Genomic DNA, 46,225 nt, shown 5'->3' on the forward strand with positions numbered 1-46,225 from the left:
GACGAACAACTGGGCCCAGTGGCTCTTTAGAGATGATTTCAGGCAGTACCACAGCACTGGCTGGATCTGCCAGCTTGATACGTGACGCATACAGGCCAGACTGGTCGGTAGTCAGCGTGTCACAGCGGCCAGATTCGAAGCCTTTAACGGTTGCATCATACGTATCGTAAACCACTGGCTTGAAGGACATGCCGTTAGAGCGGAAGTAGTCAGACAGGTTCAGCTCTGTCGTTGTACCTGATTGAACACATACGGAAGCACCGTCAAGCTCCAGTGCGCTTTTCACGCCCAGATCTTTTTTCACCATGAAGCCTTGGCCGTCATAGTAGTTAACGCCAACAAAGTTCAGGCCCAGAGTGCCGTCACGTTGCAGTGTCCACGTGGTGTTACGGGAAAGCACGTCGATTTCACCAGATTGCAGCGCGGTGAAACGCTCTTTCGCTGTCAGAGGAACGAATTTAACTTTGCTCTTGTCACCAAGTACTGCGGCAGCCATGGCTTGACAGAACTCAACGTCAATACCTTCCCACTCACCGTTAGCGTTAGGGTTAGAGAAACCTGGAAGACCGGTGCTCACACCACAGCTGATAACGCCTGCGTTCTTCACTTTCTCCAGAGTATTTTCACCTTGGGCAGAAGGAGCAGGAGCTTGTGCAGTGCTCGCTTTTGCTTCAGACAGTTGCTTTTCTAAAGAAGCTACCTGCTTTTGAAGGTCGTCGATTTGCTTCTGACTTTCAGCGCTGTTTCCACCGCTGTCACAGCCTGCAAGCAGTAGAGCTGAGAGCACTGCAAGCCCGAGTGTCGACTTTTTATTAACCATACCTATCAATCCTTTATTGGTTATTACTGGTTGTTACTCATGGACAAGGCTCATAAGAGGCAAGCAGCCTAAAAATGATGTGAACCTCGCAAAACCATTCAGAAGTTTATTAACACAAAGTTAACAAAAAATAGTATAGGGGTTGAAAACATGGCTGCAAATTGAACAGTTTGGAGGTGTGATCTAGGCATTGATCTTCGAAGAAATGAGACAAATTTGAGGAGAAAATGTGAAGAAGTCCAGAACCTAAGATGCTGTTTTTATGTAAATGGATGGTAAATAACTTTAACGAATAGTCAACACGTGGCAACAATGGCGTTACCCAAGTATTTTTTGGGGTTTAGTTTTGACTAGAATACTGTCTCAAGAATGATTAGATGTTTATGCACTTCCTTTTTCGAAACATTGCTTATTTAGTGATAACTGATTGAATATGGGTCAGGAAGTGATTGGTGTGTGCGCATAGTGGCATAAATATAGGCATTCGAATCAAAATGCATAAATAATGGGTTTACACCATGCAAACTGCACATTAGTATACGCAGCACCACGGAGAGATGGCTGAGTGGTTGAAAGCACCGGTCTTGAAAACCGGCATACGTTAATAGCGTATCTAGGGTTCAAATCCCTATCTCTCCGCCATATTAGAAAAGGCCGCTGAACTATCAGCGGCCTTTTTGCTTTCTATGCCGGTTGAGTAAACGACCCCCCGAAAATTGATTGAAATTATTCCTCATCCTTGCAATTCATTTCGAGTGATACCTCTTTTGGGAGTGTGCGAAAACCGTTTTTCTGATTTGTTATGGCAATGCTAAGGGTTTGATTCTTAAAATTAAGAAACTCAATCAAGCTTAGGCTTTGCAAAAAGTAGTACGAAGCCCTCGCATTCAGGAAAAGGATGATCTGAATGACTCACTACTCCAGCGTGCTAAAAACACTCTTTGTTTTAATGTGCGCAGCGACCCTTGGCGCGTGCAATAACGATGGAAAAGGAAATCTGGTGATTTCTGACCTTCAGGCTGAAAATCACAAAACGCAATATGGTGAAGAAGTTACCATCACCTATACCTTCCAATCTACCGGTTACTCAAGCGGAGAAACTGACGTTCAATTTGTTCTTGTTCATGGGGATGAAACCGAGACGTTCAGTGAAAATGAAACTGAAATTTCGGAATATCACATTGTGGGGTTACAAACCCTTCAACTGAAGAACGGCATTTCTAGAGAGACGGTAACTTTTAATGTGCCAGAAAGTGTCACCGGTGGTCAGTACGAACTCATTGCACACGTGGATCCTGAAAACCTCATCGATGAGCTCAATGAAAACGACAACGCACCTCATCCTGATGATGAAAAAGATCAATATCATCACGTAGTTTTAGATATTGAAGGCCCACCTGACCATGATCATCACCTACAAAATCTTTCCCTTGGAATTAAGCAGTTAATTCTGGACTCTCCAACATCTTGGCAAGACGGAGATGAACATCGTTCAGACATAGTCGGTCATATTGATGTGAGATATTACGGCGAGCACTCAGACGCTGTTTCGTTGATTGGTGAAGTTGAAATTAACGGAAATTGGGAGCCTTTAAGCTTTTGGGGTGCCACCACTTCGAGCTACCAAAAGAATCTGGTCGTTGATTTATCACTTTCGGACCATGCTAATCATATAGGTTTCGATTTGGTGCTTGATGAAGCACATATCACCGATCTTTGGAGCACTTACAATGTCAGTGCAGAAAATAATGTTAACTTCCGACTCTCGGTTAATGACAGTGGGACAGACCTTGTAGAAGCGGACGAAAGTAATAACCACGTTGACTTCTCACTGCCACTCTATTTCTTCACTGCGACAGACGCTACACCTGCATCTTATGCACCAGAATCAAATTATTTGGATTCCATTGCACCTGCTGCTGGTATTGGTGCGATTAACTATGAAAAGAATTTTGACGCATCCTACGGTGATACCAGTAAGTTCGCCGTGACAGTCGAGCTATATGGCAAACTGGCGTTAGTGCCTTTGGTTGACCCCGGTGCTGTCATATCTGGCACTGGGGATGTGTCTGCTTACTTTTTCAACGCAGAAAATACCCTTTTTGGTGTCAGTTTTGATGGTAGTGCATATGCAAGTGGAACTAACACTGGCTATGCCACAGAAATGGTTATCTTCAACGCTACCATTTTGGAAGACGAGTACTACACCAGTAGTTACAGCAAAACTTGGGAGAAAAGCTGGGAAGAGGAAAAAGTGCTTGCGAGTGCGCGTTTTTCCATAGGACCAGTGCCCATGTCTGTTGAGGCTGGTGTAAGCGGAAGCTTGGGCTTGGAAATGGAAGTGGGTTACAACGCAGAGCTAACGGGTGGTGGAGACCTATTCAGCGTAGACTTTGGTGCGTTTGGCAGGGGAGGGATAGACCTTCTTATCGCCTCTGGTGGCGTGCAGGCAATCTTTAACCTTATCGAAAATACCTTTTCTATGGAGTCTACTGCTGGATTTGACTTGGGCAGCAACCCCAACATTTACTACAGCATAACCCTTCAAGATGCGATCGACGTAATTTCTGGTAAGTTCGGTCTCTATGCAGACTTGCGTGGTATTAAATGGTGTAAAAAGTGGTTTATCCCGTATCCATGCGGCTCTAAAACAACAAGATACAGTCTTTGGTTATACCAAACTCCAAGTGTGTTTGAGAAAACCTGGACCTTGCTATCCAAATCTGGGCAAGTCGATTTATGAGTGTTTTAACTTTCCTCTTTGCCGGGGCTACATTGGCTGGGGACTGTGCTCCCCAGTACCAGTTTGAGATCGAGACGGAATCTACCTTTGCGATGGTATCACCTACCCCAGATAAGCTTCTTATGAAGGGGGTGTTAACGCTAAAGCCTGCTACGTTGCATGGAGATGAGTGGTGGGCGATCAAGGCGGATAATGTGATTCTGCGAAGTCGTGGAATCAGTGCAACAGACCCGCGTTTTGAGAACCCATTTGCGTTTAAACGTGCGAAAGATGGGCAAATCACTGAGTTTTGGTTTCCTCAAAGCGTCAAGCGTGAGGACAAAGATAAACTGAAAGGGTTGGCTTACTACTTCCAGTATGCGCAAAGTGCTGCACCAATGACCCGTGTAGAGAAAGATTCGCTAGGCAAGTACCGAGTGAATTACCAGCAAGCAGATAACTCGCTGGTTTTTCAAAAGAAGGCTTACAGCCTAGGAGGAAAAGCTAAAGGGACTGCTTTTACCAACGCAACAATCACTGCTTCTAATCACAGTGTGATTCCCACAGAGTGTTGGTTTGATAAAAGAGAGGGCAGTGAATCACTGTCTTTTTCTGGAAATGCTGAAGAGTTCAACTTCGATACCCAGCAATCTTACTCGCTGATAAAGCAGAATGCGGCGCATTCCACTGCACTGTTAGGGCTACCTTCTGATTTATCATCGTGGCCTGATGCCAAACAAGAAGTACTGGACAAAAACCAACTCGCCGCACTTCACATAGAAATGCTCAAATATCTTAGCGAAAGTGATATTTTGGCGTTGGATGGCTTTCATTTAGCGGAAAAACTCAGGTATTTCGATGATGTTATCGCAGACTTGCCGGATAGTTTTAACAAGCTTGGTCTTAATGATGATGCTCAGATGAGATTGTTCAATGCATTAGGTCAGCTTGACAGTACAAACAGCCAACTTGCATTAGCCTCGTTTCTTTCGCATTCAGAGAGTGATGAAAACACACAGTTTCGCGCCCTGCGTGCATTAGCAAATGGCAGCAATGAGTTGGGCGACAGCGCATGGCTTTCAATGCAGAAATTGATTGAAGATCCAACGCCTCTGGGTGATCTTGCTGGTAGCTTTATCATGACACTTGGTGTGATGCTTGAAAGCAGAGAGAGGAATGAAAATACAGAAGCATTGGAAGATACTTTGCTAACACTGTTGGGTGGGAGCAGTGAAGAGAATGTGAAGTCCAGTGTATTAACGGCGCTCGGGAACAGTAATAACGATGCATTTGTAGAAGAAGTGGCAAGTTACAGCGTTAGCGATTCCGCCCGTCTTCGTAAGTCGGCAGCGAGAGCATTAGGTCGCTTCGAATCAGACGAGGCATACCAAGCCTTAACATTCATGGTTGAGCGAGAAGGCTCTGCTACTGTTCAAAGCCAAGTGCTGGAATCCTTGGCTGAGTTTGATATAGATGCGGACACGAGAGCGCAGGTTTTCCTCTTCGCTAAGGACTCAGATAATGATGAGGTGCGCTTTTCTGCCATCAAGGCGTTATCAGAACAAACCTATGATGGAAAAGAAACGGAGCTGAGATCGCTATTGGGAAATGAAACTTCACGGCGCAACTTTACCGCTATTGTGAGAGCCCTTCATCCATAATACCAATCGTAGTAAATATCTGCTCATCCTAGCTTGTTAAAATGCTCGATAACTGTGTTGGAAAATTTGACTGTAGAATAACTACTTATCGAAATTTCCCGCCTTGTTCTCGAGCATTTTTCCTGCGCTATTTCTGTTCACCTACTTGCTATGATTGGTATAAAACCATCCCCGCACGAAGCGGGGATTGTGTTAGCCGATGAACGTCAGCGTCGTCTGCAAAATGATGAGGTTGACGATGTCAATGAAGAACGCGCCTACAATGGGTACTACCATAAAAGCTTGTGGAGATGGGCCGAAGCGGTTCACTACCGAACCCATATTCATCACCGCCGTCGGTGTTGCGCCGAGGCCAAACCCACAATGTCCACTGGAGATAACCGCGGCATCATAGTTTCTACCCATCACACGATACGTGACGAAGTAAGAAAACAGCGCCAGCATCAAAGACTGCACCATCAGAATCGCCAGAAATGGCAGCGCTAGGTCGAGAATATTCCAAAGTTTCAGGCTCATTAGCGCCATAGCAAGGAACAGTGCCAGTGAAACCGTACCCAAAATATCAACGGTTTCCACATCCAGCTTTTCTACTTTAGTCACTTCGAGAACGTTGGTAATGACTACGCCGATAAACAGGGCATAAACAAAGTCAGGGATCATTAGCCAGCTGATTTCAAAACTGCTGACCCACTGCTCGAGATACTTTGCGCCTGTCACACAGATCAACAATACAAACAGGGTTTCGATGACTTTTTTTGCAGTGACTTTGTCCTGCTCATTCTCGTTATAAGTGACCAGTTCAGGGAATTGCTCATGAGTATTGTTGGTGTTGCCGTACTGGGATTTGAGTTTGTTCTTTTCAACCAGACGTTGAGCAACCGGACTGCCAATAATGCCGCCCATCACCAAGCCAAAAGTGGCTGATGCCATGGCAATCTCGAGGACATTCTCCAAGCCATAAACATCCTGGAAGGTTTGAGACCATGCTGCACCCGTGCCATGACCACCTGAAAGGGTAATGGAGCCGGCAATCAAGCCCATCAGCGGATCGAGCCCCAGCGCTGTTGCCATCGAAATACCAATGCCGTTCTGCAGCACGATATACAGCGAAGCAACACCGAGGAAAATAAAGACCTTTGCGCCGCCTTTGAGGAGTTGTGTGTAGTTCGCCGCCAGTCCAACGGTCGCAAAGAACATCAGCATAAAGGTGTGCTGAAGCGGAAGATGAAATTCCAGCTCAATACCATTGAAGTGCAGTGCTGTAATTGCACCAGCCACCACTAAGCCTCCGACAATGGGTTCAGGGATATTGAACTTCTTAAATACGGATACGCGGGCGTTAATAAAGTGTCCAAGGAACAGCACGAAAATCGCAATCAGGAAGGATTCGAGTGCGCCAACGGAAATGAGTTGATTCATAAAGCCTCTGTGTTCTCATCATCTTCCATAATGAGTGAGAGTCTTCGTTCTAGCGCGCTTTGGAGAGAGTATTTGACTAAATCTGGTGGCGGTATCCATAACCGCAAGCGCTAGCCAGCTTAAAACAGGGCGACGTTATCTCATATTGTTGAATAGAATGACAAGTCTATCCGAGAAAATATTCACACCCCTCCACAAGTGATGAGAACGTGCCGCTAAGCCATGTTGACGTTGTCAGCAAAAGCCGGGCGATGTTGAAATTTGCGCCCGGCTTAATAAGGTCTTGAGTCAATTAATGTTTATGAGGAATAAGACCAGCAATCATCATGGTATGAGATGCGAGCTTTTGGCATTTGGTTGAACTGGCGCAGCTTTCTAGGGCTGTTTTGTCACTGCCTTTGGTGTAGATAATGTTGCCGTTTTTAATCGTCGTCATCACAGAGATGTTCGCCAGTTTCATCGGGTCGATGGTGAGAGGGTTATCTGAAAGTAAAACCAAATCGGCGACTTTGCCTACTTCAATCGAGCCTTTGGTGTCTTCCTCAAAATGCTGATACGCAGACCAGATGGTTTGTGCTTTGAGCGCTGTCATGGCGGATACGCGCTGATCTTTACCTAAAATACGGCCACTTCGTGTAATGCGGTTAACTGTTGCAGAGTAAACCCGCATCGAGTCTGGGAAAGCGACGGGCGCGTCATGATGTGAGGTGAAAATCATGTCTCTGTCCAGCGCCCAGCCCGTGGGCGATATATTTTCTGCGCGTTCATCACCCAGCACTGATTGTGCATGCCAATCACCCCAATAGAAGGTGTGCATGGGGAAAAAAGAAGGGATCACATTGAGGTCTTTGAAGGCTTGAACCTGATCTTCACGGGCAGTTTGCGCGTGAATCGCCACGAATCGGCGTTCTTTTGCGCCGTATTTGGCCGTTGCATTTTTCACAGCGCGGATGTATTGGTCAATCGATGCATCACCATTCGCGTGGGTTAGCAGTTGCCAGCCATTTTCCATCGCCATGCCGACATATTTCTCAGCTTCTTCATCAGACATGATGGGATAACCGCGATAATCTGCATTTTGCCCTTCTGGCGGGATCAGGTACGGCTTGGTCAGCCATGCGGTTTTCCCTTGTGGTGAGCCATCCAGTGTCAGTTTCACGCCACCGAGGCGAAAACCGTTGGTGTAGCTATTGCTGAGGTAAGGTGCTGTGAGGGTGTCAGTGCCGAGTTGAATGTCGGTGTAGGCCACTACATCAATAGGAAGCGGCTCTTGCTGGGCAATCTCGTACATGGTTTTGACACTGTCAGACATAGAGCGGCCTTCCTGCGCCGTGGTGTACCCATACTTGGCGTACAAATCCATCCCTGCGCGGAATAGCATTTCATTTTCGTCTGGGCTGATTTGCGTGAACAGTGGGATCAGAGCGCCAAAGAAAGCGGACTCTTCCAGCACGCCATTGGGTTCATCACTGTCTTTCACACGTCGAATCACGCCACCTGGTGGGTTCTTGCTGGTCGCCGTCAGTTTCATCATCTCCAGCGCTTTGCTGTTCATGACACCGATATGACCGGATTGGTGAATGATCAAGATGGGAACGTCTGTTGAGACTTTATCCAGGTCAAAGCGGGTTGGGTGAATTTGCTCTTTGAGCTGGGAATCGTCGTAGCCAAAGCCGATGATAAAGTCCTGCGCTTTGTTGACGGGGACTTCAGCCCATTTTCTCAGGGCTTGTTGAAGGCTTGCGATATCAGTCACAGGGCCATCAGGTGGTGACAACAAATTGGCTGATACAGCCTGTAAGCCTGTGTTCATTACGTGGCCGTGAGCATCAATAAAGCCGGGGATCATGGTCAAACCTTTTAAATCCACCACTTTGGTTTTGTCACCCTTTAGCCTGAGAATTTCTTCTGCTTCCCCTACGGCGAGTATTTTTCCTTTGAGGATGGCAACAGCCTCCGCCTCGGGTTGTTTATCATTGACCGTAATGACCTGAGCGTTGTGGTAAATGGTGTCGGCAAACGGTTTTGGTGGGCTGGTGGCTAAGACTGGAGCGGAAACAAACAGCGCTGAAAGGGCAGCGATTGAAGCTTTCATAGAGACTCCTCAGGAAAGACAAGACGGGCATAGCCCGTCTGTCATTCAGTGCGTTTGGGTATATAACCTGATTGAAATCAGTGTATGCCGTGTTTATCCCAAAAGTCGTCCAGATTTTGCATCATTTCCCTCTTGCGCTCTTCGGAGACGAAAGAAGCTTCAATGGCATTTCGGGTAAATTGTGCCAGCTGCTGAGGGCTGGGAGACAAAGCATTATTAAGGGCAATAAAATTGTCCGTCATATACCCACCGAAAAAGGCGGGATCATCGGAATTAACGGTCACGCAGAGCCCCTGATTCAGCAGGTTAAGGATGTTGTGGTCTGCCATCTTGTCAAACACGCGAAGCTTAATGTTCGAGAGTGGGCAAACGGTGAGGGGCATTCTAGATATCGCCAACTCTTTTACCAGTTCGGGATCGTCGCTGCTTTTCACACCATGATCAACGCGGCTGACATGCAAAAGATTAATCGCATCTCTGATGTTACTCGGAGGGCCTTCTTCCCCTGCATGCGCGACAGTTTTCAACCCCAGTGCTCGCGCTTCAGCAAATACACGTTGGAACTTCTCTGGTGGATGACCTACTTCGGAAGAGTCCAGTCCAACACCGACCAACCGATTTAAGTGAGGCTTCGCCATTTCCAATGTTTCAAAGGCTGCTTCTTCGGAAAGGTGGCGAAGAAAACACATGATCAGCTGGCTTGTAATGCCAAGTTCTTTCTCTCCTTGGCGAAGAGCGTGGTAGATGCCATTGATAGCCGTATCGAATGCAACCCCCCGGTCAGTGTGGGTTTGAGGATCAAAGAAGATTTCTGTGTGCATGACATTGTCGGCTTTACAACGCAGCAGATATGCCCAGGTCAGATCGAAGAAGTCGCGCTCGGTAATAAGTACATTGGCACCTTGATAATAAATATCGAGAAATGATTGCAAGTTTTGGAATTGATAGGCGCTTCTTGCTTCCTCAACGCTTGAATAGGGCGTGGAAATGCCATTTCTTTCGGCGAGTTCAAACATCAACTCGGGTTCAAGTGAACCTTCAATATGCAGATGCAACTCCACCTTAGGCAAGCATCGGATAAACTTTTCCATCGTCTTCTCCCTGTTCGTAACTTATTGAAAGGTATATATCTGTAGGGCTAATTTTTGAGAATGGAATGCTGTATGGATCTAAACTAGTTGGTGTTGACTCATCGGTCAAATTTTGGAATTCGCAATACGGTAGCTTGTCATAAGTTCACAAAAATGCCGCCACTGTCGGGCGGCATTTTTGCAAGGAAAGGAAGCTTAACCGATGAACTTAGTCATAAAATTCTGCACGTTGCTCAGGCTCGAAATTGCCATGATGACAACAATCGCCGCACCTGTCAGGGTCAGGTAAATAGGGTGTTTGTAATCCCCTACGATGTCTTTACGCCGTGTCGCTGTCAGCACAAACCCCAGTACCACAGGCAGGATGATGCTGTTTACCAAGCCAGCAAGCATCAGTAGCAGGATTGGCATGTTCATCAGCACAGTACCAACGCTGGTAATGATGATGAAGCCACAGCACCAGGCTTTTTCGTTACGGGCAACCACAGGGAACAGTGTTTTGATCAGTGAGATAGCCATGTAGGAGTTACCCACCACCGAGGTGATAGACGCGACGAACAGCACCAGACCAAAGATAAAGTAACCGACTTCGCCCGCGCCTTGGCGAAATGCGTCCGCGGCTGGGTTTGCAGTGTCCAGCACTGCACCAGCAGCAATCACACCAAACACAGCCATGAAAAGCAGAATGCGGATAACGACAGCGATGGAGATACCTGCCCAGGCAGCTTTGTTGATGTGCTCAACGTTCTCTTTTCCTTGCAGGCCGATATCAACCAAACGTTGTGCGCCGGTGTAATAACCTCCCACAGCGCCACCAACAATCGTCAGTGTCGGAAGCAAAAGGCTGCCCATATCTGTTGGCATCACCGCAGCGGATAAGGTTTCCCCCATAGGAGGAAGGCTGGTCATCGCCACGTAGGCGATCAACACAATCATGAAGAGGCCAAGGTAGCGCGCCATCTGATCCATACGTTTTGATGCGTTATGAACGACAAACAACAGACAGCCGACAACACCGGTAAACAATGCACCCCAAGTGGTATCCACACCAGTCAGCACGTTGATGCCAAGCGCAGCACCACTGACGTTACCGAAGTTGAATGCCACGGCACCTAACGCCAGCAGAATACCGATGAAGTAGCCTGCACCCGGCGCGATTTTGTTCGCGATATCTTGGATACGAAGGCCTGAAACACCCACGATTCGCCACAGGTTCATCACGATACCGAAGGTGATAAACATGGAAGCAAATACAGGGAAAGCCATGTCGATTTTATAGATGTTGGTGAAAACAGCGGTTTGCGTCAGAAAGCCGGGGCCAACTGAAGTGGTAGCCATTAAGAATGCGACGCTGAAAATGGCTTTGGATTGTCAGTTGGCGTTGAGTTGGGTGTGTGCTTTTGCGGTCATGCCGGGTTCCGATTTTGTTGTCTTCCTATTTATTAAAAAAAGAAAAACAACTGACCGGGATCAGCTGATAGAGAGCCGTTAAGCTCTTGAAAAGACGAGCCTTGGTAAGCTCTCTTTTTGCTGGGCGCGGATGCTAATGGCAACCTACTTTCAAGTCAATCATTAAACCGCAAATAGTTTGCGGTTTTTTCATCTTGGTTTTCGATGGTGACTTTTGTGACCAGAAATGTATTCCGGCATACCTAATTCTTTATGCATATGGTACCTTGATAAAAAGTGACGAATCGTCAAAAATTATGAAAGAGGATAAATCATGGATGGAATACCCAGTTTCACTGAGCTTTATCGTTATTCGGATAATGCCTACTTTGCAGATAACTACACCAAAGAAATAGATTATCAGGGCGAATCTGCCATGGAGATTTATCTCCGGGTGATGAACAGCACACCGGATTGGGTGAACAAGCTGATGAAAATCCGCAACGAAGTGGTTTCGAGAATGGGCTTAAAACACCTTGGTAATCTCGATGACTTTTACCCAAAGAAAACGGCGGATGACTATCAGGTGGGCGATAAAGTCGGCATTTTCGAAATGATCTACAAATCTCACTCAGAAGTGATCATGGAAGACAGAGATAAACATCTGGATGTGAAGCTGTCATTCTTTGTTGAACCTCACGGTGACAAAGCGTTGGTGACGGCGAGCTCTGTTGTTCACGTTAAAAATACCCTCGGAAAGGTATATATGTTCTTTGTTGGGCCAGTACATAAAATCATCGTGCCAGCGACACTCAAGAAGCTCTGATGTGACAATTGATACGAAGCATAATATCTTTCAAGCCATCTATTGGTTATCAGGATATGCATTGTGCTTCGATTCCTTCCTTCACTAAAACACTTTTCGCTCGTTGCTGCTTTAGCGCTTTTCTTCGGCTCAGTAACAAGCTCTCACGCTTTAACTCCTGAAAGCTGTGATATTGATGTCTCTGACCTCAACCTGCGCTATGACAACCGTCTCGACTACCAAAACAAAAACATTCCTACCGATTTCTTCCTGTTGGTTTACTCCAATTCGCCGGGCTTTTGTAAAGCGATGAAGCGAAAAGGTCGTGAAAATTCCGTCCGCTTTCAATGTGACTCTGGGAATGACTTTGGCTGGGTTGTCCATGGCCTTTGGGGAGAGTCAGAAAAGGCTTATCAATCAGGCAACAATAAAGGACATCCGAGATTCTGCAAGGGCGACTTAGCGCCATTGCCACTGGAAACCATCAAGCCATATCTTTGTATGAGCCCAGGCACACGTCTGTTGCAAGGCCAGTGGGAAAAGCATGGAGCTTGCGACTTTGATACGGCAGAAGAATACTTCGATAAAACGCTAGAGCTTGCGAAGCAATTTGAGTTGCCGCCGGCCAATCTCAATGCCAAAAAAGCGATCCGCTGGATGCGTGATAACAATCCTGAGCTTAAAGACACTTGGCTGCATCAAAGCCGACATGAATTTGGGATCTGCTTTGATAAGGCATTCAACTTAATGTCTTGTCCGAGAAAACGCTAAACGGGCTTTTCGGCGGCATCGCTATCGTCGGCTTTGTTGTTGGCTTTAGCGATGTCGTCGAGCAACTCATTAATCTTCTCTGCTTCTTCAACCGAGGCTCCATCTAACAACGCTTCCTGCAATAGGCTGTTAATCCGCTCTTTCCTCAAAATAAACAAGTCATGCAGTGAATAAGCGACTTCCAAGCGCCGTTTAGGGAACTGCTCAATCAAGTGGCGTAGCATGTCACCACCTTTTTTCGGATAGGCGAGCACGATGTTCTTCGCCACGTCATGTGCGTTCAACGAAGAACCTTGTAGAGCGAGTCGGATCAAAATCCCCGGATCGGATGGATTCTGGCCCAACGCAGCGATGAGAAGTTTTAGCTCTGGGTTGGCTTTGTCGATGTCCTTGAAATCCATCATTGGGTCATAATCACTCGAACTCCCCATAGGTTGCACGTTGACCTTGAAGGAAGAGGCCGCTGGCAATGTTTCTGTGCGAACAAACAGCTTACGTGCCATCAGGAAAACAAAGACGAAAATATGAACCGAAATGATGTAGTAGTAGAGCCAGACGACGTCGAACTCATTCATCAGGAAACTCGCCACAATCGGGCCAATGACACCACCGACGCCCAGTAAAATTTGCATCGTACTGGTGGCGGGCATCGCTTCTTTTTGTTCAATGTGGTCAAACACTTGAGTAACAGCAAGTGGGAAAAGTGCCACGCCTGAACCACCTGATACCCAAAACAGCACGGCCAACAATTCGATCGGATAAGGGTAAAAGTTATCAAGCACTATCAAGCTGTTGCTGATGATCCCCATCAACATCAAACCTGATGCTACGACACGTTTATCGTAGCGATCGGCCAGCCACCCGGTTGGAAACTGAGTGAGCAAACCGCCCATTTGGTAAGAACCCAGGATCAGTGATAGCCAGATACCAGAGATCCCTTTGCTGTAAGCGTAAAGAGAGATAAGTGAAACGCTGGCTGCATTAATCAACCCGGCACAGAAACAAGCCAGTGTGCCTGAAGGGGAGTATTGCCAGAGCTTTTTAAGAGAAATCGGTGTCGCGCGTTTGGGTAATTCCGGTGCCGGTAAACGGCTCATTGACATGATGATGAGGGAAACACAAAGGAATACCGAAATCACCCCAAACAGCCGCGGGTCGTTTTCGTTAAATGCGCTGAAAAGAAAGGGAGCGGTGCCGAATCCAATCGCAAAACAGATCTGGTAGGTGCCGTAAACTCGGCCTCGGTTACTTCGATCACTCAGTACATTGAGCCAACTTTCGAGCGTGATAAATGACGTGACATAGCAGAAGCCTGCAATCGCGCGCAGGGCGGCGGTAACAACAATATCGGTCGTGTAGCTATGAACAACAGACACAATCGACAGGGTTGCCGCCATGGAGGCAAACGCGCGAATGTGTCCGGCACGGAGCACTGCTCGGGAACCAAACAACCCGGCACAAATTGCGCCTACAGCAAACATACTCATTGCCAGACCAATATCGGCAGTCGGGTAGCCGTTTTCCTTCATGCGGATAGGTAGCATGACGAAAAAGAGGTTGTGGCTGATAGCAAACCCAAATATCGTGAAGAGGATGGGTCGTATCCGTATGAATATATTTGCTTTCATGTCCGTATATGCCCAGTAGTGTCAGCTCCAAAAAAAAATGAATTGGAGCTTTGTTATGCGTGGTTTAAAGAGCAAAAAAATGAAGTTTTTATGAGGGTTTTCTATCAAACCGGCCCTGAGCTTCAAAAATGCGTGTTAGCCTAAAAATGTTACCACTGAGAGAACGTGGAAATGAGAGAACTCAAAGGCTTTCACTGCTGGCTCTCGTAAATCCGACATGTTTCTTATTCATGAATGAGTATGGTCTAGTTTTGCTAAATCTGAGGGAATGAATCATGGAAAGATTTCGCGTATCCAACCAATTAGAGCACATGAATATCGACCTCATTCATCAGGTGATATCAGAGTCCTACTGGGCGAAAGACATTCCAAAAGCGACGTTAGAAAAGGCGCTGGCACATTCTCTCTGTTTTGGTGTGTTTGATGAAAACGACACGCAGGTAGCGTTTGCCAGGATGATCACTGACCGGGCGACATTTGCCTATTTGGGAGATGTTTTTGTGGTGGGAGAGCGTCAAGGTGAGGGGATTGCTAGAGTATTGATGGATAGCATTGTGGCACATCCTGACCTACAAGGTCTTCGTCGGACCATGCTGGCAACCCGTGATGCACATGGGTTATATGAAAAGTATGGTTTTACGCCGATTGCCAATCCTGACTCGTTAATGCAGATATGGCATCCTGACATATATAAATGAAACGCGATCAGTGATTGCTAATATCCTGAAGTGCACGAGTTTAAAGGAATAAGAATGACAGCGATAAGAAAATTCAAACAGGAAGATGAATATGGCGTGCTTAAAATATTCTTAGCAGAAGAACAGGTGAAATTTACGGCTTCACCAGAGAATTTCATCAGTGATATTGATGAAAACATCATTCGCTTTTTGATTATCCAAGACGATCTCATTGTTGGCTACTTCAAGATTGATACTGCTTTTAATTCCGAAATCGTTGGCGAAGGGAATACAGGGGTAGGGCTTCGAAGTTTTGCTATTGATTATCGCTACCAAGGAAAGGGGATCGGTAAAAAGGCGGTCTCATTATTGGCAGATTCCGTTTCCCTCGAGTTTCCTGATGTCTCTTGGCTCTATCTGACGGTGAATTGTAAAAACTCGGTTGCTTATCAGACATACCTTAAAGGAGGCTTTGAAGATACAGGATCGCTTTATCACGGTGGTCCAGTGGGACCTCAACATGTGATGAAGCTAATGTTGCGTAGATAAAGCCGCTTGGACAGACAAGATCTTGGGCTCAGTCCGAAAGGCTGTGCAAGTGTAAAATGCATATATTTATTGCTGGATTGAATTAAAATGTCTTTTTATGTTTATCTTTCCTGTTGAACCAGTCACTTTGGGCTATATTAATTCATGCCGTGTTTAAATAAATAATTAAATTCGGTGTTAATTATGTTTCTTTACAATCATGTCTTATCTTTATAAACCCCGACCTTGAGGCGGGAATTTATTTTAATTGTTGTTCATCTCTCTTTTACTTAATAAATTGTGACACCCCTTCATTTAACAAAAAATTGACCAAATGAGTTTTTTGAAAATTAACACGCTGAGTGTTTGACTGATGACGTCAATTAAAAAGGACGACAAAAATGAAAACATTCAACGTTAGTGGTAAAAAATTTGTAGTGATTGCAATGAGTGCAGCACTACTAACAGGCTTTGCAGGCTGTGAAGATCCAAGATGGGTTGCAAACAAAGTCAGTAAAGCGATGAAAGAGAAAAACCTGTTTGATCATCTGGAAGCGCTCGAAGCAGCTGCCATTCCAACACCAGATGGCAATTCTATTACCCGTGCAGCGGGTACCGATGGTTATGCAAATTCTGCTGACTACATTAAGCAGACGCTAGAAAAACATGGCTATGAGGTAACACTGCAGGAATTTGATTTCCGCAGTTGGGTTGAGCTTGATGGCACCACCCTCAGCGTTAATGGGCAACAACTTGTACATGTCCGTGATGCGACAGATGACATTCCAGCAGATTACGCCGCCATGTCCTACTCTGGCAGTTCAGATGGTGCAATCAGCGCCGATATTGCTTTTGTAACTCCCGATTTTAATTTTGAATCACCAGATTATGACGACACCGATGGCTGTGAGGCATCGGATTTTGACGGCGTCGATGTGACAGGCAAAGTTGCCGTTATTCAACGTGGTGGCTGTACGTTTGATTCAAAAGTGGTCAACGCCGAAAATGCCGGTGCAGTCGGTGTTATCGTATTTAATCAGGGTAACAACGATGGCCGTAAGAGCGTGGTGAACGGTACTTTGGGTAGCGACTCAGAAGCCACCATTCCAGCGTTTGGAGCACGCTATGACCTCGGTAAAGAATGGTATGACGCGTTGGAGTCAGGTGCGATTACCGCAGCACTTTCTGTTCAAACCGAAGACGAAATTGTGGTGACGGAAAACTTATTGGCTGAAACCAAAGCAGGCGACCCAGATCAGATTGTCATGGTTGGTGCGCATTTGGACTCAGTCCAAGAAGGGCCTGGTATTCAAGACAATGGTTCAGGTTCAGCTGGGATTCTTGAATATGCTATCCGCCTTAAGAAGAAAATGAAGCGACTGCCAGTCACCCAGAAAAACAAAGTACGTTTTGCTTGGTGGGCGGCAGAAGAAGCGGGTCTTGTGGGTTCTGAATATTACACCGGAGAAGTATTCGGAGCCTACTACGCGGATGCGCAAGCACAAATCATGGAAGAGTTGGGTATCACGGATCCAAGCGAACTGACGGATGAGCAGTATGAGCTTATCGAAGCACGTTACTTGGAAATCAATCCGATTAAGATGTACCTCAACTTCGATATGATCGCGTCTCCAAACTACATCTACGGTGTGATGGATGGCGACTTGTCAGACACCAAAGACAGCCCTGATAACGCGTACCCAGGTGACTTTGAGCCACCGGAAGGCACAGGCCATATTGAAGGTTTGTTCAACGAGTTCTTTACTGATAAAGGCGAAGTGACGGTTCCTCAGGCGTTGTCAAAACGTTCAGACTATTCAGGCTTTGCAGATTGGGGCATCGCATTTGGTGGCTTGTTTACCGGTGCAGAGAAAACCAAATCAGCCGAAGAAGTTGAGCAGTTTGGCGGTGAAGTGGATGTTGCCTACGACAAGTGTTATCACCAAGCGTGTGATGACATCAACAACGTGAACAATGTTGCAATGGAAATGAACTCCCGTGCACTGGCTTACGTGGCAACCTTCTATGCGATGAGTGAAGATTTGTATGCTGATGACAAGAACCAACAGGATGCAGCACCAGAAACTCGCACACTGAGGACACTGGCAGTTCATGATGACCATGAGCACGAACATCGTATCGGGGAGAAGATCAAGTCAGCCTCACGTGAAGTGGCAGACCACGGACACTTCCACGGTGATTTCGACCAAGATCGTAAGTAACACAATGACTTATACAAAAGGGAGCCGTTTGGCTCCCTTTTTTATTCGTTTTGCTGCCTGATGTCTGCAGGGGTCAGGCCCATTTCTCGCACCAGGGCGCGACTTAGTGTCCGTCCAGAAGTAAAACCGAGAGAGAGCGCGATTTTGTCGATGGGGTCATTGGTGTATTTCAAAGCGTTGTAGGCCTTTAAGCGACGCCAGTGGCTAAGATAGGCGATGGGTGCCATACCCAACGCATCTTGAAAATGGCGAACCAGTGTCGCTTTCGACATACCGACGTGTCTTCCAATCTCTTCTAGTGTCCAGTCTTTACCGGGCTCGCGATGCATCAGCATCAAGGCTTCATGGATGCGTTTATCCTTTACTGCTTTGATGAAACTAAAACTTTCAGTAGTCTCGTTTAAATAGTGAGACAAAAGCTTTAAAAACAATGCTTCTGAAAGTTTGTCGACAATAGGGTTTTCCCTGTATCCATGCTCCGAAATTTCTTTGTCGATGGATATCACGAGTCGCCAAATGGTTGTGTCGTGTCCAATATCCTTGATATGGATAACAGGGGGCAAAGCGTCAACAACCGGATGGCTGAGTCCGGCGTCGAACATGATGAGTCCACACATCAGTTTGTGGGTGGTAGGCCCTTCCTGAAACAGCGGTTTTCCCAGTTCGCAAGCGTCGATGGCGATGTCACTCAGGGTCTTTTTATTGTCAGGAGAGTCCGCTAACCAGTGCGCATCACCTCCCGGTAACAGAAACACATCCATCTCATTTGCGAGAAAAGGCTTATTGCTATCCAACCCTACAAAACAGTTTCCTTTGAGTGCGATATGAAAGCGTGGAAACGCGCGTTTCTCCAGTGCTATGCCCCAAGGTGCACTGAGGTCAGAACTGAAGAAAATGCTGCCTTTAAATCTAAGAGTTTCAAAGACATCGGATAGATAATTAAAGGTTTCTTCGCTTTTGATTCGTTGAGGCACCGTTCTGATTCCCTTAGTAACATCATGGCTATGTAATTTAGCTTAGACTAACGCAAGGTGTGCCAAGATGGTGCACCTCAACTGTACTAGAGGTGAGAAAATGGATGTAAAAAACACCAAGGCAGCACTACTAACTGTGGCTTCAATGATTATAGCTGGCGGTTTCGTTTCTACTTCGGCATTTGCCAAAGAGTATTTCACTGTCAAAGATGGTGAACTTCAGAGACCAACCGGCTACCGCGAGTGGGTGTATGTCGGTACGCCTGTGACACCGAATGATATGAACAACGGCAAAGCGGCTTTCCCAGAGCATCACAACGTTTACATTGATCCAGAAAGTTGGGCGGTGTGGAAAGAGAAGGGTGAGTTCAGAGATGGCACCATCATCATCAAAGAGCTCGTCAGTGTGGGAAGCAAGGCTGCAGTCAGTGGTAATGGTTATTTTCAGGGTGACTACATTGGCTTGGAAGCCACCATTAAAAGCAAAAGCCTGAACCCAGATGAGCCGGGTAACTGGTCTTACTATAGCTTTTCAACGCCTGACCATAGTGCGCTCACTGATACTGCGAAAGCTTTCCCAGCAGCAGCTTGTAACGCTTGTCACCAAGCAGCAGCGGCTGATGACTTTGTATTCACTCAGTACTACCCAGTGCTGCGTGCGGGCAAAGCGAAAGGTGAGGCAGCAAGCGGCGGACACAGCTCTAGCCTGAAATAATAAGAAAATAATGGAGTCATTTATGAAAAAGGCATTTCTTATCGGCTTGCTTGCCACTGGTACAGCGTTTAGTGCGCTTGCTGCGAACGATGCGTTTTCACCTTACGTGGATGAAAAAGGAAACATCAGCTTCCCTAACGATTTCCGAACCAATATGGTCCATTTAGGTTCTTGGTTTGTACCAGAGGGCGGCGCTAGCGGTTTCCATGGTGTGTACACCGAAAAAGAAACGGTGGAAGCGTTTCGAAAAAACGGCAAATTCCCAGATGGTGCAACGCTGGTTAAAGAGTTGCGTGCGCACAAAACCGGCAATTATACGACGGGCAGTGGCGTCAGCCATGAGACCGGCGATCTCAAACAGTGGTTTGTGATGGTGAAAGACGGTGAAGGCCGCTTTTCCGATAATGGCTCTTGGGGTGACGGTTGGGGTTGGGCATTGTTCAAAACCGATGACATGAACAAGAACGCCTCAGCAGATTACAAGACTGACTGTCTTGGCTGCCATGTTCCTGCCAAAGCCAATGATTGGATCTACACCGAAGCCTATCCGATTCTTGGCGAATAACAGAACAGGTTAATTGCACAATCCCTCGTAAAACAAAGCCAGCCAACGTGCTGGCTTTTTTATTCCTAGAGTTTTTATCTAACTTCCCCGGTATGTCGAATACCCATAGGGCGAGACCAACAGTGGGACGTGATAGTGCTGGTTATGGTCGGATACGCCGAAACGAATGACAATCTCATCAAGGAAAGGGATAGCGTCAAGCTGGGCGTTGGTATGTTGGAAATAAGAGGCTGTGGCAAACACCAGCTGGTATTGACCAGAAATAAGGTAACCTTCTTCGATGAGAGGTGTATCTGTTCTACCATCATCATTGGTGATGCTTGTGGTCACTGGATGTAGACCTTCTTCATCGATGCGGTACAGCGAGATTTTGACACCTTGTGCTGGCTTTCCCCTAGCGGTGTCGAGAACATGTGTGGTCAGTTTTCCCATTTCACCACCTCAATTTCAAAGGCTCTTGTCTTAACAAAAAATTAGCATTTGCTGCGTTGGCACCCCAACAAAAAATGATAAAACTTTGAGCAAGCGCCTAATTCAGTTGAACTTTTAGCATTTTTCAGCAGATAGGAGACTCGATGGAGAAAGGGCAAAAAAGGAAAACCGGGCCATGATGGCCCGGATTCATATCATTACGCGTTCTGCAGCGCGGGACGCACAACAGGCTTGTCGTTAATCGGCAGGTGGATAAGCGCTGCAGCTATTGCCAGCATCACTGTTGTCCACCAGATAGGCTCATAAGAGCCGTAATAGTCGAACACGCGACCGCCAACCCAGGCACCTATGAAGCTGCCGATCTGGTGAGTAAAGAACACCAGACCATAAAGCGTCGACATATAACGCGCTCCAAAGATCTGACGAACCAAACCAGAAGTCAGCGGCACGGTTCCCAGCCAACAGAAACCAATCGCTGCGCCAAACAAGGTCGCGGTATGGGTTGTTAGAGGCACGGTGATAAACAAGGTCAATACCACAGCACGCATCATGTACAGCGTGGTCATGACATAACGTTTATTAAACCTGTCGCCCATTAAGCCCCAGAAATAAGAGCCAAAGATATTGAAGATACCGACATAGGCCAGTGCCATCGCCGCTGTGTTACCCGGCAATCCTTTATCAGCGATGTAGCTCGGTAAGTGCGTCGCGATAAACATCACTTGGAAGCCGCAGACAAAAAAGCCAGCATGAATAAGCCAATAACCTGGGTGTCTGAACGCTTCGGCCATGGCTTCTTTCAGCGTTTGTTCTGGTTCTGTTTGGCCAGTTGAGGCAGATGAGGGCGCTGCCGTTTTCATAAACACGGCAAAGGCGACCATCAGCGTGCAGCACATCGCAAACACTTGCATGGCGGTTTGCCAGTCATAGTTAGCGAGCAGAGATTGAGCGCCAGGGATAACGGCAAACATACCGAATGATCCCATGGCCGTTGTCAGGCCAAACGCTTTCGCGGTGTGTTCTGCCGGTACCACTTTGGCAACAGCACCTAGCACAATCACGTAGCTGGTTGCACTCAGTCCCAAGCCGATCAGAACACCCATTGAGATGTAAAGTACACCAGTGCCTGTTGCCATCGAAGTGAGGTAAAGACCTAGCGCATAAGCTAAACCACCCAAGGTAATGATGCGCTTGGCACCGTATTTGTCTGCTGCCATGCCCACGAAAGGTTGGAAAAGTCCAAACAAAAGGTTTTGAAGGGCGATAGCAAGGCTGAAAAATTCCCGGCCTGACTGAAAGGTGTCTGTGATAGGCATCATGAAGATACCGAACGATTGCCTGATCCCTAGGCTGATAATCAAAATCCCTATCCCCAGCCACACTAGCAGCGGGAAGCGGAAGATACTCATTAAGTTACCTTTGTTTATTGTGTTGTGTGAGACCCGTGGGCTTGGTGTTGGTCATTCATTCGATGATGTTGATGGCAACCACCATCCACCGCGTAGTCGGCAAAAGCGCGTTGTAAAGGTGTGCAATGCTGAACGCCAACCAGAGTGATTGTCAGCACCAGCAACCACCTGACAAGCTGGGCAAAAAGTGATTGTGAATACATGTTGACTCTGCGTGGAAATGGCCAATGGGCCAAAGAAGCGCGTAGGGTAGGGATATTGTGAATATGAAGCAAATGAATTAGATGCAAATAAGCCATGCGCAAAACGCATGGTTTATAACTGAGAGCTCATTAAGTTGCCGGGCACCATGTATACACGGTGTTGACGTCGGTTGCGGGCATTTTGAGAACCTTGTTGCTGCAGCGTATTTCATTTTGCTTAAGCGCAGCATCTACCGTTTTGCTTGAAGAGAGCTCGGCGAAATCCAGTATTTGTCCCATGACATGCTCGGGGGATGCGACAAAATCTTCGTAGTTCAGCGTCAGTATATTCAGGTCTAACTCAGAAGCTTCCAGTTTGGTGGTTTGGATAAGCTTATTAAGTTGGAAAGCGGTGCCCGCTACCGCATGACCACGCAGGCGATCGTACTGAGCCAACTCCTGTAACGAATAGGCCCCTCGCCACCAAAGTAGGTTCTTGCCTTGGTATTCCCAATCTTCGGTAGAAATCATTGAATGCACCGTTGAAGCGGGGTCTCGGTTGATATTGATGAACTTGGCATCAGGGAAAATGCTGTGCAGATAGCAAAGGCGTGAGGGGCCAGTGAACCTCAACGCCAAACGGCTTTTATCTGAAAGGGTAACGCGTCGACTCAAAATTTCTCTGATAGAGGATATCTCTACTGGGGTGGCATGTTTTCCACGGGAAAAGCCACGGTAAAAGTCGATTTCTTCGCGGGTATGTTCATCCCAGAAGTTCATGGCTTCCGAAGGCGTGGGAGAGAATTCCCGTGCCAGAGAGCCAAAGAAGGATTTATCCTGCAGCGCTTTATTCCTGAATGCACATTTGCGTTTGAATAGTCGGTGCTGGAAGTCTGATCTAGGGTGTTTTTCAAAGCTCTCGTCAAGCCAACACAGGGCTTCGTGATGCATGACTAAGTCTGAGATCAGCGTGACGCCGGAACGTGGTGGCCCGACAAAGATCAACGGCTGCTTCAGGGTAGAGGCTCTGTTCATATCAACACTCCTTCTTGTTTGAAAACAAGAAGCAGCAAATAGAGTGCCAGAGTGATTAAGTTATTAATTCATAGAGATAAAACGGTATGCAATGCGGGAAGCCAACTTGGGTTGCAAAATGAAAATGCGAAATGGCGATTCGACACGAATCGCCGCATGTTATCGTTTTAAGGTGTTGTCATTTTTCCCTTGGGCAAGGCAAAAGTCGAAGATCAACGAAATAGCCTGCTTTCGATCTCCTTCGCCAAAGCGCTCCAGAGACTCAAGTGCGCTGTCGACAACTTCGTCACCGGCTTTTTCCCTCAGACGCTCAATGAGCTGGGCTAAAAAGTCAGGTGTGAACTCCGGGTGACACTGCATCGTGAGGGCGGTATGAGATTTTTGGGCCATCGCCACGGGACAAAAGTCCGAACCGGCAATTACTTCAAATCCAGAAGCAGGGGAGAGAACTTGATCTTGATGACAGGCAATCAAGTTGAGTTGATCAGAAAGTGAGGTATTTAGCTTGTTTGCTGGGTTTTGAACCTCAATGGGATACACGCCCATTCCCCAGCCCTTAGCGGACTTCTCAACCCGTCCCCCGAGCGCATAGTGAATAATTTGGTGCCCAAAGCAGATGCCAATTATAGGGCGATTAAGCTCATCGCATTCACGCACAAACTGGGCAACAACTTCAATCCAGGGATCGGTATCATAAACGCCCCATTTACTGCCGGTGACCAGCCAGATATCACATTCATTGGTGGATGCCGGATAATCTTCTTCGTGGCAACGATAGCTTTGGAATGTGGAGATGCAACTGTCTTCAAACATGCGCTTGAAGGCATCATCGTAATGTCCGTACGTCGGGATGGAGTCAGGGTAGTGGTCGTCACAGAGTAAAATGCCCAGCTTCATGTCGATATTGCACTCCTTGCATGGTTTGTGTGACTGTGAAGGCTTACTGGAAAAGTGAACCTAAAAGACAGATTTCACCAACCTAATGTGTAAGTAAACGCTAATGGCATCCATAAAAAAGCATAAAATATGCTGATTAAGAATATCTGTATGTCGCGCTTTTTAGATATTCATTCATAAATCCGCAAAATGGTTGCAGCGCGTAACTTTATGTACTCAATGGGAAAATTTCTGTTGAATCATCTGTCTGTATCAGATTCATCCACTTTGCTGTTTAAATTATGACTGAATCACTATAAAAACATGCTCTCTTACACAGAATCAAAGTGTTCGGTCTTTTATTGTTGGGTTAAACTCAAGTAAGATGCATCCAAAGTCGAGCGCCATCCCGGCGCATGGCGAGCCAAAATCATAGTGGAGAAACAAGCTTGATTAGTGTTTTCCTTGTAGATGATCACGAGCTGGTTCGCACAGGGATACGCCGTCTTCTTGAAGACGAGCGTGGTGTTAAAGTGGTAGGGGAAGCCGAAAGCGGTGAGGAAGCAGTCAAGTGGTGTCGTGCGAATCATGCAGACATTATCTTGATGGACATGAACATGCCTGGTATTGGCGGTTTGGAAGCGACGCGAAAGCTCCTACGCTATAACCCAGACGCAAAGATTATTGTTCTGACAATTCATACAGAAAATCCATTTCCAACCAAAGTGATGCAAGCGGGTGCCGCTGGCTATCTCACGAAAGGTGCAGGTGCGAGCGAAATGGTGAATGCTATTCGCGCGGTTAACAGCGGTCAGCGCTACATTTCGCCGGAAATTGCACAGCAAATGGCGTTAAGTCAGTTTTCTCCTGCTCAGGAGAATCCTTTCAAAAACCTTTCAGAGCGCGAGCTTCAAATCATGATGATGATTACGAAAGGGCAGAAAGTGACTGACATTTCAGATCAACTGAACCTGAGCCCAAAGACAGTCAACAGCTATCGCTACCGTTTGTTCAGTAAGTTAGGTATCAATGGTGACGTTGAACTGACCCATCTTGCGATTCGTCATGGTATGCTAGACACAGAAACACTTTAACCATTTCTGTTCGCTGTGTTTGATGCCAAAAATTTCCTAAAAACAGTCTCAGACAAACCCGGCGTCTATCGAATGATGGACGCTTCGGGTGAGATCATTTACGTGGGTAAAGCCAAATCGCTCAAGAAGCGGCTTTCCAGTTATTTCCGCACGAATGTGTCGGGGGAGAAGACCCGCGCCTTGGTGAAAAATATCGCCAACGTTGAAGTCACGATCACACACAGCGAAACGGAAGCGCTGATCCTTGAACACAATCTCATCAAGCAGCACTTGCCGCGTTATAACGTACTGCTGCGTGATGACAAGTCTTATCCGTACATCTTCCTCTCTGCGAGCAAACATCCGCGAATTGCCGTACATCGTGGTGCGAAAAAACGTAAAGGTGAGTATTTTGGTCCGTTTCCTGACGCAGGCGCGGTACGCCAAAGCTTGTATTTACTGCAGAAAATATTCCCCATCCGCCAGTGCGAAGATTCCGTTTATGCCAACCGAACCCGCCCGTGTTTGATGTATCAAATCAAACGCTGTGCTGGCCCTTGTGTGAAAGGCATTATTTCAGACGAAGACTACGATGAGCTGGTGAATTTCACCCGTCTGTTCCTGCAAGGCAAAGACCGTCAGGTGATCGCTTCGCTGGTGGAGAAGATGGAAGGCGCAAGCCAGGCGTTGCAGTTTGAAAAAGCGGCTGAATATCGTGACCAGATCCAGGCCCTGCGCCGCGTGCAGGAGCAACAATTTGTTTCGCAAGACAGCGATGACGATCTGGACGCTATCGGCGTTTCCATCGAAAACGGTGTGGCCTGTATTCACGTGCTATTCCTGCGTCAGGGTAAAGTGCTTGGTAGCCGCAGCTACTTCCCGAAAATGCCGGCTGATACCGATGTGAATGAGCTGGTTTCGAGCTTTATCGGCCAGTTCTATGTGAAACAGGCGGAAGGAAATACGATTCCAACCAGCATTTTGATTGGACAGGACTTGGGTGACGAGTTAGCTGACTTAGCGACTGCGTTGTCCGATATCGCAGGCCGCAAAGTGAACCTGCAATGCAAACCTCGCGGTGCGCGCGCGCGTTTCCTCAAATTAGCGCAAACCAACGCCGCGACTGCGCTCACCAGCAAAATCAATCACAAAATGACCATCCATAACCGATTCAGCGTGCTGTCAGAAGCGCTGGAACTGGAGTCGGTAAAACGTATGGAATGTTTCGACATCAGCCACACCATGGGTGAGCAGACTGTCGCTTCCTGCGTGGTGTTTAACCAGGATGGGCCGGTGAAGCAGGAATACCGGCGCTACAACATTACCGGCATTACCGGTGGCGATGATTATGCGGCAATGGCGCAAGTGCTAGAGCGTCGCTATAGCAAACAGGTCGATCCGGAAAAGATCCCCGACATCATTTTGATTGATGGTGGTAAAGGTCAACTTAACAGGGCATGGGAAGTGGTGAAGCCGCTGCTTGCCGACTGGCCGAAACATCCGTTGTTACTGGGGGTGGCAAAAGGGACGACGCGACGCCCGGGCCTCGAAACCCTGATTAAGGTGACGGGCGAAGAGTTCTCTATGCCTTCTGATTCGCCCGCACTGCACCTCATCCAACATATCCGTGATGAGAGCCATAACCATGCTATTTCCGGCCACAGAGCGAAACGCGCAAAAGCACGCAAGAGCAGTGTGTTGCAGGAAATTGAAGGCGTTGGGCCGAAACGTCGTCAGGCATTGCTCAAATACATGGGTGGAATTCAGGAACTTAAGCGGGCTTCTGTTGAAGAAATCGCCAAAGTGCCGGGTATAAGTCGTGTTTTGGCCGAGAAGATTCATTCGTCATTGCAACAGCAATGACTTTCAAGCACCATAGGCCGTCACTCACAAAGTATTATAAGTATGCGACTGAATATCCCCATTATCCTGACCCTTATACGCATCGCATTAATCCCCGTTTTTGTTATCGCGTTCTATCTGCCTTATGAATGGTCAGCTTTCGCTGCTGCTCTGATTTTTGTCATCGCCGGTGCGACGGATTGGTTGGACGGTTATCTGGCCCGAACCCTTGGACAAACTACCCGTTTTGGTGCCTTCCTTGACCCCGTGGCCGACAAAGTCATGGTGGCAATTGCCTTGGTTCTGATTGCTGAACATTACAATTCTATTTGGGTGACGATTCCGGCGGCGACGATGATTGCCCGTGAAGTGATTATTTCCGCGTTGCGTGAGTGGATGGCAGAGCTGGGTAAACGCGCCAGTGTGGCGGTTTCCTGGGTAGGGAAATTCAAAACAGCGGCCCAGATGTTTGCGCTGACCATGCTACTTTGGCGCGACAGTGAGTGGATTATTTATGTTGGCTACGCGGCGCTTTATATCGCGACGGCACTGACTTACTGGTCGATGTACCAGTATCTGCTGGCAGCGAAAGATGACTTGCTGAATGCCGATAATTAAACCTGAATCCAATGAAAAGGCCGCAATCGCGGCCTTTTTTGTTTCTGTTGTCTTTATAAAAGCGGCGCTCAAAGACCGTTGTTCCCATGAATATGCTAGCTGACTTTAGGGAAAATCATCACAAAGGCAGCGCCTTCAAGTTCGGAATCAATCACACGGATTGAGCCACCATAACTTTCGACGATTTCGTCACATACCGCCAATCCGATCCCTGTGCCCGGGTTAAGTTGGTCTGCCCTTACGCCGCGTTGGAAGATGGACTCACGCAGAGACTCTTCTACGCCCAATCCATCGTCTTCAATGGTCAACACATAGTGATCTGAGGTCTCGCTGCTTGAGATTCGCACTTCGCTGATACAAAAACGGAATGCGTTTTCCAGAAGGTTGCCGAGTAGCTCGGTTAAATCCGCTCTGTTGAGCGGCAGAGAAGGCAACGCTTCCAAACGGTTAGTGATATTAACTGGCTTATCACTGTAGACCTTGGCGAACATCCCTGTGAGGCTGTCTAACACAGGTTTGAGCTCGGTTTTTTCGCGAACCAGACCTCGTTGACCTACCAAAGCGCGTTTCAGTTGGTACTGCACCATGTCATCCATTTGGCTGACTTGTTCTATGATGCGTTTGCTCATGGCTTCGCGGCTTAACGTATTGTCGTCCAGTAGCGCATTGGTCGCGGCAAGGCGGCTTTTCAGGCTATGTGCGAGATCATCCATTGCATGACGATAGCGTTGGGTTTGCTCTTTTCTGAGGGTGATCATCCGGTTCAGCGCGTCTGTGACATCTCCCAATTCTTTGGGGTAATCCGAATCCAGTTTTTCGCGGCGGGATTCCGCGATTTCATTCAGTTCACCCGCGAGTTTTCTTAGCGGGCTGAAACTCCAGTAGGAGGCGGCATAGAGTAAACCTGTGGCAATGGAAAACAGTAACCCCATGTATAACCATGTCTTACGTTTTATCTGAGACAAACTTTCCAGTTGGGCGCTGACTTCACGAAGTACGAAGAATGCTTCTTCTGTCGAGTAAGTCGCTTCAGAGATAACGTGGACGACATACGGTAGCTCTTTGTAGTAGATAAGGTCTGGGCCAGAAAGAGAGTAGGGAATATGGCGACAGACATTGTTCATGCCGTTATCGCGCGCGCCGTAAGACATCCAGGATGCATTGCCTTCACGTTCACAGATAAACGCCAGATAGTTGGTTTGCTTGGAGGAAGGAGTGGGAATGGGTTGATCGTGATGTGGGGCATTCTCACCGAGTTGTAGCATGTTGTCTTGTCTCAGCTCGCCGATGATATGTGGGACTTCTGTCACCAAGTCGGCAGAATACATGGCAATGTAGCTTTTGACATAAATTTGGTTAATCACCACACCAAGCCCTAACGAGAAAGCAAGGATGATGGCAATGGACGTGACCATCACCCTTTTGTGGATTTCGGGCATCATGTTCCGCGTCATATCAGGTCACCTGAAGTTCAAAAATGTAGCCCTGTCCGCGTACAGTAGAAACCGGATTATCTTGCCCTGCCTGAGTGAGCTTTTTGCGAAGGCGGCTCATCATGACTTCAATGGTATTCGGGTCACCTTCCTGATCTTGATAAAGCACATCCAGCAGTCGTTGTTTGGAAACCACCTGACGGTTGTGGCGCACCATGTATTCCAGTAAATCGTACTCAAAGGCGGTGAGATCAACAGGGGCATCATCAACGGTGACTTTTTTCGCCAGTAAATCCATGGTGATTTTATCGGCTTTGATTTCTGGCTTCACAAACCCGGCGCTGCGACGAACTAATGCATTAAGACGGGCGACCAACTCTTCTTTCTGAAACGGTTTTACCAGATAGTCATCCGCACCGGCATCTAATCCAGACACCTTGTCTTGCCAGTTCGCGCGGCCAGTCAGAATAAGAATGGGCATACGGATTTCGGCGCGGCGAATATCGCGGATAAGGCTCAGGCCGTCCCGATCAGGCAGGCCGAGGTCAACAATGGCAATGTCGTTGGGATAATCTTTGGCAACGAAAAGGCCTTCAGATGCGGTTTTGGCGCAGTGTACCTGATTACCCAGTTCAGACAGTTCAGTTTTTAGATGATGGCTCAATAGAGGATCGTCTTCGACGATAAGAATGCGCATAAACCGTTACCTTTACTTTGTTTTCCGAATACCAGCTTAACGATGATGACGCGCAAAACGTTGCGCTGATGCAAACAACCCGCGGGTTTGTTCCTGACGTGCAGGAAGATCCAGCAAACAGTGTAACGTCTGTTCGCTGAATCGTTGCTGACTGCTTTGTCGGATATGCGACGAGACAGAGGTGATTGGGGCTACGAGCCCCTAAGATCATCAGCCCCTATGTCAGAATAACGAGAAGGGTGCCAGCAAACGTCAGTAAAACGTTGGCGATGGCATAGGTGCCTGCGTAGCCGAGAGCAGGAATGGTGCTGCGCGCATGTTGGTTAATCATGTCCATGGCTGGCGCACAGGTACGCGCACCAATGATCGCGCCAAAGAGCAAGGCGCGGTTCATGTTGAGAATGTATGCACCGACCAGATACGCCAAAATCACAGGGACAACACTCACTGCCAGCGCACCAAACATGATGGTGAAGCCCATTTGCTGCAAGTATTCAATCAAGTTGCCACCTGCGCTCAAACCCACGCCGACCATAAAGGTCATCAGGCCCAGCTCTTTCAGCATGTTGATTGCCCCTTGAGGCACGTAACCGAAAGTCGGGTGGTTGGCACGCAGGAAGCCGAGCAAAATACCGGCAATCAGCAGACCGGACGCGTTACCTAAGCCCAGCGTCATCTGACCAAAAGTCATGGTGATCAAACCAAAAATCAGGCCGAAGATGAAGAACGAACAGAACGCCAACATGTCTGAAACCTGGCTGTGAATCGAGATAAAGCCGATTCGCTCAGCCAGTCCCATGACGCGGCGCTTCTCACCACTCACCTGCAGTACATCCCCTTTAGACAGCAAGATGTTGTGGTCCATTGGCATTTCGATTTGCGCACGGACAACGCGGTTTAAGAAACAGCCGTATTCAGACAGATTCAAATCTGACAGACGCTTTCCAATGATGGCGTCGTTCTTTACCACGATTTCTTCTTCAACCACACGTAGGTCAAGCAGGTCACGGTCGAATACTTCTTTCCCGTTTCGGAAAGAAGGGTCCAGACGGGCGTGGCTATCCGGGTAACCTACCAATGCGATTTCATCACCTTCCTGCAAAATGGCGTCACCATCGGGGTTAGCCAAAATGCCGTTTCGGCGGATACGTTCGATGTAGCAACCTGTTTGACGGTAAATACCCAACTCACGAAGGTTACGGCCATCGACCCAGTTGATCAGCTCAGGTCCAACTCGGTATGCCCGGATAATCGGCAGGTAAACTTTGCGCTGTGAAGAGTTACCCAGCCCACGCTCCATCGCAATCTTTTGCGCAGAGTGCTCGAGATTCTCCTTTTGCATCTTTGGCATAAAGTTCGCCAACACGATAAGGCTAATAAGACCGACAAGGTATGCCAGTGCGTAACCGACGCTCAGGTTATCAATCATGCCTGCCAGTTGGTCTGGGCTAAAAGAACCACCTAAGCCTGCGTTTAGCGCATCTTTCGCACCTACCAATACTGGTGTTGCTGTCATCGCTCCGGCCATCATGCCGGTTGCAATGCTGCCGTCTACGCCGAATTGGTACTTCATCAACAGAGTGATACCCACAGAGGTACTCAGCACTGTAAATGCCAGGACGAGATAAGATTTACCGTCGCGGAAGAAGATGCCAAAAAAGTTTGGCCCAGCTTCGATACCTACACAGAAAATGAACAGCATAAAGCCAATGTTCAGTGCTTCTGGGCTGAACGAAAAGCCTGCATGTCCGAAAGATAAGGCGGTTACCAGCACACCAATGGAGTGACCAAACTGGAAGCTACCGATTCTGATTTTGCCGATGGTTAGGCCAATAGCCAGTACCACGAAAAGGAGGAGGATGTCGTTATTAACAAGCAGGTTGTAGACGTCTATGTTCACTGAACAGTAATCCGCGCACGGGTCAAAGGGAAATTCTGGGGCGCCATTATACGCATTTGCAATGAAATGTAATGGAAACTCACATGAAAAATAGTATTAAATTTTGCTGACTTTCCTAATGAGAAGTATTAATGCTTTAGAGTCTACCAACTTTCTGTTTTTGAACAATAAAAAAGCCGGCATGCTTGCCGGCTTTTTCAGAGAAATCTTAAGGAAATTACTGGTACAGACCCAGATTTTCTTTTGCGTAAGCTTCGAACTCAGTGAAACCGCCTACGTGCTCTTGGTCAACGAAGATTTGTGGCACAGTTTCAACTGGCTTACCCACGGTTTTTTCAAGGTCAGCTTTGCTGATGCCTTCCGCGTGGATGTCTACATAACGGTAGTTGAAATCGTCACGCTCTTCTTTCAGTTTGTCAGCAAGATCCTTTGCACGAACACAGAATGGGCAACCTGGGCGACCAAAAATAACCACGAACATATTCATTTCCTTTCTTATTCAAATTGATTGGATGGTGCCATATAGGGAAGGTGCCCCGAGGCTTCATCATCTGATTGAGAACAACTATGCCTCAAGCACTTGGCAGATAAAAGAAGGTTTTATCTCTTAATTCAATCGAAATTATCTATCAATCGGAAAATGAACAGAGCGCGCATTTTTGAAAGGGTGTGATAAAGGCTGCACATGTTTAAAACGAAGCAGTTTTAACCACAGAGTCTCTGCTTTGTATCAATTTTATATTCACTCAAGTGCGTAAATTGAGAGGTGGATTTTTTCGGTTTGAGGATCTGCTTTTCGTTTCTGTCCAGATCCAGGGAGGTGCCATGTTTCAGTTTATGACCGCAACGCGGATTATTTTTGGTGAAGGCGCGCTTAACAACTCCTTCTCTATATTCAATAACTACGGATACAGCGCGCTTGTTGTGACAGGGCGTGATGACCAACGTGCCGATCCATTACTCGCTTATCTTTCCCAGCAAAATATTCGTTATCAGCGTCTGGCAGTGCATGATGAACCGCTTATTGCCATGGTGGAGGAAATGGCTGCTGCTGGGCGCTTGTTCAAGCCAGATATGGTGATAGCGATAGGCGGCGGCAGCGTGATGGATGTCGGCAAGGCGTTGTCAGCACTCATTCCCAACCAAGGTAGTGTCTACGACTACGTGGAAGTCGTTGGGCGTGCATTGCCACTCACTGCCAAGCCACTGCCTTGTATTGCAATACCTACCACAGCTGGGACGGGTTCAGAAGTGACCCGCAATGCAGTGATGATTTCTGCCCAAGAGAACGTCAAAGCAGCAATTCGAAGCCCCGACCTGATTCCTGATGTCGCGATTATCGACCCGACGTTAACCTACGGCACTGAAAAATCGCTTTCGGCAAGATGCGGTATGGATGCATTTACACACCTAATGGAAGCCTATGTCTGCGGTGAGCCAAATCCGCTGACTGATATGATATGTGAGGAAGGCTTGCGACGTCTGGCACCTGCGATTATTCATGCCTGCGAAGATGACGACCCGAAAGCACGCGCGGATATGGCGTTCGCTTCCATGCTGGGTGGTATGGCGCAATCAAACGCCAAATTAGGCGCAGCGCATGGCTTGGCTGCAGCACTGGGCGCGGTGTTGGATGCGCCGCATGGAGCAATCACGGCACAACTTGCCCCTTATGTCATGGCAGAGAATATTCTTGCAGCACGTGAAGCCGGGCGCATCAGCTTGCTAAACCGCTACCGCCAGTTGGCTTGTATTCTGACTGGGCGAATGAATGCTGAGCCAAGTGATGGCATTGTGTGGGTGCAGCGGATTCTTCGAAGGTTAGATCTTGAAACGCTTCCCCAACTAGGGCTTTGTGACACCATGTTTGAAGAGGTAGCCGTATCGGCTCTGCGCTCAAGTTCGATTAAAGGTAACCCTCTGCCACTGAGCGAAAGCCGACTTGTTCATATTCTTCAACAGGTCTGCCAGTCTTCAAATCTTGAGGAAAGCTCAGACCCCGCATGATCAAGTGAAGAGGGCTCTTTCGAGTGCCCTTTTGCAATTCTTTCTTGGCAGTTTGATAATGGTGTTATACCCAAACGACCTGAAGATGCAGGATTCAGCGAGCATCTTCAGTCGTTTGGGTATATTCAGGAAGGCACAAAACAGGAAGCGACAATGACGCCGGCTATTGAAACCATTCTCTCTCACCGTTCGATAAGAAAGTTCACCGACCAGCCCATTACGGATGAGCAGCGCAATGCCATCATTGATAGTGCACGTGCTGCGTCTACTTCCAGCTTTATTCAATGCACCAGCATTGTTCGGGTTATCGACAAAGAGAAAAGGCAACGTCTGGCTGAATACGCTGGCAATCAGGCTTATGTTGCTTACGCTGCAGAGTTCTTCGTGTTCTGTGCTGACTTCAACCGACATTTGCAAATCAAGCCGGATGCGCAAGTAGGCTTTGCCGAACAAACTTTGATTGGTGCGGTAGACGGCGCATTGATGGCACAAAATGCCCTGATAGCGGCAGAATCTTTAGGCTTGGGTGGCGTGTATATCGGTGGACTTAGAAACAACCCTGATAAAGTTGCCAACCTCTTAAAATTGCCCGAGCAGGTGATTCCATTGTTCGGGCTTTGTCTTGGCTATCCAGCCCAAGATCCGGAAGTGAAACCACGCTTGCCATCAGAGTTGGTCGTTCACACTGACGAGTATTCAGCGATGGATAAAGCTGTTTTGGAATCTTATGACGGCGAGGTGCGGGAATATTACCGAACCCGCACTGGCGGCAACAAAGAGATGAGCTGGAGCGAGCAGATTTCTGACACACTCAGCAAAGAAGCGCGTCCGTTTATGAAAGCCTTTCTCGAAAGCAAAGGGTTCAGCACCAAGTAGTCTTTTCTAAGAGGATGTCCGTGACCTTGATTTGGTCAGCAAGGCATCAGAATATCGAATTTCCAATGTATACATATCTATCGCTCCGAGCCTTGATTGCAAAGGGACTCGGGGCGATTACCTTTCTATCTTCCCACACGTTTTGTTACACCTGTTGACCAATAAATCACCGCAGAAAAAACTTTTTTCGCGATAAACAAAAGTAGATGGTGATCACGCTCTCATTCCCTGATAGACTCCGCGCGATTCTGTCATTCTCATCAAATTTGAAGAATGCCAAAATAATTTATATCTTCGCAGGTTTGACTATTAATTCATCGAATTAGTGAATGGGTTAGGCGGGGATGTTGGGTTGGGTGGCGCAGTAGGGGGCTTATGCCGGCGACACCTTTTATTAGTGAATTTATTGAGTCGTAACATGAACAAACTGAACAAAGCTACGGGCGTACTAGCAGCCGGTTTCTTTATCAATATGTGTATCGGCATCCTGTATGCGTGGTCTGTATTCAAGCAGTCACTGGTAGAGCAGGGTTGGTCGAACGCAGATGCATCTATGCCTTACACCGTTGCAACCATCTGTTTTGCACTTTCTCTGCTGGTGGCGGGTAACCTGCAAGACCGTATGGGTCCTCGTAAAGTTCTGATTCTGGGTACCATCATGGTTGGTATTGGCATGATCGTATCTAGCTTTGCTTCATCTCCTATGACTCTGCTGCTGAGCTTCGGTGTGATCACCGGTTGTGGTATCGGTTTCGGTTACGCGTGTCTGTCTCCAGCGGCAATGAAGTGGTTCCACCCTTCTAAAAAGGGCATGGTTAACGGTCTGATCGCAGCAGGCTTCGGTCTGGCGGCGGTATACCTGGCGCCACTGACTTCTATGCTGATTGAAGGTTACGGCGTTCAGCAAAGCTTCCTGATCCTGGGTGTCGGTATTCTGGCTATCGCTGTTCCACTGGCGTGCACCATCAACAACCCACCTGCGGACTACACACCAGAAGCACCTGCTGGCTATGTGGCTAAAGCAGGCGCTGGCGACAACAACATGGGTTGGCGTGAAATGGTTAAGACGCCACAGTTCTACTCACTGTGGCTGATGTACGCGCTGGCGTCTTCTGCGGGTTTGATGGTGATCGGTAACATCACTTCTATCGCGATCAACCAGTCTGATCTGACCCAGGTTGCGTTCCTTGTTGTTGTTCTGTCTATCTTCAACTCAGGCGGTCGTGTTGCTGCGGGTATCCTGTCTGACAAGATTGGTGGCCTGAAAACCCTGATGCTGGCGTTCATCATGCAAGGCATCAACATGATGATGTTTGCAACGTACAACACAGAGTTCACTCTGATGGTTGGTGCGGCTGTTGCAGGTGTAGGTTATGGCACACTGCTGGCAGTATTCCCATCTATCACTGCTGATTACTACGGCCTGAAAAACTACGGCGGTAACTACGGTGTGCTTTACACCGCATGGGGTGTGAGTGGTTTCATTGGTCCTGTTGTTGCTGCAACCGCAGTAGACATGACCGGCAACTACGTGATGGCATACACCATCTGTGCAGCAATGCTGGCTGTAGCAGTTGTTCTATCTTTCATTACTAAACCAGTGAAAGCAGAAGCAGCAAACGCTCAGAAAGTTGCAGCGTAATCGCTAACAAAAAAGCTTTTTAAAGCCCGCTTTATGCGGGCTTTTTCATATCTACACCTTCTAGAATTCCTCATTTTCCTCCTCTTTTTCGCATCAGTAATCTCCCCATTTGATATGCAAATCCGAGGTCTGACCTTAGACCAGGTCTGATAATGTGTTCCACGGGTGAGACTTTCTGAGACATTCTAAAGTCGCAACTTTTTTAGGGTAATTGAACGCTGTTCTAAATCAGTGTCAATAAGTGATTGATAATAAAACGCCGTTCAATAACAGTGATGAATAACTGGTCAGATTTGTTGGTTTATTCAGGCATTTTTGAATAGAAAACACTGTTTGATTGTTCAGTTTGCATTGGCTAGGTTGTGTTCACCACTCGAATACCAGGAGGGTATTAACATGCATTCAGTGGATTCAACCTGTATTAAAAACAGTGAGCGTGAACAGATAGCTAAGATTCAGGCGGGGCACCCGTTAGCCCGCAACTACTTCGACCAACTGGTCGCGAGCTACCTGTCACCATTACATCGTCGATGCATGGCATGGTTAGGTTGTCCTTATGACGCGGATGACGTGTTGCAAGAAACCTTGGTGCGGAGTTTCCGCTACATCCACGCCTATCGCGGCGAAGCTGCATTCAGAAGCTGGTTATATGCGATTGCAGACAATCAGTGCAGAAGCTATTTGAAGAAGCGTGCGACACACTCGCAACGTTTCGTTTCAGACGAGTTGCAAGAGGAAGTTGGCGTTGAAGAGAAGTGTCCTGTGACCTCAGAACAGGGTATTTCAAACTCAGTGCAATCATTGGCTAAAACCGCACAGGAAATCCTTGTGCTGCGTTTTGAACATGACCTCTCGCTCGAAGAAATCAGTAACGTCCTCGGCCTTGGCCTGAGTGCGACGAAAATGCGTCTTTACCGCGCGATTGATGCGGCAGAGAAGCATGTACTGAAAAACGAGGAGGGCCTGCTTGCAACGGCTTGAAATTCGAATAGCAAATCATGAATAAAGAAAACCGCCTACTTGGGCGGTTTTCTTTTTTGTACCTTAAGGTCAAATGACCCCAGTCACCAAAACGGGATTAGCAAATCACTTTGATTGCCAGACCACCTTGAGAGGTTTCGCGGTACTTCGCGTTCATGTCTTTACCGGTTTCCAGCATGGTTTCGATAACCTTGTCCAGAGAAACGCGTGGCTCTGAAGAGCGGCGCAGCGCCATACGGGTAGAGTTGATGGCTTTCATTGCAGCAATACCGTTACGCTCAATACAAGGAACCTGTACCTGACCCGCAACAGGGTCACACGTCAGACCGAGGTTGTGCTCCATACCGATTTCCGCAGCGATACACACCTGCTGTGGACTACCGCCCATCAGCTCGGCCAGACCTGCTGCCGCCATTGAACAGGCAACACCAACTTCACCCTGACAACCTACTTCAGCACCAGAGATAGACGCATTTTGTTTGTACAGGCCACCAATCGCGCCAGATACCGCAAAGTAACGGGTGTATTCACGTGGGCTCACGGTTTGGATGAACTTGTCGTAGTAAGCTAAAACCGCAGGGATAATGCCACACGCGCCATTAGTCGGTGCGGTTACAACACGGCCGCCAGCGGCATTTTCTTCGTTAACCGCAAACGCGAACATGTTTACCCAGTCAACCACTGCCATTGGGTCGTTCGAGAACTTCTCGGTAGACAGAAGCTGTTGGCGAAGCGCTGCCGCACGACGTGGAACACGCAGTGGACCAGGCAGCACACCTTCGTTGTTCATGCCGCGGTCCAGACACTCACGCATGGTGCGCCAGACGTTACCGAAGTAGGTTTCGATTTCATCTTCAGTGTGCATCGCACGCATGTTTGCCATCACAACCGCACTGATTGACAGGCCAGTCTCTTTACAATGGTTCAGCAGTTCTTCCGCACTGTTGAATTCATAAGGAACAGCGACTTTATTTTGTCTTCTTTGCCGAAGTTCTCTTCATCAACAATGAAACCACCGCCGATAGAGTAGTAAGTCTTGGCATAGGCTTTCTCTTCACCAGACCAAGCAGTAATGGTCATGCCATTCTCGTGCAGAGGCAGGTTAGTGGTGTGGAAGTTCATGCCACCTTCACGTGGGAAGTCGACAGTGTGCAGTTGGATACCTACCGGCAGACGTTCGGTTTCTTCAACACGCGCGATGAAGCCAGGAATGCTGTCGATATCAACGTTCTCTGGAGAGTTGCCCGCCAGACCCATGATGATAGCCACATCAGTGTGGTGACCTTTACCGGTCAGAGACAGAGAACCATAGACATCCACAGTGATCTTGGTGATGTCCTGCAGCTTCTCCATGCGGGTCAGATCGTCGATGAATGATTTACCGGCTTTCATCGGGCCAACAGTGTGGGAGCTGGAAGGACCTACGCCGATTTTGTAGATATCAAAAACGCTGATCATGTGTCATACCTCAGTCAATGCCCGTGGTTTACGTGGACGGGCATTTGGATTAATTCGTTTTATCCATCCGTGGAGGTGACATATTGCTGAGCCGATATACCCTAGGTTTTGTTGACCATAAATGTTAGGTATTTACCTTTCCGTGGCTCAGTGAAAAAAGCAAAAAAGAGCAAGGAATTTAAGCATCCTTGCTCTTTTGGGGCTGTGCATTCTACACGATTTATTAGGCGATGAAACCGTACATAATCGCTGAAATCGCTACCAGACCCATGAACGTGACGAAGATGTTGCTCGCCTTACCGCCGTACTTCTGCATAGACGGTACTTTCTTGATAGCGTACATCGGCATGATGAACAGAATGGTCGCGATGATTGGGCCACCCAGTGATTCAATCATACCCAGAATGCTTGGGTTGATGGTTGCAACAATCCAGCTGGTGATGATAACGAATGCCACGGTGAACATATCGATTTTCTTCATGTTCACTTGCTTACCGCGAGAGCGCAGTTGCTTGATGATGATACCGTTCAGACCTTCACGTGCACCCATATAGTGACCGAAGAAAGAAGAGACGATAGCAACGAAGGCAACGATTGGACCCAGGTAAGAGATGAATGGGCTTTCGTGTTTGTTTGCCAGGTAAGACAGAACCGCCAGGTTTTGTGCTTTCGCTTCTGCCAGATCAGCAGGCGTCAGGCTCAGAACACAAGAGAACACGAACAGCATGACGAAACCAAGCAGCATGCCCGAGGTGCGGAACAGGATTTGGTTTGATTTACGCTCAGCGTTGTCACCGTAGTCGCGGGTCTGTGCCATAGAGAACGCAGAGATCGCAGGGCTGTGGTTAAACGCGAAAACCAGAACTGGAATAGAGATCCACAGGGTTGTCATGAAATCACCCGCTGTAGGAATTTGCTGCAGTGCAGACATGTTCCAGTCAGGGATCAGGTAGATAGACATGAACAGCAGGATGGCAACCAGAGGGTAAACCAGGAACTGAGTCACTTTCAGCATCAGTTTCTCACCCGCCAGCATGACTGACATCATACCCATGATAAGGATGATAGACAGAACTGCGCGTGGCAGAGATTCCATGCCAAGCTGGTTAACCATGAAAGAGTCAACAGTGTTGGTGATACCAACGCCGTAAATCAGAACGATCGGGTAAATCGCGAAAAAGTAAAGCAGAGTGATGAGTTTACCCGCAGTCGCGCCGAAGTGCTCTTCAACCACTTCAGTGATGTCGCTGCCTGGCTTCTTAGAAGACAGAACGAAACGTGCAAGGCCACGGTGAGCCAGATAAGTCATAGGACCAACCAGGATTGCCAGGGCAACCAGAGGCCAGAAACCGTTCAAACCAGCGTTAATAGGAAGGAACAGAATACCTGCACCTACCGCTGTACCAAACAGAGATAGCATCCAGGTGGTGTCTTGAGCAGACCACTTCATTTTGTCTGCGCTCGAAGTCGTGGTTGACTGAGTTTGCATCGTTTAATCACCAAAAATAATACGGAACAGATCGGGAACTGATGCGTATTGTTTACATTTTTACATACTAAACTGTGACGTAGATCATTTTTGTGGCAACAATATTTCGTGCGACGAATTTATTTGATCTCACCACATTCACATTTTTTATGGTTTAAAAATGCTGTTTAAAGACCTTAAAAATAGTTGAGGCATTAAAAATTAGTTGAGGGAAAGTTGCTGGCTGAGGGCATGAAGTATCTGAGCCGTAACACCCCAGATCAGGTGGTTTTCATAGCTCATCGCGTAGATGTGGTAGGTGTTACCACGAACATGGAAAGGTTGCTTGGTGATGGCGTCGCGTCTCAAAAATTGAGCGAGTGGCACCTCAAAAAGGCTGTGAACCTCATTGGCATCCAGCACGGGCGTGTAATCGGCATCCACAAAGGCGATAACAGGCGTAACAAGGTAGCCGCTGACGGTTGGAAGTGGTGCTAAACAGCCAAGGATATGCGCTCTGTCAGTGGTGACGCCAATCTCTTCTTCCATTTCACGGATTGCCGTTTCAACGATATCCGTGTCCGATTCTTCGACTTTACCGCCGGGGAAGCTAATTTGTCCTGGATGGTGTTTCAAATGCGTTGCGCGTTTGGTCAACAAGACATGCAGTTCGCCATCACGTTCTGCAAGGGCAATCATCACAGCAGCGGGACGAAGATCTGGTGTTCCTTCCTGACGCATGGCATCGGTCGCACGTTGGATCACGCGTTTGTCGTAATGGTAGCTGGGGCTCAGGCTAAAACGCTGTACTAACCAATGGCGGGAGAGGGGACGCATCGGACTTTGGCGCGTCTGATGCGCCAGAATGGCCGGTTGCTGTAGCGAGGTGTTATCCATCCATGGTGTTTTTAACATGCGTCCTACCTACTTCTGAATGCGCTGTACCGCCTCTTATGAAGACAGCACAGGAAGAATCCGACTGAGCTTGTCGAGTGTTTCCTGATACTCCGATTCCGCCTCACTGTCTGCGACCACGCCGCCGCCAGCCCAGGCATAAATGTACTGTTGATGACAGACCAGCGTACGAATCGTAATACTGGTGTCCATGGTGCCACAACGACTCAAGTAGCCAATGCTGCCACAGTAAATGCTGCGTCGATGCGGCTCCAGTTCCTCGATGATCTCCATCGCGCGCACTTTAGGCGCGCCGGTTATCGATCCACCGGGGAAACAGGCACGGAGCAAATCTTCACCGTACTTATCATCAGAAAGTGTTCCCGTTACGGTACTGACCATATGATGGACGGCTGGAAATGTCTCAATATCAAAAAGTTTAGGTACATTTACCGAACCTGGCGAGGCAACTCGGCCAATATCGTTGCGAAGAAGGTCAACAATCATCAGGTTTTCGGCGCGATCTTTCTGTGCGTTCTTCAGGCAATGGATGTTTGCCGCATCCACTGCAGCGTCGTTGTGACGAGGGCGGGTGCCTTTAATTGGCTTTGTTTCAATCTCTCTGCCGTGCAGCTGCAAGAAGCGCTCTGGAGAGACGGAAAGAATGGCAGAATCTTCCAAACGAATAAAACCGGAGAAGGGCGCGCCATTGGTTTCCGCCAGCTTTTGGTAAGCTTCCCACTCGCTACCCTGATACGGCGCTTCAAAGCGTTGAGCAAGGTTGATTTGATAACAATCGCCAGATTTCAGATATGCCTGCACACGGTCGAACTTCTCTTCATAGGTTTCCGGCGTCATGTTCGCCTGCCATTCACCTTTCAAAGAGAATGATGAAGCTTCTGCTTCCTGATGGCCTTCCAGCCATGCCAGTCTGTTTTCACCCTCAGGCTGGATCAGCACCAGCTTTTTCTCTTTATGGTCTGCAATCACTGCCCAGTCATAAATACCCACAGCCATATCTGGAATGTCGATATCGCGGGTCGCCAGCTCAGGCAAAGTTTCTACCTGACGGCCAAGGTCATAAGCGAAGTAACCCAGAGCCCCGCCAAGGAATGGCCAAGGTGCGATAGGCTCAGTGCGGGGTAAAAGGGAAAGCTGAAGTGCGTGCAACTCTTCGAACGGATCCGTCTCGCTGGATGCGGTGCGACCGTCACGATACCAAATGCGGTTGATGCCGTTTTCACTGCAAAGCGTCGCGATGGGGTCCGCCACTAGAATATCAAAGCGGTTATCCGGATGTTTTTCCGCTGCAGACTGCAGCAGCATTGCCCAAGGTTGGGATTCAATACGGGAAAAAAGCGACGTGAGTGCTGATGGCGAGTACTCAAGAAACTGCAGAGTGATAGGCATTCGTCTCGATTCGGTCATTTTCGTGTTTTTGTGATCGGCATTGAAGCGTCTGTTGGCGCTAAATCGGCCGTAAGAGTATCATAATCGTGGCTTTTAAAGCTAAGTTTGGAAAGTGAAAAATCAAGCGGCGAAAAGTCATTCGCCCAATCAAGGACGCGAGAAGGTCGCTTCTCCGGCAAAGCTGCTGAATAAGAGAAAGCGGCCTACTATTTTGTAATACCTATTCGTAATACAAAGCTCGACTGGAAGCACTGTTTAGCTTGCATTGATAAGTAAGCGAACAGCGCCAAGGAATCATAAAAATTAAAGAGGCAACTATGACTGTCATTCGTAAGGAAGATGTCATCGACAGTGTCGCTGACGCCCTACAGTACATCTCCTACTATCACCCTATCGATTTTGTTCAAGCCCTCGAAAAGGCGTACGAAAAAGAGCAAAGCCAAGCGGCTAAAGACGCCATAGCCCAAATTCTGATCAACTCCCGCATGTCGGCAGAAGGCAAACGCCCAATCTGTCAGGATACTGGCATTGTGACCTGCTTCGTGAATATCGGCATGGATGTTCAATGGGAAAGCGACCTCACCGTCCAACAAATGGTGGATGAAGGCGTACGCCGCGCATACAACAACCCAGACAACCCACTGCGTGCCTCTGTGGTTGCAGACCCAGCGGGTACCCGTAAGAACACCAAAGACAACACCCCAGCGGTAGTTCACATCAACATGGTGCCGGGCGACAAAGTGGAAATTCAAATCGCGGCGAAAGGCGGCGGTTCAGAAAACAAAACCAAGATGGTAATGCTCAACCCATCTGACGATGTAGCGGCATGGGTTGAGAAAACCCTGCCAACCATGGGCGCAGGCTGGTGTCCACCGGGCATGCTCGGCATTGGTATCGGCGGTACGGCAGAGAAAGCAGCCGTGCTGGCAAAAGAATCTCTGATGGAACACATCGACATTCAAGAGCTGATTGACCGTGGTCCAGAAAACGCAGAAGAAGAGCTTCGTCTTGATATCTTCAACCGCGTTAACAAACTAGGTATCGGTGCACAAGGCCTTGGCGGCTTAACCACGGTTGTTGATGTGAAAATCAAAACCGCACCAACGCACGCAGCGTCTAAGCCAGTGTGCTTGATCCCTAACTGTGCAGCGACCCGTCATGTTCATTTCACTCTTGATGGTTCAGGCCCAGCGGACCTTCAGCCACCAAAACTGGAAGAGTGGCCAGAAGTCACCTGGGAAGTCGGCGAAAACGTTCGCCGTGCAAACCTGGATGAAGTCACCAAGGAAGACATCCAAGAGTGGAAGACCGGTGAAACGGTTCTGCTTTCAGGCAAGATCCTGACCGGCCGTGATGCCGCACACAAACGTATTCAGGAAATGCTGAACAGCGGTCAAGGCCTGCCAGACGGCGTGGACTTCAACGGGCGCTTCATTTACTACGTAGGCCCTGTAGATGCAGTGGGTGACGAAGCTGTTGGCCCTGCAGGCCCAACCACCTCAACCCGTATGGACAAGTTCACTGACATGATGCTGAGCGAAACTGGTCTTATCGGCATGATTGGTAAAGCAGAGCGTGGCCCTGCAACGGTCGAATCCATTAAAGAACATAAAGCGGTATACCTGATGGCCGTTGGCGGTGCAGCTTACCTTGTTGCAAAAGCCATCAAGAAAGCGCGCGTTGTAGCATTCGAAGATTTGGGTATGGAAGCGATTTACGAATTCGATGTCGTTGATATGCCGGTGACCGTTGCCGTCGATTCGCGCGGTGACAACGCCCACCAAATCGGCCCAGACACCTGGAAGGTGAAAATCGCCGAAATGGAAGGCTAAGCCCAAACGGCATCTGCTTGAAAACCAATAAAACCGCGGCATAGGCCGCGGTTTTTGTTTGATTTTGCTTGAGGTTGATCGTAGAAGTATTGCCACAATTTCTATTGGGGTGCCCAGTTTATTAGTATTTCAATCAATACGAATACTGGGTTTCACGCGCAGGGGCGGTAGCGTGGAATCAAAGAAGCCTAGATAGCGGGCTGATGACTCCGCTGGCACCGTTATTTAAAACATGTGTGTATATCTGCGTGGTTCTAATATCAGAATGTCCTAACTGCTCTTGAACCGTCCTGATGTCTGCTCCGGCTTCTAGAAGATGTGTAGCAAATGAGTGTCGAAGTGTGTGACAACTTACCGCTTTGCTTATTTGAGCTTCTCTTGCCGCACGCTTTATTGCTCTTCGAATGGTCGTTTCATCTATGTGATGACGCCGAATCAAGGATGAGCTAGGGTCTACCGAGAGTTTGCTAGAGGGGAAAAGAAATTGCCATCCAAGCTGTTTGCTTGCTGCGGGGTATTTCTTTGCTAACGCATTTGGAAGCCAGACACCGCTGAAGCTAGGGTTAGAAATGTCTTTCTCAAAGTATTTATCAACTATCGAAATTTGGTTTCTAATCAAGGGAACAAGTTCTTTGGCTAGGGTGACTTTTCGGTTTTTATTCCCCTTTCCTTGCCAAACAAAAACGGCGTAATAGTCAAAATCAATGTCCTGCACTCTAAGTCTTAACATTTCAGTGACTCTCAATCCGCTCCCATACATCAGTTTTATCGGAAGGCTAAGGTTAGGAGGAAGATGTTGGAAGAGGCGTATAGTCTCATCTTTGGTCAGTACGACGGGAAGTTTTGGAGATACTTTTGATCTATTGAAAGACAAACTTTCTCCAAGCGGTTTTTTTATATATTGCCGATAGAGAAAAACAACGGCGTTGAGCGCTGTTGCTTGACTTTTTACAGCCAGTTTTCGCTCATTTGCTAAATAGGTTAAAAATAGCTCTACCTCCTTGTCTCCCATATCTGCGGGATGCTTTTTGTTGTTATAGATAATAAACATCTTTATCCAGTAGATGTATGTGTCAACCGTTCTTTTAGAATAGTGACGTGAATACATAAACTCGCAGACAGATTGGAGAAAGGGCGATTTCATAGATGTTTAACCATACTGTTTATATACACAGTTTTCACTCTATAGTAAGAAATTGCAGAATTTAAATGCAGGACGCCCGTTTTTGTCAGTTTGCAAAGATAGTCATAATTCTATGTAATTGATAATATTGATGTAAGCCGCGTTATGATACAGTCGTTAGCGTACTAATCGGGCGTCTCGGTTTTGGACTAAACGGGCTTTATGCCCGCTAATAAGTTGTTAGAAAAGGACTTCTATGAAGTTTCTATTAGCAATATGTATATTTGTAATAAGTTTCAACTCATCTTCTAGCGAGCGTGCTAATTTAGATGAACTGACCAAGCCAATCTTCGATTCGTTGAAAAGTGGTAAAATAGAAAAAATCCCTTCTTTAGCTTTATCTAACAGTAAGATAATTAAGTATTTTAGCGAAGTAGACTTAGAACAGTTTGATACGCAGTTCGCGTCTGAATTCAAAGTTCTAGGAAAGTATTACTCACATAGTCTTATCCATGAACAAGGTATTGAAGGTGCGTTTTGGGCTAAGTGGTATCTACTAAAGTTTGAGCGACAACCGATAGTTTTGTACGTGGAATTCTATCGTCCAGATGAAACGTGGGGAATACAATCGATAAAACTAAAAAATGATGTTGACGATATGATCGAAAAATCAGGTGACTATGAGATAGGCACTCTGGGTATTGAAGATTAGGTTTTCTCAACGTTCGCATGCAAGCCCTTGTTCTAACAAGGCTATCAACGGGACGCTTTGTCAACGCGGCAGCTTTTCAAAGTTTCGTGAATACAAAGGATTAAAGCAGTTTTGGGTGGTTTTGTAAGCGCCCGTTATTGCGACGTTATGGCTCCAGTTAAAATATGAAGTTCAGTCGGATTTATAAAGAAACAAGACTTATCTGGAAGAGAAGTATTGATATTTCAGATGGGGAGCTTTTCG

At 47.6% G+C, this 46,225-nt stretch carries 37 protein-coding genes, 1 tRNA gene and 1 pseudogene (1 of these 39 running past the window's edge); 19 read left to right on the top strand and 20 right to left on the bottom strand.

The window, feature by feature from the left end; genetic code table 11:
* A protein-coding gene (locus G5S52_RS17550; RefSeq protein ID WP_165016796.1) for an amino acid ABC transporter substrate-binding protein crosses the window boundary here: on the bottom strand, positions 1-820 show its 5' portion. It extends 326 nt beyond the left edge of the window; 820 of the gene's 1,146 nt are visible here — the first part of the coding sequence; the start codon lies at positions 818-820; its stop codon lies off the left edge, out of view.
* Positions 821-1,371: 551 nt separating this feature from the next.
* Here G5S52_RS17550 and G5S52_RS17555 point away from each other — a divergent pair.
* From G5S52_RS17555 to G5S52_RS17565, 3 genes are all read left to right on the top strand, one after another.
* Positions 1,372-1,462, top strand: a tRNA-Ser gene (locus tag G5S52_RS17555).
* A gap of 265 nt (positions 1,463-1,727) precedes the next feature.
* Positions 1,728-3,563, top strand: coding sequence for a CARDB domain-containing protein (locus G5S52_RS17560; RefSeq protein ID WP_165016809.1), 1,836 nt, complete (start codon positions 1,728-1,730; stop codon positions 3,561-3,563).
* Complete coding sequence (locus tag G5S52_RS17565) at positions 3,560-5,203, top strand: HEAT repeat domain-containing protein (protein ID WP_165016812.1); 1,644 nt, start codon at positions 3,560-3,562, stop codon at positions 5,201-5,203. The genes G5S52_RS17560 and G5S52_RS17565 overlap by 4 nt, the downstream gene beginning before the upstream one ends.
* Before the next feature lie 192 nt (positions 5,204-5,395).
* On the opposite strand, the gene gltS is transcribed toward G5S52_RS17565, so the two are convergent.
* From gltS to G5S52_RS17585, 4 genes are all read right to left on the bottom strand, one after another.
* On the bottom strand, positions 5,396-6,622 hold the full coding sequence (gene gltS / locus G5S52_RS17570) for a sodium/glutamate symporter (RefSeq protein WP_046306778.1): 1,227 nt from the start codon (positions 6,620-6,622) through the stop codon (positions 5,396-5,398).
* A 292-nt stretch (positions 6,623-6,914) separates the two neighbouring features.
* Positions 6,915-8,717, bottom strand: coding sequence for an amidohydrolase (locus tag G5S52_RS17575; RefSeq protein WP_165016815.1), 1,803 nt, complete (start codon positions 8,715-8,717; stop codon positions 6,915-6,917).
* A gap of 77 nt (positions 8,718-8,794) precedes the next feature.
* Positions 8,795-9,808, bottom strand: coding sequence for an adenosine deaminase (locus G5S52_RS17580; protein ID WP_165016818.1), 1,014 nt, complete (start codon positions 9,806-9,808; stop codon positions 8,795-8,797).
* Positions 9,809-10,003: 195 nt separating this feature from the next.
* Complete coding sequence (locus tag G5S52_RS17585) at positions 10,004-11,167, bottom strand: NRAMP family divalent metal transporter (protein WP_165016924.1); 1,164 nt, start codon at positions 11,165-11,167, stop codon at positions 10,004-10,006.
* 364 nt (positions 11,168-11,531) lie between these two features.
* Between G5S52_RS17585 and G5S52_RS17590 the strand changes: the two genes are divergently transcribed.
* Both G5S52_RS17590 and G5S52_RS17595 read left to right on the top strand, forming a co-directional pair.
* A complete protein-coding gene (locus G5S52_RS17590) occupies positions 11,532-12,023 on the top strand; it encodes a DUF2867 domain-containing protein (protein WP_165016839.1) in 492 nt (163 codons plus the stop codon).
* A gap of 63 nt (positions 12,024-12,086) precedes the next feature.
* Positions 12,087-12,773 carry a ribonuclease T2 family protein gene (locus G5S52_RS17595; protein WP_165016842.1) on the top strand — a complete coding sequence of 229 codons (687 nt, stop codon included), beginning with the start codon at positions 12,087-12,089 and terminating at the stop codon, positions 12,771-12,773.
* On the opposite strand, the gene G5S52_RS17600 is transcribed toward G5S52_RS17595, so the two are convergent.
* Positions 12,770-14,401: an MFS transporter gene (locus G5S52_RS17600; RefSeq protein WP_165016845.1), complete on the bottom strand. Its 1,632-nt coding sequence runs from the start codon at positions 14,399-14,401 to the stop codon at positions 12,770-12,772. The genes G5S52_RS17595 and G5S52_RS17600 overlap by 4 nt on opposite strands.
* Before the next feature lie 275 nt (positions 14,402-14,676).
* Here G5S52_RS17600 and G5S52_RS17605 point away from each other — a divergent pair, with 275 nt between their 5' ends.
* The 3 genes from G5S52_RS17605 (at position 14,677) to G5S52_RS17615 (ending at position 17,828) form a co-directional block, all read left to right on the top strand.
* A complete protein-coding gene (locus G5S52_RS17605; protein ID WP_165016848.1) occupies positions 14,677-15,099 on the top strand; it encodes a GNAT family N-acetyltransferase in 423 nt (140 codons plus the stop codon).
* Between the two features lie 54 nt (positions 15,100-15,153).
* Entirely contained in the window at positions 15,154-15,627 is a 474-nt protein-coding gene (locus tag G5S52_RS17610; RefSeq protein ID WP_165016851.1) for a GNAT family N-acetyltransferase, read from the top strand.
* 380 nt (positions 15,628-16,007) lie between these two features.
* Complete coding sequence (locus G5S52_RS17615) at positions 16,008-17,828, top strand: M28 family metallopeptidase (RefSeq protein WP_165016854.1); 1,821 nt, start codon at positions 16,008-16,010, stop codon at positions 17,826-17,828.
* A 41-nt stretch (positions 17,829-17,869) separates the two neighbouring features.
* Here G5S52_RS17615 and G5S52_RS24375 read toward each other — a convergent pair whose 3' ends face one another.
* The gene (locus tag G5S52_RS24375) at positions 17,870-18,802 is read right to left on the bottom strand and encodes an AraC family transcriptional regulator (protein ID WP_165016857.1); all 933 of its coding nucleotides are present in this window, start codon (positions 18,800-18,802) and stop codon (positions 17,870-17,872) included.
* Positions 18,803-18,902: 100 nt separating this feature from the next.
* Here G5S52_RS24375 and G5S52_RS17625 point away from each other — a divergent pair, with 100 nt between their 5' ends.
* Positions 18,903-19,517: a cytochrome P460 family protein gene (locus G5S52_RS17625; RefSeq protein WP_002541337.1), complete on the top strand. Its 615-nt coding sequence runs from the start codon at positions 18,903-18,905 to the stop codon at positions 19,515-19,517.
* Between the two features lie 22 nt (positions 19,518-19,539).
* Complete coding sequence (locus G5S52_RS17630) at positions 19,540-20,082, top strand: cytochrome P460 family protein (RefSeq protein ID WP_165016860.1); 543 nt, start codon at positions 19,540-19,542, stop codon at positions 20,080-20,082.
* Positions 20,083-20,160: 78 nt separating this feature from the next.
* Here the strand turns inward: G5S52_RS17630 and uraH are convergent, their stop codons facing one another.
* From uraH to G5S52_RS17655, 4 genes are all read right to left on the bottom strand, one after another.
* Positions 20,161-20,514 (bottom strand): hydroxyisourate hydrolase, encoded by a 354-nt coding sequence (uraH, locus tag G5S52_RS17635; RefSeq protein WP_165016863.1) that lies wholly within the window; start codon positions 20,512-20,514, stop codon positions 20,161-20,163.
* Between the two features lie 197 nt (positions 20,515-20,711).
* Positions 20,712-21,923: an MFS transporter gene (locus tag G5S52_RS17640; RefSeq protein WP_165016866.1), complete on the bottom strand. Its 1,212-nt coding sequence runs from the start codon at positions 21,921-21,923 to the stop codon at positions 20,712-20,714.
* 332 nt (positions 21,924-22,255) lie between these two features.
* Positions 22,256-23,140, bottom strand: coding sequence for a sulfotransferase family protein (locus G5S52_RS17650; protein WP_165016872.1), 885 nt, complete (start codon positions 23,138-23,140; stop codon positions 22,256-22,258).
* Between the two features lie 159 nt (positions 23,141-23,299).
* Positions 23,300-24,037 (bottom strand): type 1 glutamine amidotransferase, encoded by a 738-nt coding sequence (locus tag G5S52_RS17655; RefSeq protein WP_165016875.1) that lies wholly within the window; start codon positions 24,035-24,037, stop codon positions 23,300-23,302.
* Positions 24,038-24,465: 428 nt separating this feature from the next.
* Here G5S52_RS17655 and uvrY point away from each other — a divergent pair, with 428 nt between their 5' ends.
* The 3 genes from uvrY to pgsA are packed head-to-tail and all read left to right on the top strand — an operon-like array spanning position 24,466 to position 27,549.
* Positions 24,466-25,110 carry a UvrY/SirA/GacA family response regulator transcription factor gene (uvrY, locus tag G5S52_RS17660; RefSeq protein ID WP_002541347.1) on the top strand — a complete coding sequence of 215 codons (645 nt, stop codon included), beginning with the start codon at positions 24,466-24,468 and terminating at the stop codon, positions 25,108-25,110.
* A gap of 15 nt (positions 25,111-25,125) precedes the next feature.
* On the top strand, positions 25,126-26,952 hold the full coding sequence (gene uvrC / locus G5S52_RS17665; RefSeq protein WP_165016878.1) for an excinuclease ABC subunit UvrC: 1,827 nt from the start codon (positions 25,126-25,128) through the stop codon (positions 26,950-26,952).
* A 42-nt stretch (positions 26,953-26,994) separates the two neighbouring features.
* Positions 26,995-27,549 carry a CDP-diacylglycerol--glycerol-3-phosphate 3-phosphatidyltransferase gene (gene pgsA, locus G5S52_RS17670; protein ID WP_046306050.1) on the top strand — a complete coding sequence of 185 codons (555 nt, stop codon included), beginning with the start codon at positions 26,995-26,997 and terminating at the stop codon, positions 27,547-27,549.
* 95 nt (positions 27,550-27,644) lie between these two features.
* On the opposite strand, the gene G5S52_RS17675 is transcribed toward pgsA, so the two are convergent.
* The 4 genes from G5S52_RS17675 to G5S52_RS17690 all read right to left on the bottom strand — a co-directional run bounded on the left by G5S52_RS17675 (position 27,645) and on the right by G5S52_RS17690 (position 32,060).
* Positions 27,645-29,003, bottom strand: coding sequence for an ATP-binding protein (locus G5S52_RS17675; RefSeq protein ID WP_165016881.1), 1,359 nt, complete (start codon positions 29,001-29,003; stop codon positions 27,645-27,647).
* A 1-nt stretch (position 29,004) separates the two neighbouring features.
* Complete coding sequence (locus tag G5S52_RS17680; protein WP_165016885.1) at positions 29,005-29,679, bottom strand: response regulator; 675 nt, start codon at positions 29,677-29,679, stop codon at positions 29,005-29,007.
* A gap of 217 nt (positions 29,680-29,896) precedes the next feature.
* Positions 29,897-31,579, bottom strand: coding sequence for an aspartate:alanine antiporter (locus G5S52_RS17685; RefSeq protein WP_165016888.1), 1,683 nt, complete (start codon positions 31,577-31,579; stop codon positions 29,897-29,899).
* 217 nt (positions 31,580-31,796) lie between these two features.
* A complete protein-coding gene (locus G5S52_RS17690) occupies positions 31,797-32,060 on the bottom strand; it encodes a GrxA family glutaredoxin (RefSeq protein WP_062661112.1) in 264 nt (87 codons plus the stop codon).
* A 344-nt stretch (positions 32,061-32,404) separates the two neighbouring features.
* Between G5S52_RS17690 and G5S52_RS17695 the strand changes: the two genes are divergently transcribed.
* The 4 genes from G5S52_RS17695 (at position 32,405) to G5S52_RS17710 (ending at position 37,085) form a co-directional block, all read left to right on the top strand.
* On the top strand, positions 32,405-33,586 hold the full coding sequence (locus tag G5S52_RS17695; RefSeq protein WP_165016891.1) for an iron-containing alcohol dehydrogenase: 1,182 nt from the start codon (positions 32,405-32,407) through the stop codon (positions 33,584-33,586).
* A 153-nt stretch (positions 33,587-33,739) separates the two neighbouring features.
* Positions 33,740-34,462, top strand: coding sequence for an oxygen-insensitive NADPH nitroreductase (nfsA, locus tag G5S52_RS17700; RefSeq protein ID WP_165016894.1), 723 nt, complete (start codon positions 33,740-33,742; stop codon positions 34,460-34,462).
* A gap of 418 nt (positions 34,463-34,880) precedes the next feature.
* The gene (locus G5S52_RS17705; RefSeq protein ID WP_062661115.1) at positions 34,881-36,104 is read left to right on the top strand and encodes an L-lactate MFS transporter; all 1,224 of its coding nucleotides are present in this window, start codon (positions 34,881-34,883) and stop codon (positions 36,102-36,104) included.
* Between the two features lie 396 nt (positions 36,105-36,500).
* Positions 36,501-37,085, top strand: coding sequence for an RNA polymerase sigma factor (locus G5S52_RS17710; protein WP_002541358.1), 585 nt, complete (start codon positions 36,501-36,503; stop codon positions 37,083-37,085).
* Positions 37,086-37,182: 97 nt separating this feature from the next.
* On the opposite strand, the pseudogene G5S52_RS17715 reads toward G5S52_RS17710, so the two are convergent.
* The 4 genes and pseudogenes from G5S52_RS17715 to pabB all read right to left on the bottom strand — a co-directional run bounded on the left by G5S52_RS17715 (position 37,183) and on the right by pabB (position 42,315).
* Positions 37,183-38,543: pseudogene (locus G5S52_RS17715) on the bottom strand (L-serine ammonia-lyase).
* 223 nt (positions 38,544-38,766) lie between these two features.
* Positions 38,767-40,032 carry a serine/threonine transporter gene (locus G5S52_RS17720; protein WP_165016897.1) on the bottom strand — a complete coding sequence of 422 codons (1,266 nt, stop codon included), beginning with the start codon at positions 40,030-40,032 and terminating at the stop codon, positions 38,767-38,769.
* 201 nt (positions 40,033-40,233) lie between these two features.
* Entirely contained in the window at positions 40,234-40,926 is a 693-nt protein-coding gene (locus G5S52_RS17725; protein ID WP_165016900.1) for a CoA pyrophosphatase, read from the bottom strand.
* Positions 40,927-40,962: 36 nt separating this feature from the next.
* Positions 40,963-42,315, bottom strand: coding sequence for an aminodeoxychorismate synthase component I (pabB, locus tag G5S52_RS17730; protein ID WP_165016903.1), 1,353 nt, complete (start codon positions 42,313-42,315; stop codon positions 40,963-40,965).
* Positions 42,316-42,632: 317 nt separating this feature from the next.
* Here pabB and G5S52_RS17735 point away from each other — a divergent pair, with 317 nt between their 5' ends.
* On the top strand, positions 42,633-44,147 hold the full coding sequence (locus G5S52_RS17735) for a fumarate hydratase (RefSeq protein ID WP_002541364.1): 1,515 nt from the start codon (positions 42,633-42,635) through the stop codon (positions 44,145-44,147).
* Between the two features lie 178 nt (positions 44,148-44,325).
* On the opposite strand, the gene G5S52_RS17740 is transcribed toward G5S52_RS17735, so the two are convergent.
* Positions 44,326-45,291 carry an integron integrase gene (locus G5S52_RS17740; protein ID WP_165016906.1) on the bottom strand — a complete coding sequence of 322 codons (966 nt, stop codon included), beginning with the start codon at positions 45,289-45,291 and terminating at the stop codon, positions 44,326-44,328.
* Positions 45,292-45,526: 235 nt separating this feature from the next.
* On the opposite strand from G5S52_RS17740, the gene G5S52_RS17745 reads away from it, so the two are divergent.
* A complete protein-coding gene (locus tag G5S52_RS17745; RefSeq protein WP_165016909.1) occupies positions 45,527-45,982 on the top strand; it encodes a hypothetical protein in 456 nt (151 codons plus the stop codon).
* Positions 45,983-46,225: the final 243 nt, after the last annotated feature.

The organism is Grimontia sedimenti (assembly GCF_011045095.1).
GTDB lineage: Bacteria > Pseudomonadota > Gammaproteobacteria > Enterobacterales > Vibrionaceae > Enterovibrio > Enterovibrio sedimenti.

Bases quoted from the DNA above. Each gene is read 5' to 3' on its own strand.
- G5S52_RS17675 (WP_165016881.1), bottom strand. From the start codon at position 29,003: ATGACGCGGAACATGATGCCCGAAATCCACAAAAGGGTGATGGTCACG.
- gltS (WP_046306778.1), bottom strand. From the start codon at position 6,622: ATGAATCAACTCATTTCCGTTGGCGCACTCGAATCCTTCCTGATTGCG.
- nfsA (WP_165016894.1), top strand. From the start codon at position 33,740: ATGACGCCGGCTATTGAAACCATTCTCTCTCACCGTTCGATAAGAAAG.
- G5S52_RS17590 (WP_165016839.1), top strand. From the start codon at position 11,532: ATGGATGGAATACCCAGTTTCACTGAGCTTTATCGTTATTCGGATAAT.
- G5S52_RS17565 (WP_165016812.1), top strand. From the start codon at position 3,560: ATGAGTGTTTTAACTTTCCTCTTTGCCGGGGCTACATTGGCTGGGGAC.
- G5S52_RS17605 (WP_165016848.1), top strand. From the start codon at position 14,677: ATGGAAAGATTTCGCGTATCCAACCAATTAGAGCACATGAATATCGAC.
- G5S52_RS17705 (WP_062661115.1), top strand. From the start codon at position 34,881: ATGAACAAACTGAACAAAGCTACGGGCGTACTAGCAGCCGGTTTCTTT.
- G5S52_RS17740 (WP_165016906.1), bottom strand. From the start codon at position 45,291: ATGAAATCGCCCTTTCTCCAATCTGTCTGCGAGTTTATGTATTCACGT.
- G5S52_RS17735 (WP_002541364.1), top strand. From the start codon at position 42,633: ATGACTGTCATTCGTAAGGAAGATGTCATCGACAGTGTCGCTGACGCC.
- G5S52_RS17710 (WP_002541358.1), top strand. From the start codon at position 36,501: ATGCATTCAGTGGATTCAACCTGTATTAAAAACAGTGAGCGTGAACAG.
- pabB (WP_165016903.1), bottom strand. From the start codon at position 42,315: ATGCCTATCACTCTGCAGTTTCTTGAGTACTCGCCATCAGCACTCACG.
- G5S52_RS17610 (WP_165016851.1), top strand. From the start codon at position 15,154: ATGACAGCGATAAGAAAATTCAAACAGGAAGATGAATATGGCGTGCTT.
- G5S52_RS17745 (WP_165016909.1), top strand. From the start codon at position 45,527: ATGAAGTTTCTATTAGCAATATGTATATTTGTAATAAGTTTCAACTCA.
- uraH (WP_165016863.1), bottom strand. From the start codon at position 20,514: ATGGGAAAACTGACCACACATGTTCTCGACACCGCTAGGGGAAAGCCA.
- pgsA (WP_046306050.1), top strand. From the start codon at position 26,995: ATGCGACTGAATATCCCCATTATCCTGACCCTTATACGCATCGCATTA.
- G5S52_RS17630 (WP_165016860.1), top strand. From the start codon at position 19,540: ATGAAAAAGGCATTTCTTATCGGCTTGCTTGCCACTGGTACAGCGTTT.
- G5S52_RS17720 (WP_165016897.1), bottom strand. From the start codon at position 40,032: ATGCAAACTCAGTCAACCACGACTTCGAGCGCAGACAAAATGAAGTGG.
- G5S52_RS17560 (WP_165016809.1), top strand. From the start codon at position 1,728: ATGACTCACTACTCCAGCGTGCTAAAAACACTCTTTGTTTTAATGTGC.
- G5S52_RS17650 (WP_165016872.1), bottom strand. From the start codon at position 23,140: ATGAACAGAGCCTCTACCCTGAAGCAGCCGTTGATCTTTGTCGGGCCA.
- G5S52_RS17690 (WP_062661112.1), bottom strand. From the start codon at position 32,060: ATGTTCGTGGTTATTTTTGGTCGCCCAGGTTGCCCATTCTGTGTTCGT.
- G5S52_RS17655 (WP_165016875.1), bottom strand. From the start codon at position 24,037: ATGAAGCTGGGCATTTTACTCTGTGACGACCACTACCCTGACTCCATC.
- G5S52_RS17640 (WP_165016866.1), bottom strand. From the start codon at position 21,923: ATGAGTATCTTCCGCTTCCCGCTGCTAGTGTGGCTGGGGATAGGGATT.
- G5S52_RS17575 (WP_165016815.1), bottom strand. From the start codon at position 8,717: ATGAAAGCTTCAATCGCTGCCCTTTCAGCGCTGTTTGTTTCCGCTCCA.
- G5S52_RS17725 (WP_165016900.1), bottom strand. From the start codon at position 40,926: ATGTTAAAAACACCATGGATGGATAACACCTCGCTACAGCAACCGGCC.
- G5S52_RS17580 (WP_165016818.1), bottom strand. From the start codon at position 9,808: ATGGAAAAGTTTATCCGATGCTTGCCTAAGGTGGAGTTGCATCTGCAT.
- G5S52_RS17600 (WP_165016845.1), bottom strand. From the start codon at position 14,401: ATGAAAGCAAATATATTCATACGGATACGACCCATCCTCTTCACGATA.
- G5S52_RS17680 (WP_165016885.1), bottom strand. From the start codon at position 29,679: ATGCGCATTCTTATCGTCGAAGACGATCCTCTATTGAGCCATCATCTA.
- G5S52_RS17615 (WP_165016854.1), top strand. From the start codon at position 16,008: ATGAAAACATTCAACGTTAGTGGTAAAAAATTTGTAGTGATTGCAATG.
- G5S52_RS17625 (WP_002541337.1), top strand. From the start codon at position 18,903: ATGGATGTAAAAAACACCAAGGCAGCACTACTAACTGTGGCTTCAATG.
- G5S52_RS17695 (WP_165016891.1), top strand. From the start codon at position 32,405: ATGTTTCAGTTTATGACCGCAACGCGGATTATTTTTGGTGAAGGCGCG.